Here is a 57,671-nt window from a genome sequence, read left to right as displayed (position 1 = left end):
TAAGTGAACGCCCGGGGATAGCAAGCTGTAACAATCAACTTTTTCTAGGCGTTTTGTAGATTAAATTGTCCTCGTCAGCGCCTACCGGGCGGGCAAAATGGGTCGGAACGCGGTGGGCAGGACGTCTGAAGCCAAAGAACGGTCTTCAGACTCGCTTTGAACCTCTGAGAACCGAGTTTCAAAGTCGCCATTCACTCATCAGGGCCTGATGAGTGAATCCCACGGCTGAACCCATTTTGCCCGCCCTCACGGCTCACATTGCTGCTTATTCAACAACTCATGCAAAGGTTGATTGTCACTGCCTGCTGTCGTCCCCATCAGTGCTGCACTCGCCCTTCCCAATCATAGTGACTCATCCCCGTAACTTTACGAAAACATCATGAGTCAATGCTTTGACCGCTACAACGGGTGTAAGAGCTGTAACCTTGTTATCACCACTCACACCCGTTGTAGCGCATTTTGGGTTTGGGTTAAACCCTTTTCAGGAATCACTCACCATCAAGAGCCGGAGGAAGCCAGGTGTGGAGACGGCTGTGTCGGTGATGTTGACCGGGTGCTCTCCCCGGTCTTACATCACGGGACGACTTTGGAAACTCGCGTGCCTCAGCGAGGTTTCAAAGCGAGGCGCCGGACCGCTTCTCAGGCCGGCACCGTTCCCCACAGCAGGCGGAACACCTGGAAGCCGTAGGTGGCCAATGCCGCGTGCCCTTGACCCTGGTTTTGACCCTAAGTCTCTGACCCTAAGCCCCTGATTCCAAAGCCTCTAACCCCAAGGTCCCAAACCCAAGGACAGCAAAAAAGGCTGCCATTGCTGGCAGCCTTTTCTGTAACGCTTTTAACAATCACGAGAGACTTTAGATATGTGTTGGGAAGCCCATTGCGATATCGGCAGTTTCTTGGATTGGTTCGTTTAACGTTGGGTGTGGGTGAATAGTCAAGGAAACGTCTTCAACGTTCAAGCCGTCGTTAACGATGATTGATAATTCACCAGCCATGGTGCTGGCTTCAGGGCCAACCGCTTCGGCACCCACGATGTTCTTGTTGTCGTCATCCGTGTAGATGAACCGAACAAACCCATCAGCGGCGTCCAATGAAACGGCACGTGCGTTCCCAGCGAATGGGAATTGCGCAGTCTTGACCTTGATTCCCTTGTCCTTAGCTGCGTCGGCGCTGTAACCAACGGTCGCAATTTCAGGATCAGAGAAGCAGACAGCTGGAACACTCAGCCAGTCGTTAGCCGTCTTCTTACCGGAGATGGCACCAGCCGCAGTCTTGGCTTCAGCAAAGGCCTTGTGAGCCAATGCAGCACCAGGAACAGCGTCACCGACAGCCCAGATGTGTTCTGAAGCAGTCCGGCCTTGGTTATCGACTTCGATTTGACCATGGTCGTTCAACTTAACCTTGGTGTATTCCAAGCCTAAGTCGTCAGTGTTTGGCTTACGACCAACGGTGACCATGCAGTAGTCAGCCTTAATCGTAGATTCCTTGCCGTCGACAGCGTAGGTCACACTGACACTGTTGTCGTCTTGCTTGGAACTCTTAGCCATAGCGTTGGTGATAACATCAACGCCCTTCTTCTTCAACTTCTTAAGGACAACGGAAACCATGTCCTTAGTAAAGTTAGGCAGAATTGACTTCGTTCCTTCGAGGATCGTTACGTGAGCACCTAAGCTAGCGTATGCACCAGCTAATTCAGTCCCAACGTAACCACCACCGATAACAACGAATTCCTTAGGGATTTCTGGCAAGGCCAGACCACCGGTAGAATCGACAACCCGACCTTCAAACTTGAAGCCAGGGATTTCGATTGGGTGAGACCCGGATGCAATAATAATGTTATTGAATTCGAAAGTCTGGCCCGTATCAGTAGACATGAACTGCTTTTCACCCGTAGGCATAACCCGTAGTTGGGTATCACTCAGGAAGACGGCTTCCCCGTTAACAACGTCAACGTGGTGCTTCTTCATCAGCATCTTAACACCGCTGGTCATCCGATCAACGACCTTCTTTTGCTTCCATTCCTGAGTCTTGGCGAAGTCGATTTCAGCTGACTTCGTTGAAATCCCGTAGGTGGAACCATCTTTAGCTTGTTCCAAACGGTGACCCGCTTGAATCAAGGCCTTAGAAGGTACACAACCAACGTTTAAGCAGACACCACCAAGGGTATCGGACTTTTCAACTAAAGTGACCTTTTGGCCTAATTCAGAAGCCCGAATGGCGGCAACGTAACCGCCGGGTCCGGCACCAATGATGACGGTGTCCTTTTTTTCAACATCTGCCATATTATTCCTACCCTTCCATTAACAACATTGCAGGATCGTGTAACAATGCCTTCATGTCGTTCAAAATATTTTGAGCTAAGGCACCATCAATCAGACGGTGATCGTAACTCAGAGAAAGCTTCAACATACGACCAACAACGATGTCGCCATCTTCGTTGACGATAGGAGCCTTTTCAATCCGGCCAACACCTAAAATAGCAACTTCAGGTTGGTTGATAACTGGGGTAAACCAGCCACCACCGATTGAGCCGACGTTAGAAATCGTGATGGAACCACCGGCCATAGAAGCTGGGCTTAACTTGTTGTCGTAAGCAGCTTGGGTGTTTTCAGTGATTTCCTTAGCAATTTCAAACATACCCTTGGAATCAGCAGCCTTGATGTTTGGTACGTAAAGACCATCATCAGTGTTGGTAGCGATACCAATATTGTAGTAGTGCTTGTAAACAATTTCCTGAGTCGTGTCATCAATAGATGCGTTCAATTCAGGGTACTTCTTCATAACGGCAACCAAAGCCTTAACAATGTAAGGTAAGAAGGTCAAGTGGATGTCCTTGTCGGCAGCAGCTTGCTTGTACTTCTTACGGTTAGCCATTAAGTCAGAAACTTCAACTTCATCAAATGAAGTTACGTGAGGTGCAATGTCCTTGGAAGTACGCATGCTCTTAGCAATGATCTTCCGCATTGGTGACATTGGTTCACGAGTTTCCAGATCTGGGTTGTCAGCGTTCCAAGGCTTGATAGCTTGACCAGCAACGGCCTTGCCACCGGCTTCGGCAGCTGGAGCAGCAGCGGCTGCAGGTGCAGCGGCGCCATTGAAGTTGTCGATGTCAGCCTTGAGAACTTGACCATGATTACCGGTTGGGGTAACCAGGGTAATGTCAACACCCTTGTCACGTGCGTATTGACGGACAGATGGCATTGCCATAACTAACTTGTTAGGATCTGAAGCGGCTGGAACACCAGTAGGTGCAGCGGCTGGAGCAGCAGGTGCTGCGGCTGGTTCTGGAGCAGGTGCTGGGGCAGCTTCTTCAGCTGGAGCGTCGTCTGCAGAGTCGCTAGCTTTCGTCAAGTCAGCAGGGGTATCTGAACCATCGTCAATGACGATCAGTGGATCGCCAATTTCAACAGTGTCCCCTTCTTGTGCAACAATTTGTGAAATAGTACCAGCAACGGGTGATGGTAATTCCGAAACAGACTTATCGTTTTGGATTTCGACTAATGTGTCGTCTTCCTTAACTGCGTCTCCTTCTTTAACAAGCCATGAAGAAATTTCGCCTTCGGCCATTCCTTCACCAAGCTCTGGGAGTTTGAACGTATAAGCCATGGGAAAACTTCCTTTCTTTCATCTAATGCAGGATGTCTCCCACATCGTTAATTTTATCGTTTAATGTTTAGATGTTATTTTTAGTAGTTGAAGATTTCGCGAGCCTTAGCTTCGATATCATCGGAGTTAGGGATCCAGTCATTTTCAGCTTGGGCAAATGGGTAAACGCTATCTGGTGCAGCTACCCGGCCGATTGGGGCATCCAATGACATGATCTTGTCTTCAGCAATGTCTGATGCGACAACGGCGCCGACACCGGCCATCCGTTGTGCTTCTTGAATGACAACAACCTTGTGGGTCTTGTCAATGGAAGCATAGATCGTATCAGTGTCAATTGGTGACAAGGAACGCAGGTCAATAACTTCAGCAGAGATGTTGTCCTTAGCTAAAGCATCGGCAGCGGTCAAGGCTTCGTTGACTTCAGCACTGTAGGCAACGAGGGTAATATCAGTACCTTCGCGAACAACCTTAGCGGAGTCCAACGGAACAGTGTACTTGTCATCTGGAACTTCATCCTTCATTGAACGGTAAAGTTTCAAGTTTTCCATGAACAGAACTGGATCGTCGCTTTCGATAGCGGAAATAACCAAGCCCTTTGCATCATATGGATTTGAAGGGGTAACTACCCGCAGACCTGGAGTACTTACGAAGTAGTTTTCCAAGTTATCAGCATGCATTTCGGCGGTATGAGTCCCACCACCAAATGGCGTACGGATGGTAACAGGGAAGTTCTTTTGGCCACCGAAACGGTAGTGGTCACGAGCTAATTGTCCAACAATCCCATCCATCGCTTCGAACGTGAAGCCCATGAATTGGATTTCAGGAATTGGACGCCAGCCAGTCAATGATAAACCAATAGCTAATCCAAGAATACCGGATTCAGCAAGTGGAGTATCGAAGACACGGTCTTCGCCATACTTGTCTTGTAAGTCAACGGTCGTCCGGAACACACCACCGTTTTTACCAACATCTTCACCGAAGATCAACGTCTTAGGGTCATCGCTTAAGACTTGGTCCAGACCAGAAGTGATCGCTTTGATATACGTCATTTTAGCCATGATTACTTCGACTCCTTTGCTTCGAATTCTGCAATTTGCTTCTTAACAGCTGGAGTAGGAACATTGTAAGTCCACTTCAAGAAGTCAGAAACCTTTTGTGCAGGTGCTGCTTCAGCTTCCTTCATTGCGTCTTTAAATTCGTCTTTGTATTGTTCAACTAACTTGTCTTCTTGATCTTGTGACCAAACGCCCTTGTCAGTTAAGACCTTCCGCATACGAATTAATGGATCGGCATCGAACCAAGGCTTAGTTTCTTCATCGGTCCGGTAACGAGAAGGATCATCACCAGCAGAGGAGTGAGCACCATAACGGTAAGTTAAGGTTTCAATAACAACTGGACCATTACCAGCAGCGGCATAGTCACGAGCAGCCTTTGAAACTTCGTGGACGGCCACGATATCCATCCCATCAACTTGGACGGAAGGAACACCCATGGCAACGGCCTTTTGTGCTAAGGTTTCAGCAGCAGTTTGCTTCTTCCGTGGAACGGAAATAGCCCAACCGTTGTTTTGAACGAAGAATACGGCAGGTGCTTGGTAAGCACTGGTGAAGTTAACTCCTTCGTACCAGTCCCCTTGTGAAGTACCACCATCACCGGTGTAGACAAACGCTACACGGTCTTCGTCTTTGTTCTTTTGGATACCCAGAGCAACGCCGGCAGTTTCAACGTATTGGGCACCAATGATAATTTGTGGGAACATCATGTTAGGATTTTCGTGTTGATTACCTTCAACATGACCCTTTGACCATAAGAAACCTTTTGCAACGGTAGTACCGTGTTGAATCATTTGTGGTAAATCACGGTATGCAGGTAACAGGAAGTCTTGTTCCTTAAATGCGGTAACACTTCCCATTTCACTGGCTTCCTCACCGGCAGTTGGAGCATAGAAACCGAGACGACCCTGACGGGAGAAGTTCATTGTTTGTTCGTGTAACGTACGCTCCCAAACCATTTTCTTCATGAAGTCAACAAGTTGGTCATCTGAATATTTTGCCAACGTGTCTGGATCAACAACCTTGCCATCTCCATTGATGACTTGAACCGGGTGCTTATACGGATCGGCCATCGTAGCTTTGATTTTGGCAAAGTCTACAATCTGTTTGCTTCCATTAGCCATAAGTAACACTTTCCTTTCACTTGATATGAAATTGTTAACTAAAAGTGAGTTAACGTTGCGTTTCCTGACTACGTTTAAAATGTACCATTTTTTCACAGCTCTTGCAAGCCCTTTCATTGTGACAAATAAAGGGATTCGGTCAAACTCCTACTGCGAGTTGCGGTTTTACATTTTTCACTTTTTTTGAAAATAGAAACCGTTTTCTTTTCATTTCATTTCCTTTAACCGGTATGTTACAATAGTACGTAACTATATTTAATTTTTGCGGAGGTAATTGCTCTTGTTTCTCATGAAAGATATTGTCCGCGACGGCGATCCCGTCCTACGTCAAGAGGCTGCGGACGTGAAGTTCCCCCTCTCAGCGGAAGACCAACAACTCGCTAAGGACTTAATGGAATACTTAGTTGTTTCCCAAGACCCAGAACAATGTAAGAAATACGGTTTGCGCGCTGGCGTTGGCCTGGCAGCTCCCCAAGTGGGGGTTTCCAAGAAGATGGCTTCCGTGCTGGTGCCCGCACCAGAAGACGGCGGCAAGTCACCGTTCACCGATGTCATCATCAATCCGGTCATCGTGTCTGAATCCGTTCAACCCGGTGCCCTGACTGAGGGTGAAGGCTGCCTCTCCGTTGATAAAGACGTGCCCGGCTTCGTACCCCGTCACGACCGCATCACCTTACGTTACTACGACGTGACCGGTGAGAAGCACCAGATTCGCCTGAAGAACTACCCGGCAATCGTTTGCCAACACGAAATCGACCACTTACATGGCACCCTCTTCTACGATCACATCAACAAGGACGAGCCGTTCGCCCGTAACGATGACATGATCATGATTGAGTAATTAACTAAAATGTCGCCGTCGCCCTGAAAATTGGGTGACGGCGTTTTTTAGGTGGCTAAACGAATCTAGTGTGGGTTTCCGTTCTCAGTATAAGAATCGGCCAGCACCAAGCAAAAAGGATTCAAGTCCTGCGGCGCCAACCAGGCATCTGGACTTGAATCCTTTTCGACTGAATCTCTCTATAGTAGAAACCGTAAAATCTTTGGGGAACCTTTTCCCTTTTAAACGTGGGCCACAGCCCCATCTGACAACAATTATTTGCCGATTTCTATCAAAATCAAACGTGTTTCTTCCATTATATTGTGATTGTTTTAACAATCTATTCTTACACATCTTATCCGGAGTGTTTCAATGACCTAGGTGCGACCCCGATTCGTCCCTCGTGAAAGCGACTAGTGGGAGTGAACCATTAACTGGACCGACGTGTCGCTTACGTGGACTCACATATCTCCAAGCACTTCTAATGGAAGAACACGTCATTCCGAGTTCCCTCTAACAAGGGCTAGAGGTCCTTCATCGCCGGATCATTAAGCTTTTTTAAATCTTTCAAGTATTCCACCGTGGATTCGTTCATGAGGTAGGCCACATCCACGTGAAGTTGCCCCTCGTACAGCCAGATGTCACTGACCACAAACGCCGGCCCGGCCACGACTGCCTTGACTTGATGATCCGCACTAAAACTGGCCAACGCGTCATTGAAGGCTGTTTCTAAGTGCGGTAACCGGCGATCCGTATCCATTCCGGTTGGCATGGCGTATTCAAAGGCCATCACGCCCCGACCCCAGACATCGGCCACGGTCACCGCCGAACTAATTTGACACTCTTCTTCGGTCAGCACATCGTCATTCACCAACCGCTGTAGCGCGGCCTTGACCGCCACATCCGTTTCATCCTGGGCGTTTCGCCGCACCATTCTGGTGGCCCGTTGTACAATCATTCGGTGAATCACAACGTAAATAACCAACGCAATAATGATGCCAATAATTATTTCCACTATTAGTGCCATGGCGACTCCTCCGTTCACTTTACACTAGTTTCATCATAGCATGTTTTACCGTCTAGGGGTAATTCTATACAATCAGCTGAAACTATGCTAAAATTGTGCTAATTGTTGTGTAAGCAACCCGCAGTTCGGCAGGACATAAATAATTCATCGTTCGCTCACGAATTGACGAATTAAATCGTTTAAATTGAAGGAGTTTTGTCTGTGATTTATAAAGTATATTACCAAGAAGATAACAAGCGGAATCCTAAGCGCGAGGATACGCATTCCCTTTACCTGGAGGCCCCAACCGAGGTTGAAGCCCGGGCACAAGTGGAAGCACACACGGACCACAATATCGAATTCATCGAAGCTATCGAAGGCAACGACTTAGCTTACGAGCAACAGAATCCGAATTACAAATTAACGGAGTTCACTGAATGAACAAGTTAAACGTCAAAAATAACGAGACCGCTATCTTTGGCGTGGGTGGACTTGGCGAAATTGGGAAAAACACTTACGGAATTCAATTTCAGGATGAAATCATCCTAATTGATGCCGGGATTAAATTTCCAGAGGACGAATTATTAGGAATCGATTATGTGATTCCTGATTACCAGTACCTCGTTGAAAACCAAGCCAAAATCAAGGCGCTAGTGATTACCCACGGCCATGAAGATCATATTGGCGGTATTCCTTATTTATTAAAGGCACTCAACGTTCCCGTATACGCGGGTCCGTTAGCCTTAGCTTTAATCAAGAACAAGCTTGAAGAACACGGATTACTTAAATCGACTGAACTACACACAATTGATGATGATACTGTGCTTAAATTTCGGAAGATGAGTGTCACCTTCTTCCGGACGACCCACTCAATCCCTGATACCCTGGGGGTTGCTGTCCATACACCAGTCGGCACGATTGTGGAAACGGGTGACTATAAGTTCGACTTAACACCCGTTACCAACCAGCCGCCTGATCTACAAAAGATGGCCAAGCTGGGTGAAGAAGGCGTTTTGTGCTTGATGTCTGATAGCACGAACGCTGAACGCCCTATCTGGACGAAGTCAGAAAAATGGGTGGGTAAGTCCATCCGTAAGATTTTTGACCAAGTCGAGGGCCGGGTCATCTTTGCCACCTTCGCTTCGAACATTTCTCGGATTGAAACTGCCTGTGAAACAGCACTGGCCCACGGTCGTAAGATTGCGGTCTTTGGCCGTTCCATGGAAGCAGCCATTGTTAATGGTCGAGAACTCGGGTACTTAAACATCCCCGACGAAGCGTTAGTTGACGCCAATACCATTCGCTCCATGCCGGCGAACAAGGTCATGATTCTCTGTACCGGTTCGCAAGGTGAACCCATGGCGGCCCTTTCACGGATCGCCAACGGGACCCACCGGCAAATCGCCATCCAACCGGGTGACACCGTCGTCTTCTCTAGTAACCCAATCCCTGGGAACACCATTTCGGTCAACCGGGTCATTAACGAGCTAGAAGAAGCCGGCGCCAACGTCATTCATGGTAAGGTCAACAACATTCATACTTCCGGTCACGGTGGTCAAGAAGAACAGAAGCTGATGCTCCGGCTGATGCAACCGAAATTCTTCATGCCAATTCACGGGGAATACCGGATGTTGAAAATCCATACCGAACTGGCTGAACAATGTGGGGTTCCCCTCGACCACAGCTTTATCCTGCAAAATGGGGACGTTCTCGCCCTCACCCAGGATTCGGCTCGGGTCGCTGGCCACTTCACTGCTGGTGACGTCTACATTGACGGCTCTGGCATCGGTGACATTGGCAACGTCGTGTTACGCGACCGTCAATTACTCTCCGAAGAAGGCCTGGTGGTCGTGGTTGCCACGATCGATCTCAAGAACCAAGAGATCAAAGCCGGTCCTGACCTGCTTTCTCGTGGGTTCGTTTACATGCGAGAATCCGGTGAGTTGTTGAACGAGGGTCGGCGGCGCGTCTTCCAGACAATCCGTCGGGCGATGCGTAATCCGAAGGCCACTGAAGCCTCCATTCGCAACGCGGTCATTGATGACCTGCAAAACTTCTTGTTTGAGAAGACCGAGCGGCACCCAATGATTCTCCCAATGTTCATCATGACTAAGTAATTTACCTGAAGGATTCGAGGCCAATCGTCTCGGGTCCTTTTTTAGTTGTGCAAAACCCATGAAACCGTTGTCATTTAGCCATTTCCGAACCCATTGGCGTCTTAATTATTACAACTAAGGAAAGTCGACGATAATCACTAGGCACCCCGCTGGTTTTCGTTTATAATGAAATGGACTAAAAATTGAGAGGAGCAGTACGGTGACTGTCCAGTTCTATATCATCCTAAATGAACACGCAGGAAGTGGCCAGGCCGCTACACTTTGGCCTCAGATTCAGGCGCGCCTTGATGACGCCCAAGTCTCCTACCAACTAGCTGTTTCGGAGTACCCCCACCACGCAATTCTGTTAAGCGAGCAATTTGCCAAACAACTCCCCGATGAACCCCACCAAAATTGGGTGGTTCTCGCCATTGGGGGCGACGGCACCCTGCACGAGGCCATTAACGGTCTCACCAAACAACCCCGGACTTACCCGATTCCGGTTAGCTACATTCCTATCGGGTCCGGCAACGACTTTGCCCGCGGCGCCGGCATGGCCCTGAAATGGGAAGACGCCTTTGATCAAGTCATCCAATGTACCCACGCAACCAATTATGATATTGGCGCGTATGATGAAACGATTAAGCACGAACATGGTGTCTTCACGAACAATTTGGGGATCGGTTTCGATGCAGCCATTATTACCAAGGCCAATCAATCCAAGGCCAAGGTTTGGCTCAACAAGCACCACCTGGGCTCCCTGTCTTACCTGGCATCGGCATTAGATGTGTACTACAACCAATCTGGGTTCACGTTGACCGTCCACGTGGGCAATCAACGTGATATCTATGCCAACGCCTTCTTGGTGACTACAACTAATCATCCCTACTTCGGGGGTGGCGTTGGCATCGCCCCGGGGGCCACGATTGAAGATCATCAGCTCCACCTAGTGGTTATCGAGAAGCCCAACTTCTTGAAGCTGATGTGGTTAGCCCTACGGCTCGTATTTAAGCGTCATTTGACGTCTAAGGCCGTTCACTACTATCAGGCACCAAAGGTCCACCTCACCGTTCCAGCCATCGAATACGGCCAATTAGACGGTGAAGAGATGGGCGGACGTTTCTTCGACGTCTACGTTGGGGTTAACCAGTATCCCTTCTGGTTTGATTTAACCATTTAATAAGGTTCTTATTTTAAAAAGCCGTAGAATGGCTTGGACATCTGTCCGACCACTCTACGGCTTTTTGTATATCCCAATATTGACGTTCAATGGCTAAGCTACCAAAATTGGCCTAGCAAAAAAGGAGCCTGGGATCAACTCCCAAACTCCTCGATAGGTTTTTATTTAATCTTCCGAAGCATCCATTGCTTCCAGAATCATGTCCAGCTGAGCGCACTTATTGGATAGGTCATGCATTTCCTCGCCGTAACGGGGCTCGATTCGCACCGTTTCCGAACTAGAACAAACACTCTCAGACTCTTTCCGCTTAAGCGTGGCTAACTGTGAATTAGCTTGCCGGTATTCTTCCAGAATCTCAATTCGATTACTCATCAATACACAACTCCTTCAACCAGGTTTATTTATGATTACTCGTCTGTCTCTAAATGACAAAAAGTATCATAACACTTGGTCACGGATTTGTTAACGATAATCTTAACTTTTTTCGGCAGTTTGGCCAAAGTGGCTAAACCCCTGCTTCGGATGGAAACGCTCTACTTCAGGGTTCCCGCGAAGGAAGGCATGAAGTACTTGCTGATGGATTGGACCTTAACGTTTTGACCGGGTTCTGGTGCCGCAACAAATTGGTTGTTGCCTAAGTAAATGGCATCGTGGTACGTGGCCCCTTTAGATCCCCAGAACAGGATGTCCCCAGGCTTAGCTGAGCCCACAGAGTGCGTGGTGACATAGCTTTCTTGGGAGACCGTGTTATGTGGCAGGCTGACGCCCTGGGCGTGCTGGTAAACATAAGCCACCAGACCAGAACAGTCCATCCCACTCAAGGAAGACCCGCCCCAGACATAAGGAATGTTGGCTGAAGCTAACTTCAAGGCCAAGCCCGTGACAGAACCTGAGGTCAAGCCACTGGTGCTAGCCTTCTTCTTTGTACTGCTGCTAGTCGCCGCAACGGCTGCCGTTGAACTAGACGTAGACCCTTGGGCTGCAGAAGCAGATGACGTGGTCTGATTGTTCACGGCAGAACGCGTCGCGGTCTTGATCCGCTTCGTCTTCTTAGCCGCGGTCGTGGCCGTCGCGTTTTGGCTGCCCGTTTGGGTTACCGCACTGCTACTCGTGGCAGCTGGCGTGCTGGTACTGCTCTGTACGGCACTTTGACTCGTTGTTGACTGCTTAGCTGCCGGACTAGTTTGGCTCTGGCTCGTCGTGCTTTGACTCGTAGCACTTGGCGTCGTTGACCGTACCAAGGCTGCACGACTGCGCCGTTGCGTCGTGGTCGTGGCATTGCTAGTTGGCGTCTGGTTGCTCGTCGCTGATTGTGATTGACTGGCAACTGAGGAAGACGTCGTCGTGTTCGTACGCGACGTGGCACTCTGACTTGACACACTTGATGATGAAGGCGTCGTCACGGATGAGCTAGCAGCCGACTGGGTTGCTGGTTGTGCCGCTGCCTGATGCTTCATCGTCGAACTCGATGAAGCTGATTGACTAGTCGTTTGCGAACCCGTTTGGGCCGTTGAGGATTTCGCCTGACTTGTCGCCGTCGTTGATGATGACTGGGCGGCACTACTCTGTCCCGTCGATGCTGCTGACGTTGAGCTGGTTGACTTCGCCGCACTCGTCACAGTAGAGCTACTAGTAGCTGCGGCGGTTTGTTGCTTTTGCTTACTTGCAGCCGCCTGCTGTTCAGCCACAATCTGGGCTTGAACGGCGTTGGCCTTCTGCGTTGACTGGCTGGTTGCACTAGGAGTTGTTTGACTGGATGTACTGTCACTCTTAGTTGCACTCGTTTGTGGAATCGTCAACTTCTGACCGACGCTTAACATATCGCCGGACATATCATTGGCCTTCTGTAACTGTGCCACTGTTAAGTGGTAGGTCTGAGCGAGATCCCATAAGGTATCGCCAGACTTCACTGTGTATGACTGCTTAGCGGTCTTAGCTGACTTGACTTGTAACCGTTGTCCAACAAAGATTAAATCGGTCTTGCCGTCAATTGAATTCTGTTGTTCTAAATCCTGAATAGAAACGCCGAGTTTTTGTGAAAGGTCCCACACGGTGTCTCCTGGCTTAACTTGGATGCTGTCCGCATTTGCGGTAATGGTTGCGCCCGCCGCGAAAGCCCCAATGGCCCCAACGACCCCAACAACTGCTTTGGTTTTCCGTTGTCCTGTACTCATCTTCACCAACACGTCCTTTTATGACTTTAGATTTTTTCAAACAAAGTGAACGTGGTCACACGCCGATCAAGCGCAATCCCGTTCGTTCATAGTCAATACGAATCACAAGCTAATAGTACCACACGTTTTCCCAGTTCCTTGTGAAATATTAAGGAATTGTTAACGGATTTTTAAAGCTGAACCGGTGTTCCCTTTGACGTTTTCTGAAATACAACGTGCTCTTGAAAACCCTTTCTATCGCTATTTTCTTTCACTTGCTATTCAAACACCCGTTCTTTTTCATTCATCAACTGATTGCCCGCCACTATCACATATTTGCAGAAACGTCACATTTTATGAATGATTGCAGAATACAAGTTAATATTGACGGCGCTTTCTGCATGCTACAAGTATCCGGTGAGTCCGCGACTTTGTGAAATTCAAAAAAGCGCACAAAAAAACGGGAGCTAAACTCCCGTTAATTTGTTAACCCGCCGTTCTTACTGCTTATTAGCCAACTAAGCTCTTAAACCAGTTGACGACTTTTTGCCAGATTTGCACAATGAAGTTCTCTGCTTTTTGGGCATCCGCACTGTTGGCGAAGTCTTTCACGCCAGCCATTTTGTCCCCAATACTATTTGCCAGGTTATTGGCAACGTTAGTCACATTGGTGACGTAGTTCTTACTGGTTGAGACTGGGGCTTGTTGTACCTTGCTTAACGCGATGGCAATGTTAGTGATTTGGGTGGAACTCGTTTGACCGTCGATGCCTTGTTTAGCCAGGGCCTTTTGCAGCATCTCTTCAATGTCCGCCTTGGTAGCTAGGTCATTCCCATCTTGCCGTTGCTTGGCCAGGTCGGAAGAAACGGACCCCACCGCTGACATCAGCTTCCCTGGGTATTTCTTGTTACTACTGTTGGAATCGATGGCTGGTTGAGTCGCATCCAGCACGCCGTTAGCGGCTTGGGTGTTTTCTGAATTCAACGTTAACCCATCCGCAGCCAGGGCCTTGTACACCCCGGTCAGCGCAGATTCACCAGAAACGGATTTGTCCGCCGTGACGGTGATGATCACATCCTTGACCCCCGCCATGGTGGCGACCATCGCGTACTGTTGTGAGGTGACTTCGGTAATGTTATTACTCCCATTATATTCGGCAATGTTGACCTTGACGCCGGTTCCGGGATCAGCGGGCGCTAACGCCACGGAGCTGATCATGCTGGCATCGGTCGTTCCGGCTGAATTTAGATACTGGGCGTAGTCACTGCCCGTTGCCGTTAAGGCTGTATAATTTGATTTTACCCCTAAGGCAGAGGCGACCGTATCCTTGTCCTCACTGGCTAAACCAGCACCGTAGACCACGTAGGCCTTGGACAGCGCCTTGGTTTGGACGGTACTGCCACTCGTCGCAGAGCTGCTGGTACTCGTAGTATCAGTGGAACTATCCGTCGTGTCGGCGTGAACCGCCAACGTTTGACCGCCGATGCCGACTGCTAATAAGGCCGCGGCCAATCCTAAAACAACGCTTTTCATCTTCATTAGAATGTTCCTCTCTTCTCGTTAGAATACTTCCCCCATAAACAAGTATAGCAGGTCCCCACCCGTTGCGTGGAGTCCTGCCATGAATTTAGAGAATTCTTCAGACTTGCTTTATTGCCAGAAACGCCGGGCACCCGCATATTCTGGGGCTAAGCCGGTCGCCGTCATCGAGACTAACTGCACCGCTTCACCAGGCTTGGGTGCGTGTAACATTTTCCCACTGCCGGCATACAGGCCAACGTGGTGAATCTCACCCGTACCGTGTTCTCGGGCAAAGAAGACCAGGTCACCGGCGGCCAATTCTTCGGGCGCAACCGGGTAGCCATTGGCAAATTGATCCTGTGCATCCCGGGGAATCATGTAGCCTAAAGCCCGGTGTAGCGCGTAGATCAAGCCGGAACAGTCGAAACCTTGCGGCGTGATGCCACCCCACAGGTAAGGCGTGTCCAGAAATTGTTTGCCTAAGGTCAGGAGCCGGCTACCATCATCGGCACCCTCGACGCCTAGCGTGGCCGCAGTGGCCGTGATCCAGCCTTGCCCCAGTGGTGTGACCACTTGGATCCATTCGCTATCTTGCCCCGTCGTCGGTAAAATCGTGCCCAATGGCAGCTCCATCAAAGGTTGCTTGTTCTCATCTAAGAGCTGGGTGACCGGATGCGCCAGTCGTACCGTGGTCGTTGGGTAGTCGAGTTCCTCGTCACTGGTAGTCAGTTGCGTTAATGGAATCCAACCAGGGTAACCGCGTCGTTCCTGCCGACTACTTTGCCGAGTAACAAAAACGTGGGCCCATTCACCCTCGACCCGGTCTAAAATCACGCGATCGTTAAACAGGGCCTCAGTGACCACTCGATTCTTATCTGCGAGTTGTTCCCGTTCCGCTGGTTTTAAGCTCGCTAACCAGGTCGTGAGGTTGCCATCCTTCAAGTAAGGTCGATCCGTTTTTGTGACGGTCGTTGGTGTAGACCACACCAGCGCTGTCGGTACCTTGATCCGTCGAATATCCATTAAAAACCGCCTCCAGTATCTTTACCCCCAATATACCAATAATTTTAACAACTTACTAGGTTTGGACGGAAACTTGTTACGTTGAAAACAAATTGGTCCTATCTTTCGCTCCCCGACGGCGGATTCAAGGCGCCCTGCTGTGGGGAACGGTTCCAGCCTGAGGAGCGGTCTTCCACCTCGACTTTGAGCCTGATAACCCGCAGTCTCAAAGGTCGTCCGGTGCTCTAAACTGAGAAAATCACTCAGTTAAGACCACCGACACAGCTGGCCGCCTTGATCCGCCTCTGGTCCGCTGACATCGACCATTTATTTTCAACGACAATCGTGACCTTTTTCGACACTAAATTGTCTTATAGCTAATGACATGACTGCCATAACTCTCGTTAACCAACTCATTTTATCGCACGTGGTTGCACTGCTGATAAAAAGTTAGCCAGTTCATTCCCACCAGAACGCAACAAAGCCAGGACCCGCGTCCCAGCTTTGCTGTCTCCGATGGTTGTTGCTTCCCCGAATATTGGTAACGCTTTTGACCGCGTTAGTCTAAGGCTAAGTAAGCTTGCACCACGCGTTCTGGTGTGAAGCCCGCCATCTCGGTGACGGTGCTTCCTGGGCCACTAGCGCCGAACCGTTCCTGAGTGAGCATGATGCCATCCAGGCCCGTGTATTGGCACCAGCCTAAGCCACTGGCCATTTCCACGGCAACCCGCCGGCGCAGGTGCCGTGGGAGGATCCGTTCCTGGTACTCGACAGATTGCGCATTGAATTTTTCAAAGCTTGGGAGCGAAACGACGCGAACGTCATGGCCGAGCGCACTTAATTTTGCCTGTGCGGCCAAGGCCAGGTTCACTTCTGAACCGGAAGCCATCAAGATGCCTTCCGCCTCATCGTGGGCATCTGCGACCACGTAACCGCCCCGCTTAACGCCAGCTCTAACAGCCGTGGGCCGCGGTAACGTCGCCAAGCCCTGGCGGGACAGGACGATGGCCGTTGGATGGTCCGTCGCCTGTATCGCCGCCAACCAGGCCGCCGCGGTCTCATTGCCATCGGCTGGCCGGTAGACCGTTAATCCTGGGATTGCCCGTAGAGCGGCTAACTGTTCAACGGGTTCGTGGGTCGGGCCATCTTCCCCGACTGCCAGGGAATCGTGGGTAAACACGTAGGTCACTGGCAGGTGTTGGATAGCGGCCAACCGAATCGCTGGCTTCATGTAATCGGAGAAGACGAAGAACGTTGACCCGTAGATCCGGGTGCCACCGTGTAAGGCAATCCCGTTCATCGCAGCAGCTTCAGCAAATTCTCGCACCCCAAACCATAAGTTTTTCCCGCGAGGATTCTCGGCACTAAACCGCTCACTATCGGTCACCGCCGTCTTGTTGGAACTAAACAGGTCCGCGGACCCGCCCCATAAGTTGGGAACCGCCGCGCTCAACCGTTGGAGCACTTCATGACCACTAGCTCGTGTGGCTAACTGGTCCTTCTTGTAATACGTTGGCAGTTGCGTAGCCAGGTCATCGGGTAACGCCTGACTGATGCCCTGCGCAAATTGGGTGGCCAATTCTGGTTCCACGTCGGAATAACGGGCAACTAGGTTCGACCATTCTTGGTGGCTCGCCCAGCCGCGAGCCTTGATGGTCGTCATGAACCGTTCGTGCACGGCAGCGGGCACCGTAAAGGGATCACAGTCCCAGTTATAGTTCTGCCGCGTCGTGGCTAGATCCGCCTCGCTGAGCGGTGCCCCATGAACCTTATTCGTTCCTGCGGCGGGGCTCCCGGCCCCAATCTGTGTCTTGACCTCGATCAAAGTTGGCCCGGATTGAGTGTTCTTGGCCGTGCGAATAGCCCGGTCAATGGCTTCCAAGTCCTCGCCATCGGCGACCCGCAGGTAGTTCCAGCCATAGCTTTCAAACCGTTGGCCCACGTCATCCTGGCAGGCATTGCTTAACGGTCCATCCAGTGAAATATCATTTGAATCATACAAAACAATTAATTTATTGAGTTGGAGTTGGCCAGCTAAGCTAGCGGCCTCGGCGGCGACCCCTTCCATCAAGTCACCGTCGCCACACAACGCGTAAGTATAGTGGTCGACCACGTTTAAATTCGGTTGGTTGTACGTTGCCCGTAAATGGCTTTCGGCCATGGCCATCCCAACCGCCATGCCGATGCCTTGGCCCAACGGCCCGGTCGTCGCGTCCACCCCAGGGGTCACGCCGACTTCGGGATGGCCCGGGGTCTTACTGCCCAGCTGCCGGAAATTCATTAAATCATGACGGTCCAGAGCAAAACCACTAAGGTGCAACAGGCTGTAGAGCATCGCTGACCCGTGCCCTGCAGAGAGGACGAACCGGTCACGATTGAACCACTGTGGAAACGAGGGGTCAACCCGCAGGTGCCGGGAAAATAGTACGTAAGCCATCGGTGACGCCCCCAACGGCAGACCGGGATGGCCCGACCGTGCCCGCGAGATCATATCCATGCTTAACATCCGCACGGCAGTGACCGCTTGTGTATCCGTTTCATCAAAATCAATTTGGTTTGAGACAACTTCTTCATTCAACATTTTTAAATAACCTCACTTAAATCGGCCGGACCAATCACGGCCTTGTTTTTGGTTGATGTTCCCAATTCGTTGATCTTACCGGTAAAATCGCCAATCGCTCATCGACTTTCATCACTATACCAATTTAAAATGATTATTGCAACCCCTCGTCAGAAAGTTGTTATACCGGTGATTCTAAACGTCAAAAATCAGATATACCAAATAGACCGATTTAAATAGTTTGCAACCGGTTGTCCCAAAACGCAAAAAAAATCGCAAACTTTTCCGAAAATTATCGGTTAAGTCTGCGATTTGACTATCTGTTTTCTGAAAGATTATTTTTGACTAGCGGCTTCGATTTCAGCAACCGTTGGAATCGATGGCATCGCGCCTAAACCTTGAACAGTCAAGGAACTAGCGCGTTGGGCAAAGACTAAGGCCGTGGCCACGTTGCTCAGGTCTGGCTTTAATTGTGAGCTCAAGGCCCCAATAAACGTGTCCCCAGCAGCCGTGGTGTCGACTGCGTGTACCTTGAAGGCTGGCACGAAGCCGGATTCCTTGGCGTTAGCGTAGTACGCACCCTTGCTCCCGACCGTGATGATCAGGTTTTTCACGCCCATTTCACGGAATTTCTTAGCGTTGGCATCCATCGAAGCTTCGTCAGTCACTTCGATACCGGTCAGTTCGGCACTTTCCGTTTCGTTAGGAACCACCAGGTCCGTCACCTTCAGGATCTCTGGGTCGATCTTCGCAGCTGGTGCCGGGTTCAAAATGGTCGTGACCCCGTGTTGTTTGGCAACTTTAAACGCTGCCAAGGTGGCTGCTTGTGGCGTTTCAAACTGGGCGATCAGGAAATCAGCCTTCGCAATTTCATCTTCACGGGCAATGACTTCGTCCGCTTTGATCTGTTGGTTGGACCCACCGTAAACCAAAATACTGTTTTGGCCAGCTTCATCCAAGAGAATGAACGCAGAACCGGTTCCGACCGTCTTGTCCGTGATGATGGCACTGGTATCGATGCCGTCGTTGTTCAGAGATTCCACCATGAACCGACCGGCGTCGTCGTTACCGACTTTACCGATAAAGCTGGTTTCAGCACCGGCCCGCGCAGCAGCAACCGCTTGGTTAGCACCCTTCCCACCGGCAGCGCTACTCTTGTTTTCCGTTGACAACGTTTCCCCAGGTTGAGGCATCCGAGCAACTCGCAGCGTCGTATCTACGTTTAGACTTCCGAGAACCGTAACTTTGTTTGACATAATTTACCTTCACTCCTTAAGCAGTGTTTAAAATTGTAAAACGTTTTACTCAATGCTGACACACCGAGGGTATCCGTTTAGATTACCCTTAGCGTATCATGTTTCGAAAAGGCTTACAAGAACTAACTGAAATTTATTTCAAATGCGCCGTGCTTTCGCGTTCACGCAGGTCGACCGGTAAGTCTACCAGCTGGGCCGCCTGCCGTTGATCCTTGATGCGGTTGATCAACAGCCCGGTCGCCTGCTGGCCCATAGTCACGACGGGTTGGTGAATCGTGGTCAGCTTGGGAACCACGTACTCGTCCAGGTCGATATCATCGTAACCCAGGACTGAAATGTCATTGGGCACCGACAACCCCTGCTCGTGCAACCCACGCATCAAGCCCAACGCCGTTTCGTCGTTGATGGCAAAGACTGCGGTCGGGTGCTGCGCCAGAACGGCCGCAGTTGCTTGGTAACCGCCCAACTTGGTCATGGCCGAATGCACGATGGCATTTTCCGGCAGGTCCACGTGGTGTTCAGCCAATCGGTGTTTAAACCCAGCCAACCGAATCTGTAGGTTTTGGGTCGGATCATCGGGCATGACGACCGCAATCTTCTCGTGGCCCAGCGCCAACAAATGATCTGCGGCGAGCTGGCCACCCTGCTCATCATTGATCTGCACGCGGTCCACACTCGGCCCCCCGTTTTGATCGATCAACAGGTACGGAATCCCGTTCTTTTTCAAAATATTATCGATAGCTTCGGCCGTGATTGAGGCACTAGCAATGATGAGGCCGTCGACTGCCCGCTTGATCAGTTCCTCCAGGTAGTAGCTCTCCAGCTTTTCATCATGGTTGGCCCCAAAGATTAAGGGGATGAAGTGCCGTTCCCGGCTGGTTTCTTGCACCCCGCGGATAAACATACTGAAGAAGGGGTTGCCCAAGTTCGGGACCAGGACACCAATCGTCTGGGCCGACTTCATAATCAGGTTGCGGGCGTTGAAGTCAGGCACGTAGCCCATCTCCTCTTGCAGCTGATGGACCCGCCGCCGAGTATCCAGACTGAAGCGCTCGCCCTTACCGTTTAAAATTTGCGAAACCGTTGTGACCGAAACGCCCGCCGCTTCAGCAAGGTCCCGGATCGTTACTTTACGTGTCATAGCCAACCTCCACCGTCTAGATTTAACCGCCAGCGCACCTGGCTACTGAAATGAACAGTCATCAATTCCGTTCCCGCCGGCGGGCTCAAGGTGCCCTGCTGTGGGGAACGGCCCCAGCCTGAGGGGCGGTCTGGGGCCTCGCCTTGAAACCTCGCTGTGGTTCGCGAGTTTCCAAGGTCGTCCCGTGGGCTAAGCTGAGAAACTCACTCAGCTAAGACCACCGACACAGCTGGACACCTTGGCCCGCCTCTGGTCACTCTGACTTGCACGTCCATTTCACTAGCCGATTGCTGACAATCACTTCTCCTCTGATAAGCAGCTCACTGATTGATTATCTGCCTATCAGCTGATTGTCACATACTTTATGGGCCGGTAATTTCGCCGGCACCAAGTTTAACCTATGTTTTATTATACCCCATGGCACGCGGGATTTTGCGACTATTTTGAAAATTTCAGTGTTTGACCCTTTTCACCTGCAACGTATTCACACAGTTACCCGCAAATTAGGGGGTGGATTGGTAGTTACCCGTCTAAATTGGTCTTTTCTTAGAACCCATTTGTAGAATTGGTCCACCCAATTCTGGCTAACTGTGACTTTCAGTTTTACTTCAACAGTGAATTTGCTCACCAAATTTTTCGAAAAAAAGGACCAAATTCACGGTTCGACCCGCCAAATTTAGTCCTTTTCGCTTAATCATTAAGCCTTTAAAATTTTATCGATTGCTGCTAATTGCTCTGGGTCGAATTCCAGGTTTTGAACGGCCTTGATGTTTTCGTTCAAGTGTTCTGGCTTGGAAGCCCCCGTGATGACGCTGGTGATAACCGGGTTGTGTAATAACCAGGCTAAGGCCATGTGGGACAGCTTCTGGCCCCGGCTCTGCGCAATCTTGTTGAGTGCTTGGAGCTTTTGGACCATCTTGTCGCGACCATTGTCCAAGACGAATTCGTTGGACCAGTGAATGTCCACGTCTTCGGGAATGCCATCGAGGTACTTGTCCGTCAATAACCCTTCGGACAGTGGCCCGTAAGCAATGGCCCCGGCGTTGTTTTGGGCCAGCATGTCGAACAAACCATCATCATTAGCGGTTTGGTTCAACATGTTGTAAGAAACTTGGTCCACGACGAATGGCGTGTGCAAGTCCTTGAAAATCTTGATCATGGCTTCGGCTTGTGGTTTCGTGTAGTTGGAAATCCCAACGTACAGCGTCTTCCCTTGACGAACCAAATCGTCCAAGGCCACGGCCGTTTCTTCAGGAGCCGTTTCGGCATCAAATCGGTGGCTGTAGTAAATATCCACGTAATCCAACCCCATTGCCTTCAAGGAACGATCCAAAGAGGCCGTCAAAGCCTTTCTAGAGCTCATTTGACCATAAGGGCCAGGCCACATATGGAAACCAGCCTTACTACTGATGACCAACTCATCACGGTATGGCATCAATTCGCGGTGTAAAACCTCACCAAAGAGGCTTTCCGCAGCGTAAGAGCCAGGACCATAGTTTGCCGCCAAGTCGAAACTAAAAATACCGGCGTCGAAGGCCTTCAGGATAATGTCGCGGGTGTCGCCATAGTTAGCGTTCTCCCCGAAACTGTGCCACATCCCAAAAGAAATTGCGGGTAATTGGAAACCCGTATTTCCTGCCCGGCGAACCGGCATTTTGTCGTAACGGTGTTCATCTGCAAGATACATTCTGCCACATTCCTTTCCACTTATACCTGAGTTAAAGTATAGAGAATTGGTGTGGACCAGTCAAGTTTCTTGCCAACTTTAATGTTGTGAATCGTTCAATTTAACCGCTTGTGAAACGTGGCCGCCGGTAGCTTCCAGCAAGGCCTTCGCCTCCGCGATGGTCCCCTTCGTTTCAATCAATACGATGGCGAGCGGCACATTGTTGTCTGACCGTTCCAAGGCCCGTTCTGCGGCCAGCGTGGACGTTTGCGTCGCTTCGGCAATGATCTTCTTGGCCCGTTCAAACGTCTTGTCGTTGGTTGGCACGACGTTGATCATCAAGTTTTGATAAACCTTGCCCGTCTTGATCATGATGCCCGTGGACAACATGTTCAGCACCATCTTCTCGGCAGTCCCGGCCTTTAACAGCGTGGCCCCGGTAATGATTTCCGGTCCCACGACTGGCGTGATGGCGTAGTCGGCTAGTTCGGACAGCGGGCTCCCCTCGATACAGGAAAACCCAATACCCACGGCACCGTGGTCCTGCGCATACTGCAGAGCAGCCAACGTGTAAGGCGTCTGGCCGGAAGCGGCACTCGCAATCACCACATCCTTATCGGTCAAGTCAACGCCAGCCATATCATTTTGTGCCAACTCAATCGAATCTTCTGCTGCCTTGACTGTGTGGGTCAAAGCGTCCGTGCCCCCGGCAATCAAGCCAAAGGTCTGCTCGCCACTCAGCCCATAGGTCGGTTGCAGTTCGGTCGCATCAATCACGCCGAGTCGACCAGAAGTCCCGGCCCCCACGTAAATCAAGCGGCCCCCCTGGTCAAAGAGTGGGTACGCAGCATCAATTGCCGCTGCGATTTGCGGTAATTGCTTTTGTACGGCGCGCGCTACGCGGTGATCCTCCCGGTTGATCGTCGCAACCATTTCTAACGTGGATTCTCGATCAATATGTGTTGACCGGTGATTCCGTTGTTCTGTCAGTAAATCATCAAATTGCATCGTGTCGGCCTCCAAATCCGCAAGTTTCACGGTTATGTATTCGCTTTCATAGTTACTATCCTAGGTATAACATGTTTCATATTTAATTTCAATTCGGATTTGATTTTCAGGCAAATTTCTTCGTCATTATCGCAAAATAAAAAAGCGAAAAGCCGTCGCTATCCGCTTTCATGGAAATCAAAATTTTACCCATCATTTAGTTAATATTTACTAAAGGGGTTACCCATTGTTTGTACCTCCGGAGTGGTGAAAATTGTGCTAGCCGTAAACGTTCCCGACGGCGGATTCAAGGTTCCCTGCTGTGGGGCCGGTTCCAGCCTGAGAAGCGGTCTTCCACCTCAACTTTGTGCCTGAGAATCGGTCACAAAGATTGTCCCATGTTCTAAGCTGAGAATAAATCACTCAGCTAAGAACATCGACACAGCTGTTCGCCTTGATCCGCCTCTGGTCACTAACATTGGCCACCGATTTTCACCACTTGGCCCCTCTGACACACAAAAGGTCGTGTCAGGAAACACCTCTCAGCATATTCTCTAACACGACCTACATAAACAATTTAAATTTAAAAAGTAAAACTGGAAAGTCCAAACGAACTTAACCTTGCTGCCAGCCGAAGTCAGCCAGACACGCAGACAGCTGTGTCGACGGCGTTAGCTGAGAGGCTTTCTCAGCTTACCCCGTGGGACGTGTTGGGAAACGGGTGATTCTCAGCCCGTTTTCCAACCGAGCCGGAGGACCGCCCCTTAGGCCGCAGGCGTTCCCCACAGCAGGCGGAGTGTCTGGCTGGCGAGGCGACCCCCGCCAAGGTCAAGTTACTTTTCGACCTTCATCCATTGGTAGCCACGACTCATCCCCGCCGGATTCCAAACATACCCGGAAACCTTGGAATTCCACATTTCAACGGTAGCGGGTTGATACAACGGCACAACCCCTTGTTGCGTCATCAAGCGCTTTTCGGCGTTGACCAGGTCTTGGTAACGAGCCGTTGGGTTGTTGGCGTCCTTGTTTTCTGAATCCTTCACGTAGCCGTCGTACTTGGCATCCGAGAAGTCACCGTTATTGTTGGTATTACCGGTGCTCATCAGGGACAAGAAGTTGATTGGATCGGCGAAGTCGGCCCCCCAGCTGGACAGAACCAGTTCAAAGTTCCCGGCGTTTGACCGGCTCAACCGCGTCTTGTAAGGCAACGTGTTGATGGTGACCTTAACGTTTGGCATTTTTTGCAGTTCAGCTTGGATGTACTGTGCCACCGTCTTGGTCACGCTCGTATCATCCGCCAGCAACGTTAGGTTCAGGCTCTTTTGACCGGAAGCCTTCAAGCCCGCCTTCATCAAGGTCTTGGCCTGCTTCAAATCGTAAACGACCCCGTCCTTAACGTAGGCGTCCTTGGCGAAATCAGCCTTGGTCTTCGGGTTACGAGACAGGTTTTGAGAAATGAAGCCCATTGGTGCCTTGGACCCGTCACGTAAGACGCTCTTGGCTAACTGTTGCTTATCGATGGCCATGGATAAGGCTTGACGCACCTTTAAGTTCCGTAAGGCCTTGACCTTCTTCTGGTTCATCTGCATGTAGTAGGTGGTCCCGCCGACGAAGGTCTTCATGTCCTGATTATTCTTCAGGTTAGCGACCTGCGTGCCGTCCAGCGTCGTGGCGTCTAATTCATGCTTCTGGTATAAACTCAGTCCGGTCGAAGGATCTGCGACCACTTGGAAGTTCATCTTGTCCAGCGTGATAGCCTTCTTGTCCCAGAACTTGGTGTTCTTCTTCAAGACCCAGCTCTGGTTGGTCCCTTGCCACTTGGTCATGGTAAATGGCCCATCGTATGCCGTCTGACTACTTGAATGACCGTTGTCACTCCCGTTCTTCTCCACGACACTTTGTTCCTGTGGGAAGAAGGTTGGGAAGGCCAGCAACAGTTTGAAGTAGGCAACTGGCTTGCTTAACGTCACCTTCAGGGTGTTTTTGTTCACGGCCTGAACGCCTAATTGGTTCGGTCCGAGGCTCCCCTTTTGAATGGCACTATAATTTTTCAGGCCGGCCATCAAGTACGCATACTCGGATGCCGTCTTGGGATTGACCGTCCGCCGCCAAGAGTAAACGAAGTCGTTGGCCGTCACAGCTTTGCCATCGTTCCAGTGGTTGTTCTGCCGCAGTTTAAACACGTACGTCTTCCCACCGTTAGATACCGTCGTCTTGGTGGCCATGGCGTTGATCAATTTTTCATTCTTGCCTAACCGGTACAATCCCTCTTGCGTATGGTACAGCATGGTTAAACTCGTGGAATCCGCGGCCTTAGACACGTCTAACGTGGTGACCTCAGATTTGGCCGATAACTTGACGGACTGATTCGTCGCCAGTTGATTGGACTTGCTGGTGCTGGACGTTGACTTGCCACAAGCGGCTAACCCGCCCGCAACCAACAACGCGACCCCAATTAAAATACTAACTTGCTTTCCCTTCAAAACTTTCGCTCCTCTAATCTAAAATAGTCTGGTGTAACAATTTTAACTTACCTGCGCGTTCGAATAAAGCCCCGAGCTTTAATAAAACCGCTTCCTGACCCTTTGCCGCATTAAATTGGATCCCCAGTGGTAAGCCCTCGGCCGTGACCGCCGTCGGCAAACTGATAGCGGGTTCTCCCGTTAAGTTAGCCTGTTGCGTAAATGGCGAACGGGTCAGTGCCGGCAACCACTGGTCGTAAATTAGTTGCTTCTGGGCCGCTGGCTTCAAGCTCGTGATGTCGGCCATTTTCGCGGCATTTTCTGCAGAAACCAACGTGTCGCCAACCTTAGGTGCTGGCCAGGCGGTCGTTGGCGTCAGGATGACCGGGTACTTAGCGTGTAACTGCGCCATTTGCCAAGCCGCCTGATCCCATTTGCCCAGGGATTGACTGTATTCGGCCGCACTGGTATTCAGTCCGGTCTGATACAGCGCCCATGTCAGGAGTTCCATGTCGTCACGCGTTAACAATCGGCCCATGCCATCCTGCATCTCGCCCATGAAGGCCGCCGTTTCCCCAGCGTTCATGGTGTAGTAGCTTTCCATTAAAGCCACCCCATCAATTGGGTTATGAACCTCTTCGACGTCAAATCCTTCACTGGTCAAAAAGGCAACGGCATCTTCGACTGCTTTAACGGCATCCGGACTGACCGGCGTGCCGACAGGGGATTCGGTCGTGTAACCGATGACTCCGGGCTGAACCGGCTGATCCAACTGGGCTAAGAAGCCCGGCTCCTCCAACGGCTGCTGAAAGACGGCCGCCGGTTGAATCGTTTGTAAACTGTCTAGTAAGGCCGCAGTATCTCGCACGGAGCGGGTCAGACCGAAGTCGATAGCCGCTCCCTGCCAAGACCGCCAGTCGCCAGGACCCACGGGAACACGACCCCGCGTTGGCTTCAGGCCAATGGTTCCGGACCAGGATGACGGAATCCGAATCGATCCCCCGCCATCACTACCGGCAGCTAGGGGCACAATTCCTGCGGCCACCGCAGCCCCAGCACCACCTGAGGATCCCCCCGGTTGGTAATCCAGATTCCACGGGTTATGGGCGTCACCATAGATGTCGGCGTCCGTGATATTTTTAAACCCAAATTCGGGGAAATTGGTCTGACCAATCACAATGAATCCGGCGCGTTGCAGTGCTTCGACAAAGAAGTTTGTCTGGGTGGCGACGTTGTCCTTCAACAGGCGTGAACCACTCGTGCTTGATTCGCCCTTCAACTGTTGGCCCAGGCCCTTCAAGAGTAACGGCACCCCCAAAAATGGTTGGCCACTATCGGTTTGCGCCGCGGCTTCCTTTAAGGCTTTCTCTTTTCTAGTCGTGATGACCGCGTTCAACTGTGGGTTCTGTTTCTCAATCTCGGTAAATGCTCGTTCAATCAGCTCTTGGCTGGTCACTTCACCGCTGCGCACCCGTTGTGCCCACGTTAATGCTGGTGTACCGATCCAATCCGTAATTGCCAAATCAAACGCCTCCTACAAATTTTATGTATCCGACCCTAACCCTGACCTAACAGGTTTCCATCCGTTCCCGACAGCGGTTTCAAGGGGCCCTGCTATGGGGCACGGTTCCAGACTGAGGAGCGGTCTTCCACCTCGACTTGAAGCCTGGAAATTCACCAGCCTCCAAGGTCGGCCCATGTTCTAAGCTGAGAAAACCACTCAGCCAAGAGCATCGACACAGCCGGGCCCCTTGAACCGCCTCTGGTCACTAAAACTTGCTAAGTCACGTTACGCTCGTATCATTTCATTCCCCAGTGTATAACCGGCTTTAAGGATAATCGGAATAATAGCTATTACGCTAAACAGGCATCTCGTTGATACACCCAGAGAATCCAATTCACTTACTAAAAACTAGAACCAACTGTAACTATACCGCTTTCCAATTGAATTTTGTTGTACAGTGCCCCGCAATTTACCGACTTTTCATAGTAAGAACGATTTTTATAATTTGCCAGTCTTTGCTTACCGACAACACCAGCCAAAAGTCCCAACAGAACAGGCTATTTGTGAATTCATATTGTTAAAAGACTCGGTAGTTGTGTCACACCATAATGGGCCCCCACAACACCACAGTCGCTGAAAAAGTTTTCACACTCGCATACGTCAGGAGACGCCAACCGCCAAGTGTAAATATCGTGGCAAATCAGAGTGACCAGAGGCGAATCAAAGTTCCCTGCTGTGTCGGTGATCTTGGCTGAAGTTCTTCATTCAGCCTAGAGCACGGGACGACCTTGGAAACTCGCGAATTTCAGCGAGGTTTCAAGGCGAGCTGGAAGACCGCCCTTTGGCTGGAAGCGTTCCCCACAGCTGGGAACTTTGAATTCGCCGCCGGGAACGCCAATATTTTACCGCAGCATTTGTGAACGCGACGGTTGTAAAAGCGTTTTCAAATAGTTATACTTAAAAAGTCTTAGGTCACAAATTGAAAGGAATGAAAAATTGATGAATAAGACGAAGAAATGGTTGGTTTTAGGTTTAGGTTTAAGCTTAGTGATGGGCGTCGGTCTCGTTGGTTGCGGGAAGAGCTCATCGTCGTCGGAGTCAACGAATACCAAGGTCGCTAACAAGAAGACCTTGATTGTGGCAACGTCCGGGACTTTGTATCCCACCTCGTTCCACACCTCCAAGAACAGTAAGCTGACGGGGTACGACATTGAAGTTGTCCGTGCCGTCGCCAAGGGCTTGCACAAAAAAGTTGAGTTCAAGGAACTCAGCGTTGACGGGCAGTTAACGGCGGTCAACACGGGCAAGGCCGACATGGCAGCTAACGACTTTGGGTTGTCCCCTGCCCGCAAGAAGCAGTACGCGCTGTCCACGGTGTACAAGCACTCCTTTAACAGTATCATGGTCCGGAACAGCAATGACTCCGGCATCCACAACTGGTCAGACATCAAGGGTAAGAAGTCCGCTGGTGAAGCCGGGACGGGTTATCAACGACTGGCTCAGCAACTTGGTGCCAAATTGGTTAACTATGACAACGTTTCGAATGATGTTTATTTGAAGGACGTTAAAAATGGCAAGACCGATATGATCATGAACGACTACTACCTGCAAAAGCTGGCGTTGAAGGCTATTCCTAACAACGGTCTGCATTTGATCAAGAACATGTACTTTACCACCAGCGATGATGGTCAGGGTGTGGGAATCTTGATGAAGAAGAGCAACACCAAGCTGAAGGCCGAAGTCGATAAAGAAGTTCAAAAATTATTGAAGAATGGTACCATCAAGAAGATTTCTGAAAAGTACTATGGCGCCGATGTCACGAAGAAGCCGAACGTGAAGATTTCTAAGAACTTCACCATTAAGTCTAAGTACACGGGTCAATAGAAAGTCAGGTGACGCCACTGTGCTAAAATATTTCTCGATTCCGGGATTTTTTAACGCCAAGTTGGCTTGGTCGTCCATCCCCCAGATTCTGGCGGGACTGCCGATGACCATCTACCTAACTTTAATGGCCTTCGTGTTGGCCACGATTCTAGGGATGTTCCTGACGCTGGCACAACTTAGCCACATTCGGGTGCTGCACTGGATTGCCCGCGCCTATATTTCCTTTATGCGTGGTGTGCCCATGCTGGTCGTCCTGTTCATCGTCTACTTCGGCTTTGGCTTGACTGCCATCCCCGCCGCCATCATCTCGTTTACGATTGGTGCCGCGGCGTTCGTGTCCGAGGTCTTTCGGTCCTCATTTCTGGGGATTGACCACGGCCAGTACGAAGCCGCCTACTCGATTGGGTTGCCCTACCGCAAGGTCATGCGCCTAATCATCATTCCGCAGGCCTTTCGCATCAGCATTCCAGCACTCGGCAACATTCTGCTGGACATGTTCAAGGGCACCTCGCTGGCCGCCATGATTACCGTGACCGAAATGTTTATGGACGCGAAAATTGTGGCCGGGGCCAATCAGGACTACATGACGATCTACATCACGATTGCCATTCTCTACTGGCTCTGTTGCGTGGTCTTAACGGCCGGACAGAACTGGCTCGAGCGGTATTTAGATTATGACCGGAAATCAATTCATATGAAAATGATTTAGCGTTTTACAAATAGGGTCCGAAACCGTTAATTGGTTTCGGACCCTATTTTTGTTCTAGTACGCTTAACTGAAAGTAAAAACTCTTGCGATTTACAACTTAACCCCGCGCACCAAGTAGCTGTTCATCCAGGGGCCAGACCACCACCCGTTGATGCCCAGCGAATGGGCTTCCCGAACATCCAGCTGCGCTGCACTGAGCGTTTGACGATACTCAGCGGCGTGATGGCCGGTGTCGATGATGACCAACTGACCGCCCGGTTTCAACACCCGGACCGCCTCTTGTAGCGCCCGCTGTCGTTGCTGGACGCCATGAATATTATGCAACGCAAAACTGGTCGTGATGACGTCAAATTGGTCGTCTGGAAAGGGCAACGCCACCATGTCACCGGTCACCAGCTTAACCCGGTCGGTGAGTCCTAATGCCGTCACGTTTCGCTGGGTGACTTCTGCAGCGTTATGCGACTGGTCGCGTGAATGCCACAAGTCCATGCCCACGGCTTGTCCCGACTTTTCTAATTGCCCAGCCAACCGGGTTAACAGTGCTCCCCGACCACAACCGAGATCCAGAATCTGGTCGGTCGCTTTCACCCCCAATCGCGGAATCAGCTGATCAAACAACCGATATTTTCCGCGAACCGTGGTATGTAAGAAGAGTCCTCCTTCAACGAACACGATGCCCGCCACAATCACCTCTAGGACGATGGGTGCCGCTGGTCGCAACACATAGCCCTGCACAAACAAAAAGACCGCCGCCAAAATATACAGCACGGGAACGAGTGGCGCATCGATCCCAAAAGTTTTCCAATTAGACAAAATTCTGACCTCCCCCAATTTTTCACAATTACCCCGATTCGTTCATTATAGCAAACGTACAAAAGGTTGTAAATTCCCTTTACCAAGTCTGTACATTAGCTGTTACGACAAAAAAAGTGGTCGAGAGAAAATAATCTCGACCACCTCACTAAACTTATGATTTTATTGTTCTTGACGCTTAGGTGCCTTGTGGAACAGGGAATCGACGGGTTCTTCATGGTAAATCAGGTCGATGGCCTTCCCAAACATTTCGCCCACGGACATCACGACAAACTTGTCGCTTTGCTTGTCCTCTGGCAATTGAATGGAGTCGGTAATGACAACCTTCTTCAACACGGAATCGTTGATGCGTTGGGTCGCGTCACCGGACAGGACCGCGTGGGTCGCTGCCGCGTAAACGTCCGCCGCACCGGCCTTCTTCAAGGCGTCAGCGGAGACGGTGATCCGAATGGCGGTATCAATGATATCGTCCACCAGGATAGCGTGCTTGCCCTTCACATCCCCAATAACAGCCTCGGGATGAGCCGCGTTCTCCGTATCGGAACGGTTGTCGATGATGGCAATCGGGGCGCCTAAGAGTTCAGCTAACCGCCGGGCCCGGCTGACCCCGGCATGGTCAGGTGCAACCACGACGATATCCTCATCGGCCAAGGTCGTGCTGTTTTCAAAGTAACTGGTCAGTAACCGGTCACTCTGGAGGTGGTCAACGGGAATGTCAAAGAATCCTTGCAGCTGAGCCGCATGCAGGTCTAAGGCAATGACCCGGTTGACGCCGTCCATCTGTAGCAAGGACGCAATTAACTTAGCCGTAATGGGTTCGCGGGAACGGGCTTTACGGTCGGCCCGTGAGTAACCGTAGTACGGAATGACCACGTTGATCTTCTCAGCGCTGGCCCGCCGTGCGGCATCCACCATGATCAATAATTCCATCAGGTTCGTGTTAACCGGATCCGAAACGGATTGAATCAGGAACAATTCATCCCCCCGAATACTTTCGTCAATACTGATCTGAATCTCACCGTCACTAAAGTGCTTGATTGTTGCCTTCCCTAATTCGACACCTGCCGCCTTCGCAATCTTTTCGGCGAGTGGTCGGTTCGAGTTCAAAGCAAAGACTTTCATTCTGCCAGCTTCGACGTGTTCTGCCATAACAGCCTCCCTGTGGGTTTTCCACAAATTCGTATATTTTACGGACTACCGGGCACTGGTCATTTTCATCAGACCAACTGACGCCCAGCAGCGCGTTTTTTCTGTCTTTATTATCGCAATCTTTGACCGGAAACGCAACGCTTGCAACCGCTATTTTATACGGATGGCATAAATTGTTTGGGTGACACACCCTGCATCCCGATCATCGGGTCAATCTTTCGGCTCAAAACCAGTTCCGGCGTCAGACGATAATCCGTTGACGTCGTGGGTTCTGTGGTGTCAGTCGACGCACCATCTGTCGTGACTGGCTCGGGCGTTTCCGCCTCTGCTGTAGTTGGTACCGCAGCCGGTTCAGGCGTCTCGGTCTCAGCAGTCGGCGTTGTTTCTGCCGGCTCGTCAGGCGTCACGGGTGTCCCGTCTGGGTCCAGCACCGTTTGAATCCGCGTTGTCAGCGTGGTGTTCCGGTTGACGCCCAGGCTGGTGACACAGGCCTCAAAGGCCCGCGGCTCACCCAGGAGAATCAGCATGTCCGCTGCCCGCGTGACCGCCGTATACAGCAGGTTCCGCTGGAGCATCCGGTTATACTGGCCGACCATGGGCAGGATCACCATTTTAAATTCAGACCCCTGCGACTTGTGAATCGACATACAGTAGGCCAGGGTCAGCCGGTTCCAATCGTTGCGGGCATACGTGACCTCGGTCTGCTCAAAGGCAATCGTCAGCTGGTCGCTCTTGACCTCGCTGTGCTTATCGCTGGCCAGGTCGATTCCGGTGATGACTCCGATATCCCCGTTGAACACGTTGTTTTCGGGGCTGTTGACCAGGTGTAAGACCTTGTCGCCGATTCGAAATTTCTGGTTACGGAACTCAACTTCCTTAGTCCGCTCAGACTTTTTCGGGTTCAAGATATCCTGTAATACCACGTTCAACCGGTCAATTCCGGCCGAGCCCCGGTACATGGGGGCCAGCACCTGAATATCACTAGCGGAAAAGCCCTTGGCGTGGGCCTTCTGGACGATCTGGTCGATCACGCTCTCCACCTGATTGGCGTGGCAAGCGATGAACGACCGGTCCTTTTGGTTCTTGGTGAAATCAGCCGGTAGTTTTCCCGACTTGATGGCGTGGGCCAGCGGGATGATGGACGAGCCATCCCCCTGCCGGTAAATCGTATCGAGCTGAATCTTTTGTAGTTGGTCGCTGGCCAACAGGTCGTGAAAGACCTGACCGGGGCCGACGGATGGCAGTTGGTCCTTATCGCCGACCAGCACGACCTGCATCCCCACGGGTACGGCCCGCAAGAGCGTCTTCATCAGGTAGACGTCGACCATCGACGTTTCATCGATGATCAACAGTCCCCCCTCTAGGTCGTTGGTGGCCGCCTCATCCAGGTTATCTTCCCGACCGGTCAGGCCCAGTAGGCGGTGAATCGTGCTGGCCGGTAAGCCGGTCGACTCACTCATCCGCTTGGCGGCCCGACCGGTTGGCGCGGCTAGGAGGATTGGAAACGGTTTTTCCTTGTATTCGTTGATGTCTAAAGAGACCTCGTGCATGCGCGCATACAAATTGACCAGTCCGCGAATGATCGTGGTCTTCCCGGTCCCGGGTCCCCCCGTCAGCAGCATGACCTTGGCCTGAATAGCCGCGGTCAGCGCCGCCGTTTGGGACTCATCGTACACGATGTCGCCCTGTTTCTCCACGATGCGGAGTTGCTTACGGATGGCATCATCATTGAACTTGGCCGTCGAATCGTCCGCCTTTAATAGCCGCTGGAGGTGCTCCGCAATCTGCCATTCGGCGTCGTAGAGCGTCTTCAAATAGATCCGCTGGTCATCGCCCACGACCTTCTGTTCCTTGGCCAGTTCCAGCAGTTCATCCGCCAGCTTGGCCGGGTCCAGACGAACGTTGCGTGAATTTTCCAGTAGACTTAACGCGTTGGCTAGTAACGGTTTAGCCGTGGTATAGGTATCTCCGTTCGCCACCGACAGATCATTGAGCGTCTGTAACAGGCCGGCCCGCAACCGTTCGGGCTTATCCGCCTCGTACCCCAGCTGGGTGGCGATTTGGTCTGCCCGCCGGAAGCTGACCCCGTTGATGTCTTCGGCCAATTGGTACGGATTCTCGTGGATCACGTCCAGTGTTTTTTCCTGGTACCGGTTGTAAATGGCCGCGGCCAACGTGCTCCCGAAGCCGTAACCGTTGAGACCGATGATGATCTGTTCCATCCCGTTGTTGGTCTGGAGCTGACTGATCAGGGTCGCCGACACCTTGGGCGACAAGCCGAGTGGTTGGAGCACCGCCGGATCGTTTAAAATTTCTTCAATGGCGTTGGTGCCCAAGGCATCCACAATTTTTTCGGCCGTCTTCTTGCCCAGCCCGGGAAAGTCGTCGCCGCTTAAATAGCCGACGACGCCGCTGCGGGTGGTTGGCGTTTCATTTTGATAGTTATCCGCCTGGAACTGGACCCCGTACTTGGGGTGTTCCACGCGCTTACCCGTGAAGCGATAGGTCACGTCGTCCTTGATATCAGCAAAGTTCCCGGTGACGACGATCTCGTCTTCGTGCCAGTCCAAGCTGGTCTCGGATACCTTGACCAGCATGACCTTATAAAAGCTATCGTTGCTGGCAAAAAAGACCGCACTGACGGTGCCGACCACGTAATCGGCCTGGGGCGCGCCACTTTCTTCAAATAAATCGAGCGATTCGGTTGCCATCTGTGCGCCTCCCTTACTTTTGGTCGTCAGTCTTGCCCCGTTGCGTTTGCACGAAGCGTTCAATGTCGGCTAGCCGTTGCTGACCTTTCTCATAGTACGTGGGGTCCAGCTGCTTGGCCTGTGCGAAATGGTCCTGGTAGGGCTGGCCTAAGACCATGGCCACCAAGCCACGGTCAAAGTGGGCCCGGCCGTTCTGGGCGTCCAGCTGGAGCACGCGGTCATAGTACTCGGCCGCCTGGTCCATGTTCCCCAAAGCCAACAGGTTCTCAGCCATGACCTGGAGGGTTGCCTCGTCATTTGGTTGGCTAGTCAGCGCCGTTAGGGCAAAGGCCAACGCCCGTTTGTGGTCGCCGTTAGCCATATAGCTCTGGGCCATCATCAGGTAGCCGGCACCCTTCCACTGCGCCCCCAGCTGATCAAACTGCTGAATGGCCTTGGGATAGTCTTCTGCGGCATAGTACACGTTGCCCAGTCCGTAGCGCAACTTTTCCACCACGGCCGGTTGGGTCGCGAAGAGTCCGAGGGCCTTCATCAGGAGTTCCTCGGCCTGGGCGTAGGAGTTCAGGTCGACCAGCACCGTTGCCAACTCGTAATACGCTTCCGCATCACCGGGATGGGTGTCGATCCGTTGAACTAGTTTGTGGACCATTTGTTCTGATTTTTGTTTATCCGCATCGCGGGTCTTTTTTTCTTCAGTCATTTTATCACCTAAATTGTATCGGTTGGCGTTGCAGTTGCCGTCAAAAAGCTAGTATCGTTCCAGTCGACCAGGTCGTAATGGTGCCCGTCCACGGTCTCCAGGACCGTCACGCTGGCGTTCCGCAGGCCCCCACGTTTCCGCAAATCAGCCAGTGGCGTCCCCAGTAACGCGTTGATTTCGGCGTTCAGGGCCGCCCCGTGGCTAACGATTAGAACGTTGTCGGTCGGTTGGGGATTAGCCGCCACGATTTTTTGAATGGCGGGCGTCATCCGGTCGATCACCTGGGTAAACGTCTCCCCACCAATCTTTGCCGCATCGTATTGGTCCGGATGATTGCGAAAAGCATCGAGCTCGGCGGGAAATTGGTCGCGCACCGCGGTAAACGCCATGCCTTCCATCTTGCCTAAATGGAACTCCTCCAGGCGGCTAACCAGCGTCAGCGGCACCTGTTGGTGTAATTCTTTGACCACGTGTTGGGCCGTCACCCGGGCCCGTTTGATGGGGCTGGCGTACGCGTGGGTGAACGGCGTGTCCTTTAAGAAGCGGCCAACCTGCACCATTTGGTCGTAGCTCTCGGTTAACAGCGGGGAATCGCCCCCGGCGCCTTGGAAGCGGCCTTCCAGGTTCCATTCGGTCTTGCCGTGGCGAATAAAGTATAATTTCAAAATTGTTGCCGTCCTTTCCGTAAAGTCACATAGTCTATATTATGCCAGTTTTTCCTAAGTTTTCAAAGAAACATCCGTTAGAAAATTCAAATTGCTGGGGTTCTTGGTCTGCCTCCGCTGCGGTGAATAGGGACTGCTCCCCTGTGGGGACCGCCTGCGGCCTGAGAAGCGGTCCTCCGGCTCGCCTTTGAGCCGAAGCCCACGTCTCAAAGGTCGTCCCGTGCTGTAAAGCTGGGAAAATCACCCAGCTAACACCACCGACACAGGGTTCTATCCCCGTCCCCCTTTCGCTCTGGCTGTCCCCACCGACCGTTCACCTCCGCTCCGGCAGCCCAAGAACGGACTGATTTGAATTTTACGGTTGTTTCTTTCACCTAGGTCGCTGGCATTATATCTACCACCGTCACGTCTACCACTTGGAGTTAGCTAATCACTCTTAATTAAAAGTTACGTTGCCTAGGACATCCCCACAATTTGACTGCAAGTTACCAATAGTCAAATCATCGCCAGCTCCCCATTGAACCGGCCTCGCCACTACATCAGTTGCCAGTGACCGCCGTCTCCGCCGCAGGGATGGTGAAAATATGTTCAGCCGTGGGACTTGTCGTGAGAACGGAACGTTCTGATGACAAGTGGTGTTTTTGAGACGCGACCTTCGGCTCAGAAGCAAGGTCAGAGACCGCCCTTTGGCTCTGGCCGTCCTGCCCACCGCGTGTACTTACTAACTAGACCATTCACCCCCCTCTAACGCCTGACGATTTACTTTTCACGGCAGTCTCAGCTATCTTGAAGCAGCCCGCCATTTCGATAGGAGCTGGTTACCACCGACGTGAGCCGTGAGGGCGGAGAAAATGGGTCCAGCTGTGGGATTTTCTGAGTGGCTTGCTCAGAAAATGGCGACTTTGAGACGCGGGTTTCGGCTCAAAGCGAGTCTAGAGACCGCTCTTTGGCTCTAGACGTCCTCCCCTCAGCGTTCCGATCCCATTTTCTCCGCCCGGTAAGGCGGCCCATCAACGACCCGTGTAACCAAAAAGCTCCTCATTGAACCAGCGGGGCCGGTTCAATGAGGAGCTGAAAAATTAGATTAACTGTAACTCGCGGTCCTTGTTGTAGGCAGCGTCAATGATGGCACTCCCTAGGCACTCGTCACCGTTGTAGAACACAACGGCCTGACCAGGCGTGATGGCCCGGGCTGGGTCGTCAAATTCAACCGTGACCTGCTGGCCGTCCTCACTCAAGTGAACGGTCACGCCGGTATCCTTTTGCCGGTAACGGAACTTCGCCGTGCAGTGGAAGTCACTGCCGCGGTCAATCGTATTGACCCAGTGAATGTCCGAAGCAGACAGGTGCGTCGCGTACAGATGAGAGTTGTGGTAACCCTTGCCCACGTACAAAATGTTCTTGGTCAAGTCCTTACCGATTACGAACCAAGGCTCGTTATCCTCACCGTCACCACCGATACCTAAGCCGCGACGCTGACCGATCGTGTAGTACATCAATCCGGCGTGGTCACCCTTGACCTCACCGTCGACCGTCATCATCTTGCCGGGCTTAGCTGGCAGATACGTGTTCAAGAAGTCCTTGAAGTGACCTTTTTCACCGATAAAGCAGATTCCCATGGAGTCCTTCTTATCAGCGGTGGCCAAACCAGCTTCCTTCGCAATTTCACGGACCTGGGGCTTAACCAGGTCACCGATTGGGAACATCACGCGGTCCAGCTGCTCCGTTGAGAGCTGACTCAAGAAGTAAGTCTGGTCCTTGTTCTGATCCACGGCGCGCATTAAGTGTGCGTCGCCGTTCTCGTCACGCGTCAACTGGGCATAATGACCCGTGGCGATGTAGTCGGCACCTAATTCCAATGCGTAGTCCAAGAAAGCCTTGAACTTGATTTCCTTGTTGCAGATCACATCGGGGTTCGGCGTCCGACCCTTTTTGTACTCGTCCAAGAAGTACGTGAACACGCGGTCCCAGTATTCCTTTTCAAAGTTGACGGAGTAGTAAGGAATGCCAATTTGTGAGGCAACCTTTGCTACATCTTTATAGTCTTCAGTGGCGGTACAAACCCCGTTCTCGTCCGTATCGTCCCAATTCTTCATGAAGACGCCGATCACGTCGTAGCCCTGCTGCTTTAAGCGCAAAGCGACAACGGAGGAATCGACCCCGCCACTCATACCAACGACAACCCGTGTATGGCTGTTGTCCTGCATGATATCACCATCATTTCTCTCAGATTCTGGAGAATCTACGATTTGAAGGTCGCATAAATCCAGTATTGCCTAGTTTACCCATTTTCAAGCGGTTTTGCAAGCCTGGCGTTTCCTTTCATCTAACTGCCCCGTTTCCAGCGGTATGACTGGTCAAACTGCCCTAGACGTGTATAATGATAAAATGATGAGAAAATAATTAGAATCCATTATTGTTAGGAAGCGACATCTATGCCCTCACCCATTATTTCCGTCGACCACGCGAATTTTAGCTACGTGACCTTCACCAAGCAAGCCGGCTTCAGCGGGGCCTGGCACGACCTCTTTCATCGCCAAAAAAGCACCGTCGCGGCCGTTCAAGACATTTCACTACACGTCAACCAGGGCGAGGTTCTCGGCCTCCTGGGCGCCAACGGGGCGGGTAAAACGACCCTGATCAAACTGATGACGGGCATCCTGCCGGTTAATACCGGTGACGTCCGCCTGTTCACCGACCAGATTCCCTTTCGCAAGCGGCCCGCCTTCCTTCAGTGCATCGGCGTCATGCTGAGCCAGAAGAGTCAGCTGGCCTGGGACCTGCCGCCGCTAGACACCCTGGTGCTCCTGCGGGAGATCTACCACATCCCCCACGACGCCTTCACCACCTGGCTGGCGTTTCTCACCAAGGAACTGGCCGTGACACCGCAACTCCACGTGCCCGTCCGGAAGCTCTCGCTGGGCCAACGCATCAAGTTTGAACTCATCTGCGCACTGATCCATAAGCCCGAGATTCTCTTCCTGGATGAACCCACGATTGGCATCGACGTCAGCAGTCAGGCCAATATTTACCGGTTCCTCAAGCAGCTGAATCACGACACCCAGATGACCATCATCCTGACCAGCCACAATACCAAGGATATCGAGGCGCTGGCCCAACGCGTTGCGGTCATCAACCACGGTCACAAGATCTTCGACGGCACAACGACCGGCCTGATCAGTCGTTACGCCACCGTGCCCCTCCTGGAAATCGTGACCGACGCGCCACTGGACCCGTTGCCCGACCACGTGCGCCAAGTGGATGCGACCCATTATGAGATTGATGCGACAACGCTAACCGCATTGCCGATCGACCCACGCCGCATTTTAAGCGTCAACCGGCACAACGGCAGCCTAGACGCCATCCTCACCCAATTGTTTTCCGAGGAGGCGCCGACCCAATGAAATATTGGTTGACTTGTCAAAACGCCCTGATGGCCACGCTGGCCTACCGGGGCAACCTGGTTTTAAACTTACTGACGACCGCCGTCAACGTCATGGTCACCATTTTCATGTGGCTGGCCGTCTACAACTTTAGCGGCCGGAGCGACATTGCTGGCATCCAGCCCAATCAGATGGTCATCTACCTGATTGTGGTCAACGTTTTAGCCCTTATTTTTTCCGCGGAACCCATTTTCAAATTCAGCGGCCTGGTCCGCAGTGGCAACCTCTCCGTCGTGCTCATGCGTCCGATCAATTATTTTATTCAAAGTTTCTGGGATTACCTAGGACGAGGCCTGCCATTTCTGGTCATTTACGGCCTGGCGACCGGTTTTATCAGTCCCGTCTTTCGCCGCGGCCTGCTGTACGGGCTGGGTAGTCTGCTCCTGATGATGCTGACCTACGGCATGTTTTTCCTGATGATCACCGCCATCAGCCTGTGTAGCTTCTGGTTGGTGCAGGTCTGGCCGTTGCGGCCCGTGCTGAGCGCACTCTTCCTCCTGTTAGGGGGGCAGGCCTTTCCGCTTCAGGTACTGCCACCAGCATTCGCCTGGCTGATTTATAATCCCTTTTCTCTAGCTGGTAACCAACTGACGCTACTACTCCTGGGCAAACTGTCGCTCAACCAGATTTTGCTGGCGGGCGGTTGGGCGCTGGGTTGGGCCGTCGTCGCCTTAGGAATCCTGAAAATCGTTTGGCCCCGGGGTATCCGTTCTTATGAGGGGGTGGGGAGCTAATGTTGAAAATTTATCGCGTGCTGGTCACGCAAAGCTTAGCGGAGACCATGACCTACCGGGTGACGACCGTGCTGACCGCCCTGTTCGGTGTCCTGTTTTACGCCATTGACCTGATCACCGGGGGCGTGTACTTCTCGTTTACCCCCACCATTTACGGCTGGAATTTTCTCGACTACCTCAACCTCATCACCACGGCCAATCTCATCAGCTACGCCTACCAATTCTTATTCGTCGCGGGGCACGAGGACCTGGTCGACCAAATTTTGGACGGCAACCTGGACTACTCTTTGTTGCGGCCGGTCAACTCGTACTGGTTTCACGCGAGTTACCGGGTGGACTTCCCCTCGCTGGTCACGTTATTGCTGACCGGCGTCATCGAGGGCGTGATTCTAAGCAAATTGCACCCGACACCGCTGAATCTCCTGCTTTATGTGGTCGCAGTGATTGTCGGCATCGGCTTTGTCTTTGCCCTCAACCAGATTATGGTCACGCTGGCCTTTTGGGTCGACGGCCTGTCCGCACTCAACGGCCTGCCAGAAGACCTGATGGACGCGTCCGCGCGCCCGGCTAAAATTTATCCGCGGGTGATCCAACAGCTCTTCCTGTGGGTCATCCCCTCACTGGCCATCACCAACGTCCCGGCCCAGTTCGGCCACAATCAGCCCACCTGGCTTTTGCTGTGGACGGCTCTGGTCACCGGTGTGCTGCTGGTCATTTCTTACATTGAATGGCAACGGGGTCTGCTGAAGTACGTTTCGGCTAATTAAACTTCAAAAAATGCTGCGCCTCTTCTCGGGGAGCAGCATTTCAAGGTAATTATGATAGTTTGCTAACCCATCTCTGCTAAAATAGTTGCGGCAACTGGCCATTTCGCTAGAATCCGGCATAATGGCGGTATCAAACGAACCCAGTACCGTCTACCGGGCTCACTGGAGGAATCATCATGCACGTTGTCCAACAAAATTCCAAGTTGCAGGAAGGCCTGTTTGGCGTCACATTGCTGTTACTGATTCTGGCCGCCCTGACGTCCCAACCCATCGTCCTCGCCGTCATTAGTTTTCTCGCCCTGGTCACGCTGACGGGTCACTTCGATTTCTTCACCACGACCAAGGACCACCGCTTCCTAAACGAGGCCGACCTTTCCCTGCAGATTCTCCTACTCCTGATTGCGGTCCTCAAATTTATTCTATTGTCACGCGCAACGATTGTTTAGTCGTCGATGACAGTAGTTTCGCGCACAACACTAATAGGCTAGCCCTGGGTCTACCCACCCAACGGCTAGCCTGTTTTTTTACGTTTCACTGACCAGCGACTGCATCGTCGCAGCCGTGACCGGTTCTGGGTCGAACGGCTGCAGCCCTTGCACCGCCACCAGATTTTCCAACTGGGCAATAAAGGGCTCGATTCGCGCGTCCGCAGCAATTTCCCCGAAGCGGCCAAAGTCGTACTGCCACCAGCGTAGGTCCAGCAGCCGGTCAATCGTCGGAAAGTCAAAGCGGTACTTAATGATTCGGGCTGGCCATCCCGCCACGACCGCGTACGGCGGCACGTCATGCGTCACCAGACTCCCAGCGGCGACCACCGCGCCATCGCTGACCACCACACCGTGATTGCCAAACACCACGTCTTCGCCAATCAGAACATCATTGCCGATGACGATGGGCTGGACCGCCGCAGCTGGATTGGCGACGGGGCGATACGTCTGCCCACTCGTTTGTAAATAATCCTGATAGGCCGCCAGTTTCCCATCGAAGCTGACACTCGAGGTGGTGAACCGGTCCAGGGGATGGTTATGGCCCAGCTGACGGACCCGGTTGCCAATCGAGGTGTAGCGGCCAACCACCGTGTTCACCGGCAGTTGGCTCCAGGCATAGCTGAACGCGCCCATCGTGTAAAAGGCCGTGCCGCGCCCAAACGTGGTATAGGGTTCGATGCTGGCGGTCGTCCCCCAGCGGATCTGGTCGGTCCCGACCTTGAACCGGGGAGCCGCCGAATTAAAGCGGGTATAGATGTGATGCGCCTGCAAATAATCATCGACGGCCGGCTGAACGGGGACCGTGATGGCCCGCGGCCTTTCGGTCAACTGCACATCTCGTTGAAAGAAGATATTGTGTCTGATCACCGTTGTCATTTAAGCTTCCTCCCGTTCCGTCGCTGCCTGAACGTCCGCCAATGTCAGTGGGGCCGGCGCGTAAGGCACCAGCGTCCCCGCCGCCTCCGCTGCCCGAATTTTTTCAATAAACTGGCCAATGTCCTCCTGAACCTCGATGTCACCGAATTGGCCAAAGTCATACTGCCACCATTTTAACGCCATCAACTCGTGAATCGTGGCGAAGTCAAAGCGGAACTTAATTACCCTGGCCGGCCAGCCACCAACGACCGCGTACGGTGGGACATCCTTGGTCACCAACGACCCCGCGGCCACCACTGCGCCGTCGTTGACCACGATACCCTTGTTGCCAAACACACAGCCCTTGCCGATCCACACGTCGTTGCCAATCACCACCGGCTTAATCTGATACATGCCATCCTGGCCGATACTATCAAATTTAGACTCAGGATGATCCGCCAAGTAGTCGTTGAATGGCTGATGGTAGTGGTCAAACGTCAGGCTCGAGGTCGTAAAGTGGTGTAGCGCGTGGTCCACGTTCATCACGCTCGACCCGGCCGCAATCGAGGAGTAGCGCCCGACCACCGTGTTGACCGGGAGCACGCTCCAGGAATAACTGAACGCCCCCATCGAATGAAAGGCCGCACCCCGACCAAACGCCGTGTAAGGTTCGATGACGGCCTGATTGCCAAAGAAAATCTTGTCCTGATCAATTTTAAAGCGACTGTCCCGCGAGTGAATCTCGCTATAGACCCGGTGTTCCCGGAATAACGCATTCACCGGTTTAGAGTACACGAGCCGTAGCCGATTACGGTTCGTGGGATAGGTCAAGTCTCGTTGGAAAAAGGTGACGCCCGCAATTTCATTCACAATCCATTCCCCCAAATATATACATTCACGGATAGTCAACTGGGATGGCTAGTATGTTGTTTCCGTTCCCGGCGGCGAGCTCAAGATGCCCTGCTGTGGGGTCGGTTCCAGCCTGAGAATCAGGCTTCCACCTCGACTTTGAGCCACAAGGCGGTCTCAAAGGTCGTCCCGTGCTCTAAGCTGAGAACAAATCGCTCAGCTAAGACCACCGACACAGCTGGTCACCTTGGCTCGCCTCTGGTCACTAACATAGTCGCTCTCAGTTGACTATTTCCGTGAATAATACTGTTCTGTCCATAACCTTGTTGTCCCTTAACTATCTGATTGAAGAGTTGTTTGAAACCCTCAAATTTTCGACTGTCTGTCCGACTGCCATTTCTGCCATCATAACGAACTTCATTCTTTCAATCAACAGTTTATCATGTATGCTTATTATCGAACAAAATTGAGGCGTTTGAGTTGACCGATAAGTGGCGTCACAATCAACTCACTATCCCTCACTTACTACTCGAAGAACTTAAGTCACCCCAGCCAACCACACTTACAAGCAACTCTACGTTCAACTCACTAACAATCAACTGCCAGTGTGAGTGACCAGAGACGAATCAAGGTGGCCTGCTGTGTCGATGGTCTTGGCTGAGGTTTCCTCACTCAGCCTAGAGCATGGGACGACCTTGGAAACTCGTGGGCTTTGCGAGGTTTCAAGGCGAGACGTAGGACCGCTTCCCAGGCCGAAGTTGTGCCCCACAGCAGGGCATCTTGAATTTGCCGCCGGGAACGGCAGACTCCCACCAACTTAATTTTTTGCGAAAAAAAAGCCTGGAAAAACATTCCAGACTTTGGGCTTAAATATTTAACAATTGGTGATACGCCTAATCCAGACCTTTCACAGCCTTTTTTAAAACATGGATTAGATTTTCACTCGCATCTAACGCCTCATCATCATGAATAGAGGTATCTGAGTCGTTTACTTTCTTTTCAACGCGCTTACTCAGCTTTGCTAACTTCGCGTTCGTCTTTTTATCGAAGCGGCCCTTGAAAACGCTGTAAGCTTCCAGGATTGCTCGTGATTCTTTAGGCTTCGTTGCATACATGTAACCAATCGCGTCAGGGAGCCCAAGGCCCGGATACCAGACTGCCGACTTGTAAGCATTGACTGGCTTCATAATCTTAAATAGTCGGTTTTCATCGTCCCGCCGATCATAGGTCGTCATCCCTTTCGTTGGCTTTACCTTAGGCAGCCACCGCACAGCCGATTGCACCCCACGCATATCCGAACGACGTTGCGCTAAATTCTTAGTCTTACTGAGATAGCCTCTCCCAATCCAGCCCTTAACACTGCCTTGTTTATTTTTGACGTAGTAATACGTGACCTTCTTCCCCGTCGCCCTTTTGAGTCTGGCCGACTTCGTTGCATATAGTGCGGTTTTCACCTTTTTAAACGACTTGGCTGACTTAGTCGTGAGCTTCGAACTCGTATAGAGCGTCCCGCCATTAGGATAATAAGTCGTTTTATGTATTTTCTTTGAGCTGATGACTTTAGCAGCCGTCGTCTTTGCCATCGCCGTGGATGAATCCACGGTCAAAAATGTCAAGTTTATGCCGGCAACTAACGCACCTGCTACCGCGACCTTAATTAATTTGTTCATCTTGATCTGCTTCCTTTATCTCAATTTTTTATGATGCCATCTGGATCCCGCAACTTGACCGAAAACACTCAGTAGTCCTCCCGAGTATTCAGCCCCATGTAAAAACAGTCGACAACCATTAAGTACCCAATAGTTGTCGCGATTTGGTACTCATGCCTATCACGCCTACGCTTGGTGTTGGTTGATTAGATTTGACCAAAAATAGCCCAACAAATAAACCTAGTCGGCCGCAACTCGCCCTCTCCCAAAATATATCTTGTATTAATACTTCACACGCTTAATACTATCAATCTTTAAAATAAATATCAAGATAGTCATGAACAGCGTACACGTAATATCGATACCTGTTTTACTACCCTAAACGGCGGGTGAACATGCCTAACCATCCAATTTCTGGTGAGAAACGAAAAGCCGCTCGAAAATACAAGCGGCTGACACAATTAGACTTAGCTGAGAGCCTTGACATCAGTAACGGCAAAAAAAGCCTGGAAACACATTCCAGACTTTTCGCTATTCAATTTACGTGGTCGAAACGGCCACCACCAGGCAGCTGGCGTCCCACTCTTTTTACTTCTTCTGTAAAATTTCCCGGTCAATCAGGTTTTGCAGAATAAAATGGTACTGTTCCACATTACCCTCGGCATGGGCGCCCTTGAAAATGTTGACCCGGGCGTTACCGGAAGCGTTGGTCGTAGACATCTTGAACCCGCTGAGGTCCTTGGCCACAACAACCTTTAACATTTGATTCTTGTTGTAAGGGGACGTTGGGTCAACCGACCGTTCCAGCGTGTAGTTACCGGCGTTGGAGACTTGGAAACCCACGTCCTTCAGCGCATAAGCCTTAATATTGGGGTGCAATTCGTAAGTATCCGTGTCACCCGTGATCTTCATTTCTTTTTCAAATAACATGTTACTTCACCTCGTTCTTTGAAAGTCGCTTCACGATGGCACTGACGTTCTTGATAAATGCGTCAATGTCGTCGCTCGTCGTTTGTGAACCAAAGGATAACCGAATCGACTCCGCAATGCGGGGACTGTCGGCGCCAAACATGGCCGTCAACACGTGTGACGGTTCGATTGACCCGGCCGTGCAGGCAGATCCCCCGGAAACGGCGATGCCCGCCAAATCCAGGTTCGTTTGCATCACGTAGGTTGAGATTCCCTTGATCCAGATGTTTAAGACGTGCTCCAGGTTCTCGCCTTCCAGTGAGCCATTGATGGCAAAGTCCACGCCATTCTTGGTCAGACCGTCAACGACCTGTTGCTTGAAGCCGTGGAACCGGGCCCGTTTTTCAGCCTTCACTTCCGGCGTCAACAGCTTAGCGGCCACGGCCATCCCAGCGATGGCGGGCACATTTTCCGTCCCGGCACGCCGCTTCTCTTCCTGGTCGCCACCCTTAATCAAGCTGGGGAAGTTCACGCCTTCGCGTTTGTACAGGAAACCGATCATCTTGGGCCCATTGATCTTGTGGGCGGACGTCGAGAGCATATCGATGTGGTCGCGTTGCACGTCGATGTCGAGTGACCCGTAGGCCTGCACGGCATCGGTGTGGAACCATGCCTGATGATCCTTTAAAATCTCACCAATTTCGTGAATTGGCATCCGGCTGCCGACCTCGTTGTTCCCCATCATGATGGTCACCAGAATCGTGTCATCACGCAGGGCTGCCCTGAAGTCATCCAGGCTGATGCGTCCGTGTTCGTCGACTGGCAAATAGGTCACGTCAAAGCCTTGTTCCTCCAACGCATGTAAGGGCCGGAGCACGGCCTCGTGTTCAATCTCGGTGGTAATGATGTGCTTACCCAAGGATTGACGCGTCAATGCGGTTTGGGTAATGGCGGTGTTGTCACTTTCACTCCCCCCACTGGTGAAGATGATTTCTTCATCGTGAGCCGCGTTGATGCTCTTGGCAATCACTTGGCGACTGTTTTCCATGACCGTGTGTGCTTGCCGACCCAAACCATACAGGGTTGAGGCGTTGCCGTACACGTTAGCCATCTTGTCGATCATTTCATTTAAAACCTCTGGCGCCATCGGTGTGGTGGCGGCGTTGTCCAGGTAGATTTCCCGGACGGCATTACTGTTATCAATGTGAATCTCTTGCACCCTAAAAACCTCCTGAAGAGCCGAGTTAGTTCTGTGCTGCTAACAAGGCTAATAGCATTTGTGCAGAGCGGTGCCCCGCGTCAATAATAAAGTCGTCAAAGTTTACGCCGGAATCGTTGTCGGCGTTGTCGGACATGGCCCGAACCACCACGTATGGCACGTCAAATTGATGCGCCACTTGACCAACAGCGGCTCCTTCCATTTCACCAGATAAAGCATCTGGGAAGTGACCCATGATGTCCTTAATGGTTTCAGGACTGTTCAAGAATTGGTCACCGGAAACAATCAGGCCTAACTTGGTCTTCAAACCGGTATCCGCAGCGGCCGCCACGATCTTTTCGCCCCATTCTTTGGACGCTTCAAACCGCGCTGGCTGTTGAGGTAATTGCCCGTATTCGTAGCCAAAGGCCCGGGCATCGGCATCATGGTAAGCCGTTTCGGTGGAAACGACGACGTCACCGATGTTCAGGTCGGGCGCCAAGGCCCCAGCTGAACCCGAGTTGATGACAATATCAACGTCAAATTGGGTGATCAGCAGCGCCGTCGTCAAACCAGCTTCAACTTTACCAATCCCGGAACGAACTAGGACAACGGATTGTCCGTGAATCGTGCCTTGGTAAAATTCCAAGCCGTGAATGCTCGTGGTTTGAGCGTTTTCCAGGGCTTCGTGCAGTTCTTTAATTTCTTCTTCCATGGCGCAGAGAATACCAAATGTCATATTGTGTGTCCACTCCTATTCGTTTTGTCTTACATTGCTTTACGGGTTAAGCTGCGGTAGCTGGCGCCTTACCGGGCAGTGAAAATGGGCCGGAACGCTGGGGGCAGGACGTCCAGAGCCAAAAAGCGGTCTCTGGACTCGCTTTGAACCACAAAAAACGTGTTTCAAAGTCGCCATTTTCCAAGTAAAACCCTTGGAAAATCCCCCGGCTGAGCCCATTTTCACTGCCCTCACGGCTCACACCGGTTTAACCCGACATCAGTGATTGCGAGTCACTGCTATTCATTAACTTTTAAAAGGTGAGATGGTATATTCCATATAAATACACAACCTCATTCAAGTTAACCTAACTTCGATCACACTTTATCTCACACAACCAAATCAAACAACCACCAAAGTCCGGTGGCTTTAGCCTTGACCGTAGCCGTAAGGCAGCTAGGTACGCAGACCTGTGTCGGTGGCGTTGGCCGGGGTTCTTTCCCGGCCTACACCACGGGATGAGCTTTGAAACTCACGTCTTTTGTGAGGTTCAAAGTCAAGCCGGCAGACCGCTTTTCAGGCTGCCGGCGGTCCCCACAGGCGGAGTACCTAGCTGACGTCGGCGGCTACCGCCAGGATAAAGCTTAGTCGAGGAAGAAGAGGATGAGGTAAACCGCAATAATCAAAAGCACCAGCCAGAAGATCGCCCAATTGAGCCGTCGTCCTAGCCGTTGCTGTTTGCTGTCCACGGGATTGACCCGCTGTTCAGTAGGCGCGTCGTCACTGGGCGTTTCGCCACCGTGTGTGCGCGCGTATTCCTTTTCGACCTGTACCCGTTTGCGGTCGCGTTCCTGAAATTCCTGCTCGGCACGCTCCTGCTCCCGTCGGTAATCGGCGCGGGTCTTGGGACTATCTTGTTCATCGTCTGAACGCATTGCTGTCACCTACTTCTGTAATAACCAGTAATAGATGGCCGTAATTGTCTTCGCGTCGCTGATCTCGCCGCTGTCAATCATGGCCTGAGCTTCTTCCTTGGTCACCGTCAACAGCTCCAAGTTTTCCCCTTGGTCCCGGGGTAACTCGGTCGTAACGGGTTTCAAATCAGTCGCCAAAAAGAGCGTCATGTATTCATCAGAAAAACCGACGCTAGAATAAAATCCGGTAATCCGTTTTAACTGGCCCGGTTGATAACGAATTTCTTCGTTGAGCTCGCGCATCACCGCGTGTTCCACGTTGTCGGCATCCCGGCTGTCTAATTTACCAGCTGGAATTTCCAACGTGGCCGCTGCGATGGGCGCGCGCCATTGCCGTTCCAAAATCATTTTATGGTCATCCGTCAGCGCTAAGATACCCACGGCACCCGCGTGACGCACAATTTCTCTCGAAGCCGTATCCCCATTTGGTAGGCGGACCCGCTGACGTTCCAGCTTCACGATCACACCGTCGTACAGTTCCTCGGTCGATTCAACGTGCTCTTCTAAGTCCATGCCTAAGCCTCCTCAGTAGTACCCGTGACAACGGGCGTTACCTTTGCCGCTTGGAGGCCACGCATGCCTTGAACAATCACAAATTGCACGGTTTGACCAGCTTCTAACTTTTTGAACCCTTCCCCGACGATGGCCGTGTAGTACACGAAGATGTCGCCGTCTGCGGGCGTGGTGATGAAGCCAAAACCGCGTTGTTCATTGTAACTCTTTACTTTTCCAGTTAACATCGTGTTCCCTCCCATACATAGTGCAAATTATACTCGCTTGAACGGTCGACCGCAAACAATGGTTCTTAGGCGGCACGGTCCGGCGCTCGGTTCGCCAAATTTCAGCCCAAAAAAGTCCCATCACCGACGACATGCCAGTGATGGGACTCTTAGAATTAGCGGTTAAGCTTATTTTTCTTCAAAACCTTCAGTTGCCGTTTCAGGGTAGTTGGCCCGAACGATAGCGGCACAACGGGCACAGAAGTGTGGATAGTCAGTATCGCTACCAACGTCTTCCTTGGTCAACCGACAACGGTCACAGACCTCACCGGCAGCGGCGGAAACCTTAACGGCCATGTTGCCAAAACTCAAGGCGTCAGCTGGGGCTTGATCCAACTTCGCAACGTCTAAACCGGAAACCAAGAGGATTTGTTGGACGTTCACGTTCAGCTTGTCCAAGAGGGCCTGGGTCGCGTCATCCACGTACAAGTCCAGGTGGGCTTCAGCGGCCTTCCCAATTAGCTTGGCGTCACGCGCTTCTTCCAAAGCCTTCAGAACGTGACTCCGCAGGTCCATGAAGTGGTCCCAAGCGGATTTGTGTTCGTCGTCTTCGACTTCCACGGCGTCATCCATGTCCATCACAGCGGGCATTTCAGCCAATTGCACGAAGTCTTCTGGTTCTTTCAGGAAGCCCCAGATTTCTTCGGCCGTGTGTGGCAGGATTGGCGTGATTAACTTGGTCAAGGTCACGGCAATTTGGTAGAAGACGGTCTGCATCGAACGACGCGCAGCACTGTCTTCGGCCTCGATGTACAGGACATCCTTGGCAAAGTCGAGGTAGAACGCAGACAGGTCGCTGACAACAAAGTTGATGAGTTCCTTGTAGATGTTCAGGAAGTCAAAGTTGTCGTAGTGGGCCTTGACGCTCTTGGTGAATTCATTCAGTTGATACAGCATGTGCCGGTCAACGGCAGTCAGCTGATCAAAGGCGACCGCATCCTTTTCGGGATCAAAGTCGCTGGTGTTGGCCAACAGGTAACGCATCGTGTTCCGCAACTTCTTGTAACTGTCGGAAATCTTCACGAAGGATTCCGTTGAGACCCGCACGTCGGCTGAGGTATCCACGGAGGTTACCCAGAGACGCACGATGTCAGCACCCATCTTCTGGATGATTTCACTAGGTGCAATCGTGTTCCCGATGGACTTAGACATCTTGTGTCCGTCCTTGTCCAACGTGAACCCTTGCGAAACGACCTGCTTGTAAGGGGCCTTGCCGGTAGCGGCAACACTGGTGATCAAACTAGAGTTGAACCAGCCACGGTATTGGTCGGAACCTTCCAGGTAAAGGTCAGCTGGGAAGTCCAGGTAGTCGCGTTCGGCCAGCACACCCTGGTGAGACGAACCGGAGTCAAACCAAACATCCATGATGTCGGTTTCCTTCGTGAATTCGCCATTTGGTGAGTGTTCGCTGGTAAAGCCTTCAGGCAAGAGATCCTTGGCTTCACGCTTGAACCAGATGTTGGACCCATACTTGCCAAATAAGTCAGCCACGTGGTCGACCGTTTCTGGCGTGATGATAGCTTCGCCGTCTTCACCGTAGAAGATTGGCAGTGGCACACCCCAGACCCGTTGACGGGAGATAACCCAGTCGCCACGGTCCTTGATCATGTTTTCCAAACGACGCTTGCCCCAATCTGGTTGGAACTTAACGTCTTGCAAGGAAGCCAAGATCTCGTCACGGATCTTATCGACGGACGCGAACCATTGTGGCGTTGCCCGGAAGATAACGGGCTTCTTGGTCCGCCAATCAAATGGGTAACTGTGTTCGTATGGCATGTACTTCAGTAAGGCGTTGTTGGCCTTCAACTTATCCAAGGCAATCTTGTTGGCATCTTCGTAGAACACGCCATCAAAATCTTCGCCGGCTTCGGCGGTCATGTACCCTTGGTCGTTAACGGGAACTAACACGGGCAGGTTGTAGAGCTTACCAACGTTAAAGTCGTCTTCCCCTAAACCTGGCGCGGTATGAACCAGACCAGTCCCGGAGTCAGTCGTCACGAAGTCGCCTAACATCACGACCAGCTTGCGGTCAGCGATGAATGGGTGTTGGGCAATAATGTTGTCCATGTCTTGTCCCATGACGGTCTTCAAGACTTTGACGTCTTCCCAACCGAAACGTTCGGCATTTTCAGCTACCAAGTCGCTAGCCAAAACGAATTTCCGGTCTTCCCCAGCGGGTTGGACAACGGCGTATTCGATACCGGCATCGATGGTGATCCCTTCAGAACCAGGAATCGTCCAAGGCGTCGTGGTCCAGACGACCAGGTAAGTGTCATCGTCCAAGACACCCTTGCCGTCAACGACCTTTTCGTCGTAAAAAGCGGATGGTGAGGTTACATCGTGGTATTCCACTTCGGCTTCAGCCATAGCAGATTCGGATGACCATGACCAGTAAACGGGCTTCTTACCCTTGTAGATCAACCCACGCTTGGCAAATTCACCAAAGACGCGGACTTCAGCGGCCTCGAATTCTGGCTTCAAGGTCAGGTAAGGATTGTCCCATTCGGCAGAAACACCCAGCCGTTTGAACCCATCGCGTTGTAAGTCAACTTGCTTCAACGCGTAGTCGCGACAGAGGTCACGGAACTCAGCGGTCGACATCTTCTTGCGATCGTAACCAGCCTTCGTCAATTGTTGTTCGATTGGCAGACCATGCGTATCCCAGCCGGGAACGTAAGGGGCACGGAACCCATTCATGGACTTGTAACGCACCATGATATCCTTAGAAATCTTGTTCATCGCATGACCCATGTGAATCGGGCCGTTCGCGTATGGGGGCCCATCATGTAAAATAAATGATGGCTTCCCTTCGTTTAACTTTTGACGGGCTTCGTAAATCTTGTTGTCTGCCCAGGCTTTTTGCCGGTCAACTTCTTTGACTGGTAAATTACCGCGCATCTTAAACTTGGTCTTACCCAAGTTCAGCGTGTCTTTCACTCGCATACCGTATTTCCTCCTTAAAATTTGTTCCTCGGTTGGTGAACCGGTGAGCTCAAGTCATTTCCCGACCTCAGCTCACCGGTCAACCCGACCGTTAATTCTCTTTGCATTAAAACCTTCGACTGGTCTTTGCCTTCCGCCTGCCGGGGCGTGAAAATGGACCGGAACGCTGGTGGTAGGACACTTGAAGCCAAAGTGCGGTCTTCAAGCTCGCTTTGAACCTCTAAGAACCGAGTTTCAAAGTCGCCATTTCCTGAGGTTTCCTCAGGAAATCCACCGGCTGAGTCCATTTTCACACCCCTCTCGGCTAAGACGAGTTGTGACTGTAAACCCAGAATTACCGGTCAAATTGACCAGTGAGACTGACCTCACTACAGGCAATAGTGAGATGGCCACTAAAACAAATTAACACTGGCACACCAACCTAAGCGACCAGAGGTGACTCAAGATGCCCAGCTGTGTCGATGGTGTTAACGACTGTTCTTTAGTCGTTTACAGCATGGGACGACTTTGGAGACACGTGCTTTTCGTGGCTTCAAAGCGAGCCGGAAGCCCGCCCTTTGGCTGCAGGCGGTCCCCATAGCAGGGTATCTTGAAGTCACCGCCGGGAGCGACAGTCAAACCCGTACAAAAGCAAGTGTTTGTTTGCCTTTCGGTGGCCGTTGTGAGCGACCAGAGGTGGTTTTGCGGACCACGCTGTGTCGATGGTCTTACTCGGGGTCTCTCACCCGAGTTAGACCATGGGACGACCTGGGAAACTCGCGTATTTTGCGAGGTTTCCAGGCGAGCTGGAAGACCGCTTCTCAGGCTGGAAGCGGGCCCCACAGCGTGGGGAGCAAAGGACCACCGCCGGGAGCGGACCCCAACGACCAACCGAAAAGAGCAAACAAAAAACGACTTGCCGCTAGGGACGAAGTCGTTTTCGTGGTACCACCCAAATTTAGCAAGCCGCGCAGCCAAAACGGCAAACGCAACCCACCCTCAAACGACGTAACGTGTCGTACACGCCACCGCTTACTAAAAGTTCAGCCGTGGAGCTTTGGGAATGATACCGGACAAAAAGAGCGGGCGTTAGCCTTCCACCATCGCTAACTCGCTAGTACCTTCTTTTTGAACAGTTCTTTTCTCAGTGCTTAATTATTATCTTTGTCAAACTGTGGTTGGTCGTTGTCTGGGAAAATCACAACGGTTTCGCCATTGTCGTCCCCACTATCGGTCACAGGGGCTTCCGTTACCGGCGTCTCTTCAACCGGTTGGGATGCTTCTGAGTGTACGCCCTGAGGCCCTTCGTTGTCAAGCCGGTCACCAACGACCTTCTTGATTTCTTCGTAGCTGGACATGGACCCTTCCTTTAACAGGCTGTCCCAGTCGTTAGACTTGACCACTTCCAACTGGCTTTCCAGCATGACTTGTAGCCGTTGCCGGAAGACCCGCGTGCTCTTCTTCAAGTCGTCGGTTTCGACGGCCAGCTTCTTGGCGCGCTTGGAAGCTTCATTCATGATCTGGTTACCCTTGTTCGTGGCTTCAGAAACGATGTCGGAGCTTTGCTTCTGGGCTTCGCGAATGATAATCTCAGATTCCTTTTGGGAGTTGGCCTTGACCTTATCGGCGGCCTCTTGCGCAACCAAGATGGATTGGTTCAGGGAATCCTTCAAGTCGTTAAAGTACTTGAGTTTCTCGTTCGCCGCATCCAGTTGTTCCTCTAATTCTTTGTTGTGGTTCAACGTGATTTGGTAATCCTTGATGACTTGATCCAAGAAATCATTGACCTCATCAACGTTGTAACCGCGCATCTTTGTGCCAAACTCTTTATTGTGAATATCTAATGGACTTAATACCATTGCACTGTTCCCTCCGCATCTATTTCTGCAGCACCGCTAGGGTGACCCGAATTTTTTCCTTCTTCGTTCGACCAACGACTTCATCCAGCCGAATCCGGCCAAAGCCGCGCACGGACACGATGTCCGCCACGTCTAGTTCGAAATCTGGTTTCAAGGTCTCGGCCCAGTTCAACCGGACCTTGCCCCCTTCGATTAGTTCCTTGGCACGGTGCCGGGACAAATGAAAGCCCGTTCCCACGATGTTATCTAACCGCAGTGACGACAGCGTCGCCCCCTCGGTCTCCCACTCATTCATGGGAACCAGTAAGTTGTTCCAAGATTCTTCTTGCAGCCGTGCCTTGACCCGGCCGATGTGATCGACCTGGCCTAACAGGTAATCTGCCATGCTGCTTTCCGTGATTACCTGCCAGTTCAGGCCATCGGTGAGAATATCCCCGAGGATTTCACGCTCAATGCCTGAGCCCAGCAACGTGCCTAGAATCTGACTGTGATGAAGCGTGGCAAATTTTACGGGATAGTCGACACGCAGGACCGTCAGTTCAAAGTCCTTCGGTTCTGGTTCGTAGTAATCCGGGTAAAACAGTGCCCGCTGCATTTCAGCGTGTTCGTGGCCCCCATTGAACCGGACGTGCATGTCTGCTCGCCGGGCCAACGTGGACGCGATGTACACTTGCCGGGGGTTCAAGAAGTGCGTGAGAACGGGGCGATATTCGTCTTGGACTTGTTGAATCCAGCCGCCAATTGCGTCAATCAGCGGGGCTTCGTCCGGCCGAAAATGCTGTAGCACATTCTCATCCAACTTCTTCGCCTCCTATTTTCATGTGAATAATAATCTAAGAATCATCGACTCTAATCCTGACAGTCCATATTGGACCAATGTGAGGACGATGATGGCCACCACTGGCCCGAACCCGAGTGGTCCCACCGCTACAAAATCAAAGTAGTGGAGGAACGGTTCCACGAGTCGGCCAATGATTTGACCAAATTTTGACTGATAGCCACCAGGGAGCCAACTGAGCAAGGCATACACCACAATCAACAGGATGTACGCGCTAACGGCCCAGTTCAAGACTTTAAATAGCAAAAGGACAAATTGTATCACGGCGTTGCTCCTTTATTGTGTGACTTGAGTCCCGAGGTTGGCGGCAACATCGCCGCTGACCTCGAAGTTGTGGGGGGTGCACAGAAAAATCTGTTCACCGATCCGTTTGATTTCGCCACCCACGGCAAACGCGGTTCCATTTAAGAAATCCACGATGCGTTGGGCTTGGGATTCATCCACCCGAGCAAAATTAACGATGACCGCATCCCCACTAGTAATCTGTTTTGCAATCGACTTTGCATCGGAATAGATTCGCGGTTCGCAGATTGCAATATGACTAGTATTTGCAGATCGCATGGCAACCACCTTTCGACTATCAGAGGGTCGACTGGGGGTTGGCGTTGGCTTCGACTGGGCTACTGGAGCCGTTGCTTGGTCGTCCTCGTAGTCTTCGTCATATTCATCGTTCATGCCAAAAAATTTGCTGAGACTAAACTTCTCCGCCATGGTGCGCCACTCCTCTCAACACGAATTCTATCTGATTGACGTTACTTCCGCCGCCGCTTGAAGAATGGTGGCGTGTCTTCGCCCTTGTTGTCATCTGCTGCCGAGGTATCATTTTCACTCGGGTTAAAGATGTTGAAATCAGGCTTGTCAACGCCAGCAAATTCACTGTTGGAACTGCTAGTGTTGTTGCTGCTCTTAGGTTCTGGCCGGTGCGCGGGTTCGCGGATGTCCCAGTTGCCAAATGGATCCTTTTCAGTCTCCTGGCTAGGGGCATCGTTACGAGAATCCGTGTTCCGGGGTTGTTGGGTTTCGGCACGACGGGCAACGCGGCTGTGTTGAGCAGCTTCGCGTTCTTCCTTCTTCTTGTCGATTCCAGTTGCAATAACCGTGACCCGAACTTCATCACCGAGGTCTTCGTCAATGGACGTCCCGAAGATGATGTTGACGTCGCTAGTAGCGGCATCGGACACGATTTGAGAAGCCGCTTGGGCTTCAAACAAGGACAGGTCTGGGCCACCGGTGATGTTCAACAGAACTTGTTCGGCCCCATCGATAGACACTTCCAGCAGTGGTGAAGAGATCGCCTTCTTGGTCGCGTCTTCCGTGCGGTTTTCACCGTTAGCGGAACCGATACCCATTAAGGCTGCCCCTTGGTCCTTCATGACCGTCTTCACATCAGCAAAGTCCAAGTTGACATAGCCAGGGCTCGTGATCAAGTCAGAGATGCCTTGAACCCCTTGACGTAAGACGTTGTCGGCTTCTTGGAAGGCTTCCATCATTGGTGTCTTCTTGTCAACGATTTCTAACAAGCGGTTGTTGGCAATGACGATCAACGTGTCCACGTTCTCCTTCATTGCGGCAACCCCTTCAGCGGCGAAACGACCCCGCCGTGGGCCTTCAAAACTGAATGGCCGGGTAACAACCCCAACCGTCAGCGCACCGCCCTCTTTGGCGATTTTAGCCACGATAGGCGCAGCACCGTTACCGGTACCCCCGCCCATTCCGGCAGTGACGAAGACCATGTCGGCCCCTTGTAAGGCTTCGGTGATCTGTTCTTCGCTTTCTTCGGCAGCTTTGGCCCCAACTTCTGGGTTAGCCCCGGCACCAAGACCCTTGGTGAGTTTCGGCCCGAGTTGAATTTTCGTTTCGGCCTTTGAGGCTTCGAGGGCCTGCACATCCGTGTTGGCCACGATAAATTCGACACCCTTAACGTCTTCGGCAATCATCCGGTTAACGGCGTTGTTACCACCACCGCCGACACCAATCACCTTAATGATGGCCCCATTATTTTGTGCTGAATCTAGTGAGTATTCCATTTGTGTATTCCTCCATCTCGCGTTAGTCGAAGAAGTCGCTGAAGAACTTTCGAATGCCTTCAGAGCGATTTTTCTTCTTTTTCGGTTTCGCTTGCTTACCCTGAGTTGATTGTGGCGCAGCAGATTGCTGTTGTTGGGTCTCAGCATCCTGTTCACGTTGACGAATCTCGTCGGTTTCATCGGCTAGTTGGGTGGAGCCCGTCAAAGCACTCTTGATGAGCAGATCAATCTCACTCAGCCCCCCAAAGTATTTCACAAGAGCCAGCGCCAACGTAAAGGAAGGATGACGCAGTCCCATTTGATCTGGCACGTAAACCCGAACGTTAGTGTTAAATTCGTCCGTCGCCAGATCCGTAATGCCTGGCAAGGCCGCAACCCCACCGGTTAACACGATGCCACCGGGTAATTCAAGGGCTTGCACCTTATCCAAATTACCGCGGAGGCGCTTGAAGATCTGGTCCAAACGGGCCTCAATGATCTCCGCTAAGTATTTTTCTGAAATTGGCGTGGGTTGGCTTTGGCCGACCACGTCAACGGGAAATTCGTCTTCATCGCTGGCCTGCGTCGAATCCGCGTAACCGTAGTCGCGCTTCAGCTTCTCCGCACTATCCAGGGAGGTGTTCAGGACCACGGAAATATCCTTGGTGATGAATTGGCCACCCTCTTGGTCCACGTCGATATACTTCAATTGGTGATCATGAATGACCGCAGCAGTGGCTTGGCCACCCCCCAAATCGATCAAGATGGTCCCAAAGTCTTGTTCGCCGTCGTTCATGACCATCATGCCTTGAGCCATCGGATTGATGACCGTTCCCCGCAGGTTCAAGCCGGCTTGTTCAACGGCTTTACGGGTATTGTGCATAATGGTCTTGGGGCCGGTAAAGATGGTCCCATG

General features: G+C 51.8%; 48 protein-coding genes (1 of these 48 cut by a window edge). 10 read left to right on the top strand and 38 right to left on the bottom strand.

What is annotated here, in order from left to right; translation table 11 throughout:
- Positions 1-854: 854 nt before the first annotated feature.
- The 4 genes from lpdA to pdhA form a co-directional block, all read right to left on the bottom strand.
- Positions 855-2,282 carry a dihydrolipoyl dehydrogenase gene (gene lpdA, locus JUF13_RS00660; RefSeq protein WP_203637294.1) on the bottom strand — a complete coding sequence of 476 codons (1,428 nt, stop codon included), beginning with the start codon at positions 2,280-2,282 and terminating at the stop codon, positions 855-857.
- 7 nt (positions 2,283-2,289) lie between these two features.
- The gene (locus tag JUF13_RS00655; RefSeq protein ID WP_203637293.1) at positions 2,290-3,606 is read right to left on the bottom strand and encodes a 2-oxo acid dehydrogenase subunit E2; all 1,317 of its coding nucleotides are present in this window, start codon (positions 3,604-3,606) and stop codon (positions 2,290-2,292) included.
- 80 nt (positions 3,607-3,686) lie between these two features.
- Positions 3,687-4,664: an alpha-ketoacid dehydrogenase subunit beta gene (locus tag JUF13_RS00650; RefSeq protein WP_125762994.1), complete on the bottom strand. Its 978-nt coding sequence runs from the start codon at positions 4,662-4,664 to the stop codon at positions 3,687-3,689.
- Between the two features lie 2 nt (positions 4,665-4,666).
- Positions 4,667-5,782, bottom strand: a complete 1,116-nt coding sequence (gene pdhA, locus JUF13_RS00645) for a pyruvate dehydrogenase (acetyl-transferring) E1 component subunit alpha (protein ID WP_203637292.1) — start codon at positions 5,780-5,782, stop codon at positions 4,667-4,669.
- Positions 5,783-6,062: 280 nt separating this feature from the next.
- On the opposite strand from pdhA, the gene def reads away from it, so the two are divergent.
- Positions 6,063-6,623: a peptide deformylase gene (gene def / locus JUF13_RS00640; protein WP_203637291.1), complete on the top strand. Its 561-nt coding sequence runs from the start codon at positions 6,063-6,065 to the stop codon at positions 6,621-6,623.
- Positions 6,624-7,125: 502 nt separating this feature from the next.
- Here def and JUF13_RS00635 read toward each other — a convergent pair.
- Positions 7,126-7,629, bottom strand: coding sequence for a hypothetical protein (locus JUF13_RS00635; RefSeq protein WP_203637290.1), 504 nt, complete (start codon positions 7,627-7,629; stop codon positions 7,126-7,128).
- A 201-nt stretch (positions 7,630-7,830) separates the two neighbouring features.
- On the opposite strand from JUF13_RS00635, the gene JUF13_RS00630 reads away from it, so the two are divergent.
- The 3 genes from JUF13_RS00630 to JUF13_RS00620 all read left to right on the top strand — a co-directional run bounded on the left by JUF13_RS00630 (position 7,831) and on the right by JUF13_RS00620 (position 10,884).
- Entirely contained in the window at positions 7,831-8,049 is a 219-nt protein-coding gene (locus JUF13_RS00630; protein WP_125763002.1) for a DNA-directed RNA polymerase subunit epsilon, read from the top strand.
- Entirely contained in the window at positions 8,046-9,725 is a 1,680-nt protein-coding gene (rnjA, locus tag JUF13_RS00625; RefSeq protein ID WP_125763004.1) for a ribonuclease J1, read from the top strand. Before JUF13_RS00630 ends, rnjA begins: the two co-directional genes overlap by 4 nt.
- Positions 9,726-9,924: 199 nt before the next feature.
- The gene (locus tag JUF13_RS00620; protein WP_203637289.1) at positions 9,925-10,884 is read left to right on the top strand and encodes a diacylglycerol/lipid kinase family protein; all 960 of its coding nucleotides are present in this window, start codon (positions 9,925-9,927) and stop codon (positions 10,882-10,884) included.
- Between the two features lie 165 nt (positions 10,885-11,049).
- On the opposite strand, the gene JUF13_RS00615 is transcribed toward JUF13_RS00620, so the two are convergent.
- The 11 genes from JUF13_RS00615 to JUF13_RS00565 form a co-directional block, all read right to left on the bottom strand.
- Positions 11,050-11,256 (bottom strand): hypothetical protein, encoded by a 207-nt coding sequence (locus JUF13_RS00615; protein WP_125763008.1) that lies wholly within the window; start codon positions 11,254-11,256, stop codon positions 11,050-11,052.
- Positions 11,257-11,417: 161 nt separating this feature from the next.
- Complete coding sequence (locus tag JUF13_RS00610) at positions 11,418-13,058, bottom strand: peptidoglycan endopeptidase (protein WP_203637288.1); 1,641 nt, start codon at positions 13,056-13,058, stop codon at positions 11,418-11,420.
- A 489-nt stretch (positions 13,059-13,547) separates the two neighbouring features.
- Positions 13,548-14,576 carry a DUF1002 domain-containing protein gene (locus JUF13_RS00605; protein WP_203637287.1) on the bottom strand — a complete coding sequence of 343 codons (1,029 nt, stop codon included), beginning with the start codon at positions 14,574-14,576 and terminating at the stop codon, positions 13,548-13,550.
- A gap of 111 nt (positions 14,577-14,687) precedes the next feature.
- A complete protein-coding gene (locus JUF13_RS00600; RefSeq protein ID WP_203637286.1) occupies positions 14,688-15,581 on the bottom strand; it encodes a C40 family peptidase in 894 nt (297 codons plus the stop codon).
- Between the two features lie 538 nt (positions 15,582-16,119).
- The gene (tkt, locus tag JUF13_RS00595; protein WP_203637285.1) at positions 16,120-18,141 is read right to left on the bottom strand and encodes a transketolase; all 2,022 of its coding nucleotides are present in this window, start codon (positions 18,139-18,141) and stop codon (positions 16,120-16,122) included.
- Positions 18,142-18,455: 314 nt separating this feature from the next.
- Positions 18,456-19,376, bottom strand: a complete 921-nt coding sequence (rbsK, locus tag JUF13_RS00590) for a ribokinase (protein ID WP_125763018.1) — start codon at positions 19,374-19,376, stop codon at positions 18,456-18,458.
- Positions 19,377-19,509: 133 nt separating this feature from the next.
- Positions 19,510-20,517, bottom strand: a complete 1,008-nt coding sequence (gene rbsR / locus JUF13_RS00585) for a ribose utilization transcriptional repressor RbsR (protein WP_203637284.1) — start codon at positions 20,515-20,517, stop codon at positions 19,510-19,512.
- Positions 20,518-21,214: 697 nt separating this feature from the next.
- A complete protein-coding gene (locus JUF13_RS00580; protein ID WP_203637283.1) occupies positions 21,215-22,204 on the bottom strand; it encodes an aldo/keto reductase in 990 nt (329 codons plus the stop codon).
- A gap of 78 nt (positions 22,205-22,282) precedes the next feature.
- The gene (gene murQ, locus JUF13_RS00575; protein WP_125763024.1) at positions 22,283-23,191 is read right to left on the bottom strand and encodes an N-acetylmuramic acid 6-phosphate etherase; all 909 of its coding nucleotides are present in this window, start codon (positions 23,189-23,191) and stop codon (positions 22,283-22,285) included.
- A gap of 812 nt (positions 23,192-24,003) precedes the next feature.
- Positions 24,004-25,653 (bottom strand): peptide ABC transporter substrate-binding protein, encoded by a 1,650-nt coding sequence (locus JUF13_RS00570; RefSeq protein WP_203637282.1) that lies wholly within the window; start codon positions 25,651-25,653, stop codon positions 24,004-24,006.
- Positions 25,654-25,666: 13 nt separating this feature from the next.
- Positions 25,667-27,154, bottom strand: a complete 1,488-nt coding sequence (locus JUF13_RS00565) for an amidase (protein ID WP_203637281.1) — start codon at positions 27,152-27,154, stop codon at positions 25,667-25,669.
- A gap of 981 nt (positions 27,155-28,135) precedes the next feature.
- Between JUF13_RS00565 and JUF13_RS00560 the strand changes: the two genes are divergently transcribed.
- Complete coding sequence (locus JUF13_RS00560) at positions 28,136-29,020, top strand: transporter substrate-binding domain-containing protein (protein WP_203637280.1); 885 nt, start codon at positions 28,136-28,138, stop codon at positions 29,018-29,020.
- A gap of 19 nt (positions 29,021-29,039) precedes the next feature.
- Positions 29,040-29,729 (top strand): amino acid ABC transporter permease, encoded by a 690-nt coding sequence (locus tag JUF13_RS00555; protein WP_125763032.1) that lies wholly within the window; start codon positions 29,040-29,042, stop codon positions 29,727-29,729.
- A 90-nt stretch (positions 29,730-29,819) separates the two neighbouring features.
- Here JUF13_RS00555 and JUF13_RS00550 read toward each other — a convergent pair whose 3' ends face one another.
- From JUF13_RS00550 to mnmA, 6 genes are all read right to left on the bottom strand, one after another.
- Positions 29,820-30,542: a class I SAM-dependent methyltransferase gene (locus JUF13_RS00550; protein WP_203637279.1), complete on the bottom strand. Its 723-nt coding sequence runs from the start codon at positions 30,540-30,542 to the stop codon at positions 29,820-29,822.
- Positions 30,543-30,704: 162 nt separating this feature from the next.
- Positions 30,705-31,691: a ribose-phosphate diphosphokinase gene (locus JUF13_RS00545; protein WP_203637278.1), complete on the bottom strand. Its 987-nt coding sequence runs from the start codon at positions 31,689-31,691 to the stop codon at positions 30,705-30,707.
- A gap of 155 nt (positions 31,692-31,846) precedes the next feature.
- Positions 31,847-34,402, bottom strand: coding sequence for an SF1B family DNA helicase RecD2 (recD2, locus tag JUF13_RS00540; RefSeq protein ID WP_203637277.1), 2,556 nt, complete (start codon positions 34,400-34,402; stop codon positions 31,847-31,849).
- Between the two features lie 13 nt (positions 34,403-34,415).
- On the bottom strand, positions 34,416-35,102 hold the full coding sequence (locus tag JUF13_RS00535; RefSeq protein WP_203637276.1) for a tetratricopeptide repeat protein: 687 nt from the start codon (positions 35,100-35,102) through the stop codon (positions 34,416-34,418).
- An 8-nt stretch (positions 35,103-35,110) separates the two neighbouring features.
- The gene (locus JUF13_RS00530; protein WP_203637381.1) at positions 35,111-35,770 is read right to left on the bottom strand and encodes a histidine phosphatase family protein; all 660 of its coding nucleotides are present in this window, start codon (positions 35,768-35,770) and stop codon (positions 35,111-35,113) included.
- Positions 35,771-36,846: 1,076 nt separating this feature from the next.
- Positions 36,847-37,974, bottom strand: a complete 1,128-nt coding sequence (mnmA, locus tag JUF13_RS00525) for a tRNA 2-thiouridine(34) synthase MnmA (protein WP_125763044.1) — start codon at positions 37,972-37,974, stop codon at positions 36,847-36,849.
- A gap of 228 nt (positions 37,975-38,202) precedes the next feature.
- Between mnmA and JUF13_RS00520 the strand changes: the two genes are divergently transcribed.
- The 4 genes from JUF13_RS00520 (at position 38,203) to JUF13_RS00505 (ending at position 41,157) form a co-directional block, all read left to right on the top strand.
- Positions 38,203-39,171, top strand: a complete 969-nt coding sequence (locus tag JUF13_RS00520; RefSeq protein WP_203637275.1) for an ABC transporter ATP-binding protein — start codon at positions 38,203-38,205, stop codon at positions 39,169-39,171.
- Complete coding sequence (locus tag JUF13_RS00515; protein ID WP_203637274.1) at positions 39,168-39,944, top strand: ABC-2 family transporter protein; 777 nt, start codon at positions 39,168-39,170, stop codon at positions 39,942-39,944. Before JUF13_RS00520 ends, JUF13_RS00515 begins: the two co-directional genes overlap by 4 nt.
- Positions 39,944-40,711, top strand: a complete 768-nt coding sequence (locus JUF13_RS00510; protein WP_203637273.1) for an ABC transporter permease — start codon at positions 39,944-39,946, stop codon at positions 40,709-40,711. The genes JUF13_RS00515 and JUF13_RS00510 overlap by 1 nt, the downstream gene beginning before the upstream one ends.
- A 176-nt stretch (positions 40,712-40,887) precedes the next feature.
- Positions 40,888-41,157 (top strand): hypothetical protein, encoded by a 270-nt coding sequence (locus tag JUF13_RS00505; protein ID WP_203637272.1) that lies wholly within the window; start codon positions 40,888-40,890, stop codon positions 41,155-41,157.
- 78 nt (positions 41,158-41,235) lie between these two features.
- Here JUF13_RS00505 and JUF13_RS00500 read toward each other — a convergent pair whose 3' ends face one another.
- The 16 genes from JUF13_RS00500 to ftsA all read right to left on the bottom strand — a co-directional run.
- On the bottom strand, positions 41,236-42,075 hold the full coding sequence (locus JUF13_RS00500; protein ID WP_203637271.1) for a CatB-related O-acetyltransferase: 840 nt from the start codon (positions 42,073-42,075) through the stop codon (positions 41,236-41,238).
- Entirely contained in the window at positions 42,076-42,924 is an 849-nt protein-coding gene (locus JUF13_RS00495) for a CatB-related O-acetyltransferase (protein ID WP_203637270.1), read from the bottom strand.
- An 872-nt stretch (positions 42,925-43,796) separates the two neighbouring features.
- Positions 43,797-44,573, bottom strand: coding sequence for a hypothetical protein (locus tag JUF13_RS00490; protein ID WP_203637269.1), 777 nt, complete (start codon positions 44,571-44,573; stop codon positions 43,797-43,799).
- Positions 44,574-45,140: 567 nt separating this feature from the next.
- A complete protein-coding gene (locus JUF13_RS00485; protein WP_125763062.1) occupies positions 45,141-45,482 on the bottom strand; it encodes a DUF1831 domain-containing protein in 342 nt (113 codons plus the stop codon).
- A 1-nt stretch (position 45,483) separates the two neighbouring features.
- Positions 45,484-46,608 (bottom strand): cysteine desulfurase family protein, encoded by a 1,125-nt coding sequence (locus JUF13_RS00480; RefSeq protein ID WP_236002654.1) that lies wholly within the window; start codon positions 46,606-46,608, stop codon positions 45,484-45,486.
- A 97-nt stretch (positions 46,609-46,705) separates the two neighbouring features.
- On the bottom strand, positions 46,706-47,398 hold the full coding sequence (locus JUF13_RS00475) for a 5'-methylthioadenosine/adenosylhomocysteine nucleosidase (protein WP_203637267.1): 693 nt from the start codon (positions 47,396-47,398) through the stop codon (positions 46,706-46,708).
- Positions 47,399-48,021: 623 nt separating this feature from the next.
- Positions 48,022-48,312 carry a hypothetical protein gene (locus JUF13_RS00470; RefSeq protein WP_203637266.1) on the bottom strand — a complete coding sequence of 97 codons (291 nt, stop codon included), beginning with the start codon at positions 48,310-48,312 and terminating at the stop codon, positions 48,022-48,024.
- Positions 48,313-48,321: 9 nt separating this feature from the next.
- Positions 48,322-48,864, bottom strand: coding sequence for an NUDIX hydrolase (locus JUF13_RS00465; protein ID WP_203637265.1), 543 nt, complete (start codon positions 48,862-48,864; stop codon positions 48,322-48,324).
- Between the two features lie 2 nt (positions 48,865-48,866).
- Positions 48,867-49,091: a cold-shock protein gene (locus tag JUF13_RS00460; protein WP_125763072.1), complete on the bottom strand. Its 225-nt coding sequence runs from the start codon at positions 49,089-49,091 to the stop codon at positions 48,867-48,869.
- Positions 49,092-49,259: 168 nt separating this feature from the next.
- Positions 49,260-52,073: an isoleucine--tRNA ligase gene (ileS, locus tag JUF13_RS00455; RefSeq protein ID WP_203637264.1), complete on the bottom strand. Its 2,814-nt coding sequence runs from the start codon at positions 52,071-52,073 to the stop codon at positions 49,260-49,262.
- 1,130 nt (positions 52,074-53,203) lie between these two features.
- On the bottom strand, positions 53,204-53,911 hold the full coding sequence (locus JUF13_RS00450; RefSeq protein ID WP_203637263.1) for a DivIVA domain-containing protein: 708 nt from the start codon (positions 53,909-53,911) through the stop codon (positions 53,204-53,206).
- 19 nt (positions 53,912-53,930) lie between these two features.
- A complete protein-coding gene (locus JUF13_RS00445; RefSeq protein WP_203637262.1) occupies positions 53,931-54,710 on the bottom strand; it encodes a YlmH family RNA-binding protein in 780 nt (259 codons plus the stop codon).
- Positions 54,711-54,728: 18 nt separating this feature from the next.
- Positions 54,729-55,013: a YggT family protein gene (locus JUF13_RS00440; RefSeq protein WP_203637261.1), complete on the bottom strand. Its 285-nt coding sequence runs from the start codon at positions 55,011-55,013 to the stop codon at positions 54,729-54,731.
- 12 nt (positions 55,014-55,025) lie between these two features.
- On the bottom strand, positions 55,026-55,460 hold the full coding sequence (locus tag JUF13_RS00435; protein WP_203637260.1) for a cell division protein SepF: 435 nt from the start codon (positions 55,458-55,460) through the stop codon (positions 55,026-55,028).
- 41 nt (positions 55,461-55,501) lie between these two features.
- Positions 55,502-56,776 (bottom strand): cell division protein FtsZ, encoded by a 1,275-nt coding sequence (gene ftsZ / locus JUF13_RS00430; RefSeq protein ID WP_203637259.1) that lies wholly within the window; start codon positions 56,774-56,776, stop codon positions 55,502-55,504.
- Positions 56,777-56,798: 22 nt separating this feature from the next.
- Positions 56,799-57,671: the 3' portion of a cell division protein FtsA gene (gene ftsA / locus JUF13_RS00425; RefSeq protein ID WP_203637258.1), read on the bottom strand. Its footprint extends 462 nt past the window's final position; the window shows 873 of its 1,335 coding nt (coding positions 463-1,335); the start codon falls outside the window, past its right edge — the gene reads right to left on this strand; its stop codon occupies positions 56,799-56,801.

The sequence above is a fragment of the Levilactobacillus wangkuiensis genome (assembly GCF_016861605.1).
Taxonomy (GTDB): Bacteria; Bacillota; Bacilli; order Lactobacillales; family Lactobacillaceae; genus Levilactobacillus; species Levilactobacillus wangkuiensis.
This window is presented reverse-complemented; position numbering and strand designations above follow the sequence as displayed.

What these genes read in the sequence shown, in the direction of transcription:
- lpdA (WP_203637294.1), bottom strand. Translation starts at nt 2,282, where the DNA reads ATGGCAGATGTTGAAAAAAAGGACACCGTCATCATTGGTGCCGGACCC.
- JUF13_RS00655 (WP_203637293.1), bottom strand. Translation starts at nt 3,606, where the DNA reads ATGGCTTATACGTTCAAACTCCCAGAGCTTGGTGAAGGAATGGCCGAA.
- JUF13_RS00650 (WP_125762994.1), bottom strand. Translation starts at nt 4,664, where the DNA reads ATGGCTAAAATGACGTATATCAAAGCGATCACTTCTGGTCTGGACCAA.
- pdhA (WP_203637292.1), bottom strand. Translation starts at nt 5,782, where the DNA reads ATGGCTAATGGAAGCAAACAGATTGTAGACTTTGCCAAAATCAAAGCT.
- JUF13_RS00635 (WP_203637290.1), bottom strand. Translation starts at nt 7,629, where the DNA reads ATGGCACTAATAGTGGAAATAATTATTGGCATCATTATTGCGTTGGTT.
- rnjA (WP_125763004.1), top strand. Translation starts at nt 8,046, where the DNA reads ATGAACAAGTTAAACGTCAAAAATAACGAGACCGCTATCTTTGGCGTG.
- JUF13_RS00615 (WP_125763008.1), bottom strand. Translation starts at nt 11,256, where the DNA reads ATGAGTAATCGAATTGAGATTCTGGAAGAATACCGGCAAGCTAATTCA.
- JUF13_RS00610 (WP_203637288.1), bottom strand. Translation starts at nt 13,058, where the DNA reads ATGAGTACAGGACAACGGAAAACCAAAGCAGTTGTTGGGGTCGTTGGG.
- JUF13_RS00605 (WP_203637287.1), bottom strand. Translation starts at nt 14,576, where the DNA reads ATGAAGATGAAAAGCGTTGTTTTAGGATTGGCCGCGGCCTTATTAGCA.
- JUF13_RS00600 (WP_203637286.1), bottom strand. Translation starts at nt 15,581, where the DNA reads ATGGATATTCGACGGATCAAGGTACCGACAGCGCTGGTGTGGTCTACA.
- tkt (WP_203637285.1), bottom strand. Translation starts at nt 18,141, where the DNA reads ATGTTGAATGAAGAAGTTGTCTCAAACCAAATTGATTTTGATGAAACG.
- rbsK (WP_125763018.1), bottom strand. Translation starts at nt 19,376, where the DNA reads ATGTCAAACAAAGTTACGGTTCTCGGAAGTCTAAACGTAGATACGACG.
- rbsR (WP_203637284.1), bottom strand. Translation starts at nt 20,517, where the DNA reads ATGACACGTAAAGTAACGATCCGGGACCTTGCTGAAGCGGCGGGCGTT.
- JUF13_RS00580 (WP_203637283.1), bottom strand. Translation starts at nt 22,204, where the DNA reads ATGTATCTTGCAGATGAACACCGTTACGACAAAATGCCGGTTCGCCGG.
- murQ (WP_125763024.1), bottom strand. Translation starts at nt 23,191, where the DNA reads ATGCAATTTGATGATTTACTGACAGAACAACGGAATCACCGGTCAACA.
- JUF13_RS00560 (WP_203637280.1), top strand. Translation starts at nt 28,136, where the DNA reads ATGAATAAGACGAAGAAATGGTTGGTTTTAGGTTTAGGTTTAAGCTTA.
- JUF13_RS00545 (WP_203637278.1), bottom strand. Translation starts at nt 31,691, where the DNA reads ATGGCAGAACACGTCGAAGCTGGCAGAATGAAAGTCTTTGCTTTGAAC.
- recD2 (WP_203637277.1), bottom strand. Translation starts at nt 34,402, where the DNA reads ATGGCAACCGAATCGCTCGATTTATTTGAAGAAAGTGGCGCGCCCCAG.
- JUF13_RS00535 (WP_203637276.1), bottom strand. Translation starts at nt 35,102, where the DNA reads ATGACTGAAGAAAAAAAGACCCGCGATGCGGATAAACAAAAATCAGAA.
- mnmA (WP_125763044.1), bottom strand. Translation starts at nt 37,974, where the DNA reads ATGCAGGACAACAGCCATACACGGGTTGTCGTTGGTATGAGTGGCGGG.
- JUF13_RS00520 (WP_203637275.1), top strand. Translation starts at nt 38,203, where the DNA reads ATGCCCTCACCCATTATTTCCGTCGACCACGCGAATTTTAGCTACGTG.
- JUF13_RS00515 (WP_203637274.1), top strand. Translation starts at nt 39,168, where the DNA reads ATGAAATATTGGTTGACTTGTCAAAACGCCCTGATGGCCACGCTGGCC.
- JUF13_RS00510 (WP_203637273.1), top strand. Translation starts at nt 39,944, where the DNA reads ATGTTGAAAATTTATCGCGTGCTGGTCACGCAAAGCTTAGCGGAGACC.
- JUF13_RS00505 (WP_203637272.1), top strand. Translation starts at nt 40,888, where the DNA reads ATGCACGTTGTCCAACAAAATTCCAAGTTGCAGGAAGGCCTGTTTGGC.
- JUF13_RS00500 (WP_203637271.1), bottom strand. Translation starts at nt 42,075, where the DNA reads ATGACAACGGTGATCAGACACAATATCTTCTTTCAACGAGATGTGCAG.
- JUF13_RS00490 (WP_203637269.1), bottom strand. Translation starts at nt 44,573, where the DNA reads ATGAACAAATTAATTAAGGTCGCGGTAGCAGGTGCGTTAGTTGCCGGC.
- JUF13_RS00485 (WP_125763062.1), bottom strand. Translation starts at nt 45,482, where the DNA reads ATGTTATTTGAAAAAGAAATGAAGATCACGGGTGACACGGATACTTAC.
- JUF13_RS00480 (WP_236002654.1), bottom strand. Translation starts at nt 46,608, where the DNA reads ATGGCGCCAGAGGTTTTAAATGAAATGATCGACAAGATGGCTAACGTG.
- JUF13_RS00475 (WP_203637267.1), bottom strand. Translation starts at nt 47,398, where the DNA reads ATGACATTTGGTATTCTCTGCGCCATGGAAGAAGAAATTAAAGAACTG.
- JUF13_RS00470 (WP_203637266.1), bottom strand. Translation starts at nt 48,312, where the DNA reads ATGCGTTCAGACGATGAACAAGATAGTCCCAAGACCCGCGCCGATTAC.
- JUF13_RS00465 (WP_203637265.1), bottom strand. Translation starts at nt 48,864, where the DNA reads ATGGACTTAGAAGAGCACGTTGAATCGACCGAGGAACTGTACGACGGT.
- JUF13_RS00460 (WP_125763072.1), bottom strand. Translation starts at nt 49,091, where the DNA reads ATGTTAACTGGAAAAGTAAAGAGTTACAATGAACAACGCGGTTTTGGC.
- ileS (WP_203637264.1), bottom strand. Translation starts at nt 52,073, where the DNA reads ATGCGAGTGAAAGACACGCTGAACTTGGGTAAGACCAAGTTTAAGATG.
- JUF13_RS00450 (WP_203637263.1), bottom strand. Translation starts at nt 53,911, where the DNA reads ATGGTATTAAGTCCATTAGATATTCACAATAAAGAGTTTGGCACAAAG.
- JUF13_RS00435 (WP_203637260.1), bottom strand. Translation starts at nt 55,460, where the DNA reads ATGGCGGAGAAGTTTAGTCTCAGCAAATTTTTTGGCATGAACGATGAA.
- ftsZ (WP_203637259.1), bottom strand. Translation starts at nt 56,776, where the DNA reads ATGGAATACTCACTAGATTCAGCACAAAATAATGGGGCCATCATTAAG.